This is a genomic window from Cryobacterium cheniae (assembly GCF_004403395.1).
In the GTDB taxonomy this organism is placed as follows: Bacteria; Actinomycetota; Actinomycetes; order Actinomycetales; family Microbacteriaceae; genus Cryobacterium; species Cryobacterium cheniae.
The window spans coordinates 283,307-333,959 of sequence record NZ_SOGN01000044.1; the positions used below are offsets into that span (position 1 = coordinate 283,307).

General features: G+C 69.0%; 44 protein-coding genes and 1 riboswitch (1 of these 45 only partly in view). Of the genes, 21 read left to right on the plus strand and 23 right to left on the minus strand.

Translation table 11 applies throughout. The annotated features are described in order from the left end of the window. Positions 1-859, minus strand: partial view of an ROK family glucokinase gene (locus tag E3T23_RS10795; protein ID WP_134370359.1) — the 5' portion only. It extends 89 nt beyond the left edge of the window; 859 of the gene's 948 nt are visible here — the first part of the coding sequence; the start codon lies at positions 857-859; the stop codon falls past the left edge of the window. Positions 860-1,033: 174 nt separating this feature from the next. Between E3T23_RS10795 and E3T23_RS10800 the strand changes: the two genes are divergently transcribed. Next, positions 1,034-2,866: an AMP-dependent synthetase/ligase gene (locus E3T23_RS10800; protein WP_134370360.1), complete on the plus strand. Its 1,833-nt coding sequence runs from the start codon at positions 1,034-1,036 to the stop codon at positions 2,864-2,866. Positions 2,867-2,941: 75 nt separating this feature from the next. Here E3T23_RS10800 and def read toward each other — a convergent pair whose 3' ends face one another. The 3 genes from def to E3T23_RS10815 form a co-directional block, all read right to left on the minus strand. Continuing rightward, positions 2,942-3,433 carry a peptide deformylase gene (gene def / locus E3T23_RS10805; protein ID WP_134370361.1) on the minus strand — a complete coding sequence of 164 codons (492 nt, stop codon included), beginning with the start codon at positions 3,431-3,433 and terminating at the stop codon, positions 2,942-2,944. 69 nt (positions 3,434-3,502) lie between these two features. Then, positions 3,503-4,726: a MinD/ParA family ATP-binding protein gene (locus tag E3T23_RS10810; RefSeq protein ID WP_241977842.1), complete on the minus strand. Its 1,224-nt coding sequence runs from the start codon at positions 4,724-4,726 to the stop codon at positions 3,503-3,505. Between the two features lie 64 nt (positions 4,727-4,790). Beyond that, positions 4,791-8,195, minus strand: coding sequence for a pyruvate carboxylase (locus E3T23_RS10815; RefSeq protein ID WP_134370362.1), 3,405 nt, complete (start codon positions 8,193-8,195; stop codon positions 4,791-4,793). Between the two features lie 76 nt (positions 8,196-8,271). Between E3T23_RS10815 and E3T23_RS10820 the strand changes: the two genes are divergently transcribed. Then, on the plus strand, positions 8,272-9,078 hold the full coding sequence (locus E3T23_RS10820) for a ParA family protein (RefSeq protein WP_134370363.1): 807 nt from the start codon (positions 8,272-8,274) through the stop codon (positions 9,076-9,078). Positions 9,079-9,134: 56 nt separating this feature from the next. Here E3T23_RS10820 and E3T23_RS10825 read toward each other — a convergent pair whose 3' ends face one another. The 5 genes from E3T23_RS10825 to ku all read right to left on the minus strand — a co-directional run bounded on the left by E3T23_RS10825 (position 9,135) and on the right by ku (position 12,536). Beyond that, positions 9,135-9,686 (minus strand): MerR family transcriptional regulator, encoded by a 552-nt coding sequence (locus tag E3T23_RS10825; protein WP_134370364.1) that lies wholly within the window; start codon positions 9,684-9,686, stop codon positions 9,135-9,137. A gap of 115 nt (positions 9,687-9,801) precedes the next feature. Next, positions 9,802-10,500, minus strand: coding sequence for a transcriptional regulator FtsR (gene ftsR / locus E3T23_RS10830; protein WP_134370365.1), 699 nt, complete (start codon positions 10,498-10,500; stop codon positions 9,802-9,804). Then, positions 10,500-10,913, minus strand: a complete 414-nt coding sequence (locus E3T23_RS10835; protein ID WP_134370419.1) for an FHA domain-containing protein — start codon at positions 10,911-10,913, stop codon at positions 10,500-10,502. Before E3T23_RS10835 ends, ftsR begins: the two co-directional genes overlap by 1 nt. An 85-nt stretch (positions 10,914-10,998) precedes the next feature. Then, the gene (locus E3T23_RS10840; protein WP_255570729.1) at positions 10,999-11,616 is read right to left on the minus strand and encodes a CDP-alcohol phosphatidyltransferase family protein; all 618 of its coding nucleotides are present in this window, start codon (positions 11,614-11,616) and stop codon (positions 10,999-11,001) included. 47 nt (positions 11,617-11,663) lie between these two features. After that, the gene (ku, locus tag E3T23_RS10845) at positions 11,664-12,536 is read right to left on the minus strand and encodes a non-homologous end joining protein Ku (RefSeq protein ID WP_134370366.1); all 873 of its coding nucleotides are present in this window, start codon (positions 12,534-12,536) and stop codon (positions 11,664-11,666) included. Positions 12,537-12,604: 68 nt separating this feature from the next. Here ku and E3T23_RS10850 point away from each other — a divergent pair, with 68 nt between their 5' ends. Continuing rightward, the gene (locus E3T23_RS10850) at positions 12,605-15,094 is read left to right on the plus strand and encodes an ATP-dependent DNA ligase (protein ID WP_134370367.1); all 2,490 of its coding nucleotides are present in this window, start codon (positions 12,605-12,607) and stop codon (positions 15,092-15,094) included. Here the strand turns inward: E3T23_RS10850 and E3T23_RS10855 are convergent. Together E3T23_RS10855 and E3T23_RS10860 are read right to left on the minus strand one after the other, a co-directional pair. Continuing rightward, on the minus strand, positions 15,091-15,537 hold the full coding sequence (locus E3T23_RS10855) for an NUDIX domain-containing protein (RefSeq protein WP_134370368.1): 447 nt from the start codon (positions 15,535-15,537) through the stop codon (positions 15,091-15,093). The genes E3T23_RS10850 and E3T23_RS10855 overlap by 4 nt on opposite strands. 59 nt (positions 15,538-15,596) lie before the next feature. After that, positions 15,597-16,124 carry an adenine phosphoribosyltransferase gene (locus E3T23_RS10860; RefSeq protein ID WP_134370369.1) on the minus strand — a complete coding sequence of 176 codons (528 nt, stop codon included), beginning with the start codon at positions 16,122-16,124 and terminating at the stop codon, positions 15,597-15,599. A gap of 171 nt (positions 16,125-16,295) precedes the next feature. Here E3T23_RS10860 and idi point away from each other — a divergent pair, with 171 nt between their 5' ends. The 8 genes from idi to E3T23_RS10900 are packed head-to-tail and all read left to right on the plus strand — an operon-like array spanning position 16,296 to position 22,355. Beyond that, complete coding sequence (gene idi / locus E3T23_RS10865) at positions 16,296-16,835, plus strand: isopentenyl-diphosphate Delta-isomerase (protein WP_134370370.1); 540 nt, start codon at positions 16,296-16,298, stop codon at positions 16,833-16,835. After that, positions 16,828-17,871 carry a polyprenyl synthetase family protein gene (locus tag E3T23_RS10870; protein WP_134370371.1) on the plus strand — a complete coding sequence of 348 codons (1,044 nt, stop codon included), beginning with the start codon at positions 16,828-16,830 and terminating at the stop codon, positions 17,869-17,871. Before idi ends, E3T23_RS10870 begins: the two co-directional genes overlap by 8 nt. Beyond that, positions 17,868-18,761 carry a phytoene/squalene synthase family protein gene (locus E3T23_RS10875; RefSeq protein ID WP_134370372.1) on the plus strand — a complete coding sequence of 298 codons (894 nt, stop codon included), beginning with the start codon at positions 17,868-17,870 and terminating at the stop codon, positions 18,759-18,761. The genes E3T23_RS10870 and E3T23_RS10875 overlap by 4 nt, the downstream gene beginning before the upstream one ends. Continuing rightward, on the plus strand, positions 18,758-20,362 hold the full coding sequence (gene crtI, locus E3T23_RS10880; protein WP_134370421.1) for a phytoene desaturase family protein: 1,605 nt from the start codon (positions 18,758-18,760) through the stop codon (positions 20,360-20,362). Before E3T23_RS10875 ends, crtI begins: the two co-directional genes overlap by 4 nt. A gap of 28 nt (positions 20,363-20,390) precedes the next feature. Next, positions 20,391-20,729 carry a lycopene cyclase domain-containing protein gene (locus E3T23_RS10885; protein WP_134370373.1) on the plus strand — a complete coding sequence of 113 codons (339 nt, stop codon included), beginning with the start codon at positions 20,391-20,393 and terminating at the stop codon, positions 20,727-20,729. Then, the gene (locus E3T23_RS10890) at positions 20,726-21,031 is read left to right on the plus strand and encodes a lycopene cyclase domain-containing protein (protein ID WP_134370374.1); all 306 of its coding nucleotides are present in this window, start codon (positions 20,726-20,728) and stop codon (positions 21,029-21,031) included. Before E3T23_RS10885 ends, E3T23_RS10890 begins: the two co-directional genes overlap by 4 nt. Beyond that, complete coding sequence (locus E3T23_RS10895) at positions 21,028-21,930, plus strand: prenyltransferase (protein WP_134370375.1); 903 nt, start codon at positions 21,028-21,030, stop codon at positions 21,928-21,930. The genes E3T23_RS10890 and E3T23_RS10895 overlap by 4 nt, the downstream gene beginning before the upstream one ends. A 23-nt stretch (positions 21,931-21,953) precedes the next feature. Beyond that, positions 21,954-22,355, plus strand: coding sequence for an RNA-binding S4 domain-containing protein (locus E3T23_RS10900; protein ID WP_134370376.1), 402 nt, complete (start codon positions 21,954-21,956; stop codon positions 22,353-22,355). A 205-nt stretch (positions 22,356-22,560) separates the two neighbouring features. Here E3T23_RS10900 and E3T23_RS10905 read toward each other — a convergent pair whose 3' ends face one another. Further along, positions 22,561-24,009, minus strand: coding sequence for a lipase maturation factor family protein (locus tag E3T23_RS10905; protein ID WP_134370377.1), 1,449 nt, complete (start codon positions 24,007-24,009; stop codon positions 22,561-22,563). 141 nt (positions 24,010-24,150) lie between these two features. Between E3T23_RS10905 and E3T23_RS10910 the strand changes: the two genes are divergently transcribed. Genes E3T23_RS10910 through E3T23_RS10930 form a run of 5 tightly spaced genes read left to right on the plus strand, consistent with a single transcriptional unit; the run spans position 24,151 to position 29,417 of the window. Further along, a complete protein-coding gene (locus tag E3T23_RS10910; RefSeq protein ID WP_241977843.1) occupies positions 24,151-25,200 on the plus strand; it encodes a LacI family DNA-binding transcriptional regulator in 1,050 nt (349 codons plus the stop codon). Between the two features lie 52 nt (positions 25,201-25,252). After that, positions 25,253-26,554: a sugar ABC transporter substrate-binding protein gene (locus tag E3T23_RS10915; RefSeq protein ID WP_174843869.1), complete on the plus strand. Its 1,302-nt coding sequence runs from the start codon at positions 25,253-25,255 to the stop codon at positions 26,552-26,554. A 3-nt stretch (positions 26,555-26,557) separates the two neighbouring features. Next, positions 26,558-27,514: a carbohydrate ABC transporter permease gene (locus E3T23_RS10920; protein WP_134370378.1), complete on the plus strand. Its 957-nt coding sequence runs from the start codon at positions 26,558-26,560 to the stop codon at positions 27,512-27,514. After that, positions 27,511-28,344 carry a carbohydrate ABC transporter permease gene (locus E3T23_RS10925; RefSeq protein WP_134370379.1) on the plus strand — a complete coding sequence of 278 codons (834 nt, stop codon included), beginning with the start codon at positions 27,511-27,513 and terminating at the stop codon, positions 28,342-28,344. The genes E3T23_RS10920 and E3T23_RS10925 overlap by 4 nt, the downstream gene beginning before the upstream one ends. Before the next feature lie 2 nt (positions 28,345-28,346). Then, positions 28,347-29,417, plus strand: coding sequence for a glycoside hydrolase family 130 protein (locus E3T23_RS10930; protein ID WP_134370380.1), 1,071 nt, complete (start codon positions 28,347-28,349; stop codon positions 29,415-29,417). A 220-nt stretch (positions 29,418-29,637) separates the two neighbouring features. Here E3T23_RS10930 and E3T23_RS10935 read toward each other — a convergent pair whose 3' ends face one another. Together E3T23_RS10935 and E3T23_RS10940 are read right to left on the minus strand one after the other, a co-directional pair. Further along, positions 29,638-31,233 (minus strand): ABC-F family ATP-binding cassette domain-containing protein, encoded by a 1,596-nt coding sequence (locus E3T23_RS10935; protein ID WP_134370381.1) that lies wholly within the window; start codon positions 31,231-31,233, stop codon positions 29,638-29,640. Positions 31,234-31,309: 76 nt separating this feature from the next. Further along, on the minus strand, positions 31,310-31,660 hold the full coding sequence (locus E3T23_RS10940) for an HPF/RaiA family ribosome-associated protein (RefSeq protein ID WP_134370382.1): 351 nt from the start codon (positions 31,658-31,660) through the stop codon (positions 31,310-31,312). A gap of 205 nt (positions 31,661-31,865) precedes the next feature. Between E3T23_RS10940 and E3T23_RS10945 the strand changes: the two genes are divergently transcribed. Beyond that, positions 31,866-32,552: an NUDIX domain-containing protein gene (locus E3T23_RS10945; RefSeq protein WP_241977844.1), complete on the plus strand. Its 687-nt coding sequence runs from the start codon at positions 31,866-31,868 to the stop codon at positions 32,550-32,552. Positions 32,553-32,570: 18 nt separating this feature from the next. Here E3T23_RS10945 and E3T23_RS10950 read toward each other — a convergent pair whose 3' ends face one another. The 8 genes from E3T23_RS10950 to E3T23_RS10985 form a co-directional block, all read right to left on the minus strand. Then, on the minus strand, positions 32,571-32,942 hold the full coding sequence (locus E3T23_RS10950; protein ID WP_134370383.1) for a VOC family protein: 372 nt from the start codon (positions 32,940-32,942) through the stop codon (positions 32,571-32,573). A 252-nt stretch (positions 32,943-33,194) separates the two neighbouring features. Then, positions 33,195-33,518 (minus strand): DMT family transporter, encoded by a 324-nt coding sequence (locus tag E3T23_RS10955; RefSeq protein ID WP_134370384.1) that lies wholly within the window; start codon positions 33,516-33,518, stop codon positions 33,195-33,197. A gap of 12 nt (positions 33,519-33,530) precedes the next feature. Further along, positions 33,531-33,594: riboswitch (guanidine-III (ykkC-III) riboswitch) on the minus strand. A gap of 90 nt (positions 33,595-33,684) precedes the next feature. Beyond that, on the minus strand, positions 33,685-34,185 hold the full coding sequence (gene sufU, locus E3T23_RS10960; protein ID WP_134370385.1) for a Fe-S cluster assembly sulfur transfer protein SufU: 501 nt from the start codon (positions 34,183-34,185) through the stop codon (positions 33,685-33,687). Then, a complete protein-coding gene (locus tag E3T23_RS10965; protein ID WP_134370386.1) occupies positions 34,182-35,498 on the minus strand; it encodes a SufS family cysteine desulfurase in 1,317 nt (438 codons plus the stop codon). The genes sufU and E3T23_RS10965 overlap by 4 nt, the downstream gene beginning before the upstream one ends. 44 nt (positions 35,499-35,542) lie before the next feature. Next, positions 35,543-36,292: a sulfate/molybdate ABC transporter ATP-binding protein gene (locus tag E3T23_RS10970; protein WP_134370387.1), complete on the minus strand. Its 750-nt coding sequence runs from the start codon at positions 36,290-36,292 to the stop codon at positions 35,543-35,545. After that, complete coding sequence (locus E3T23_RS10975; protein ID WP_420898319.1) at positions 36,289-37,101, minus strand: ABC transporter permease; 813 nt, start codon at positions 37,099-37,101, stop codon at positions 36,289-36,291. Before E3T23_RS10975 ends, E3T23_RS10970 begins: the two co-directional genes overlap by 4 nt. Before the next feature lie 37 nt (positions 37,102-37,138). Then, positions 37,139-37,945, minus strand: a complete 807-nt coding sequence (gene modA / locus E3T23_RS10980) for a molybdate ABC transporter substrate-binding protein (RefSeq protein WP_134370388.1) — start codon at positions 37,943-37,945, stop codon at positions 37,139-37,141. Continuing rightward, complete coding sequence (locus E3T23_RS10985) at positions 37,942-38,364, minus strand: TOBE domain-containing protein (protein WP_134370389.1); 423 nt, start codon at positions 38,362-38,364, stop codon at positions 37,942-37,944. Before E3T23_RS10985 ends, modA begins: the two co-directional genes overlap by 4 nt. A gap of 102 nt (positions 38,365-38,466) precedes the next feature. Between E3T23_RS10985 and E3T23_RS10990 the strand changes: the two genes are divergently transcribed. From E3T23_RS10990 to E3T23_RS11000, 3 genes are all read left to right on the plus strand, one after another. Beyond that, on the plus strand, positions 38,467-39,006 hold the full coding sequence (locus tag E3T23_RS10990; RefSeq protein ID WP_338145450.1) for a MogA/MoaB family molybdenum cofactor biosynthesis protein: 540 nt from the start codon (positions 38,467-38,469) through the stop codon (positions 39,004-39,006). A gap of 283 nt (positions 39,007-39,289) precedes the next feature. Then, positions 39,290-40,159, plus strand: a complete 870-nt coding sequence (locus tag E3T23_RS10995; protein ID WP_134370391.1) for an FAD binding domain-containing protein — start codon at positions 39,290-39,292, stop codon at positions 40,157-40,159. Next, a complete protein-coding gene (locus E3T23_RS11000; RefSeq protein WP_134370392.1) occupies positions 40,156-42,927 on the plus strand; it encodes a molybdopterin-dependent oxidoreductase in 2,772 nt (923 codons plus the stop codon). The genes E3T23_RS10995 and E3T23_RS11000 overlap by 4 nt, the downstream gene beginning before the upstream one ends. A gap of 56 nt (positions 42,928-42,983) precedes the next feature. Here the strand turns inward: E3T23_RS11000 and pulA are convergent, their stop codons facing one another. Next, a complete protein-coding gene (pulA, locus tag E3T23_RS11005) occupies positions 42,984-48,761 on the minus strand; it encodes a pullulanase-type alpha-1,6-glucosidase (RefSeq protein ID WP_241977845.1) in 5,778 nt (1,925 codons plus the stop codon). 177 nt (positions 48,762-48,938) lie between these two features. Here pulA and E3T23_RS11010 point away from each other — a divergent pair, with 177 nt between their 5' ends. Beyond that, positions 48,939-50,357, plus strand: a complete 1,419-nt coding sequence (locus E3T23_RS11010) for an amidohydrolase family protein (RefSeq protein WP_134370394.1) — start codon at positions 48,939-48,941, stop codon at positions 50,355-50,357. Positions 50,358-50,653 lie beyond the last annotated feature (296 nt).

The following is a 50,653-nucleotide window of genomic DNA, read 5'->3' on the forward strand; positions in this document are numbered from 1 at the left end:
CGGGGTGAAAGCCCCTGGCCGGCAGGTTTTCGAGGTAGGCGGCACGGATGGGCTCGAGCAGCAGCTCGCCGGCAGCGGCGACTCCCCCGCCGAAGACGAAGATCTGCGGGTCGAGCACCGCCGCCAGGCTGGAGCAGGCCTGCCCGAGCGAGCCGCCCAGCTGCCGCAGTGCGGCCAGAGCGCCGTTGTCGCCCTCCTGGATCAGACGACCGACCTCCTTGCCGGTCAGCTTGCCCTTGCGTTCACGGGCGGCCGCGAGGCCGAGGCCGATTCCGCCGGCATCCGCCATCTCGGTGGCAATACGCAGAAGGGCCCGGCCCGAGCCGTACTGCTCGATGCAGCCGTGGGCACCGCAGCCGCAGAGTCGTCCACCCGGCACCACACGCAGGTGCCCGAGTTCGGCGGCACAGCCGAAGCCGCCGCGGAACAGGCGGCTGTTGGCGACGATCGCCCCACCCACGCCGGTGCCGATGGTGAGCGTGACCATGTCGCTGTAGCCGCGGCCGGCTCCGAAGGTGAATTCCGCCCAGCCGGCGGCGTTCGCGTCGTTCTCGATCAGAATGGGCATCTCAAGCCGGGCTTCGAGGGTGGCCCGGAGCGGTTCGTGGCGCCAGTTGACGTTGGGCCCGTAGTAAACGGTGGACTGGGCGGCGTCGATGAAGCCGGCCGCGGCGATCCCGGCCGCTACGACCTCCTCGCCCTCGGAGAGGTCGGTGATCATCTCGACCACGGCGTCCTCGATCCCGCGAGGATCACTCGCGGTGGTCGGGCGTCGATCCGAGCGGATGATCGTTCCGAGTTCGTCGACCAGGGCCGCGGCGATTTTAGTGCCGCCGATGTCGATACCAATGGCGTGCACAGAGGACTTCTTTCGTCGATGGATGAAGCGAAACGCTCGGCACGGCGAACAGGGAAGCCGGTGCATCCACCTAGAGTGTAGTGAATCAAGACACTGCCAGGCGAAACGTGCGCTTTCACGTACCGACGTGGGTAGAGTGGGGCGACTTGCCCGCCCGGTACCAGAGGAGTTACCGTGAAACAGTACGATATGCCCGCCAGCGTTGCCGCAGACCCACCAGCCAATGTCACCGATCTTCTGGTCGACCGCGTCGCGGCGACGCCCGACTCCGTGCTGTTCTCATTGCCGAGCAACGGGGGCTGGACACCCGTCACCACGTCGGAGTTCCACGCGCAGGTCGTCGCGTTGGCGAAGGGATTCGTCGCGGCCGGTATCCAGCCCGGCGACAAGATCGGCCTGATGTGCAAGACCCGCTACGAGTGGACGTTGATCGACTTCGCCACCTGGTTCGCCGGTGCCGTGCTCGTCCCCGTCTACGAGACCAGCTCACCCACTCAGATCCAGTGGATCCTGGGCGACTCCGACGCGGCCGCAGTGATAGTCGAAACCGCCGAGCACTTCTCCCGCTTCGACGAGGTGCACCCCGAACTCGGCAGCGTGCAGAAGGTTTGGCAGATCGACCTCGGTGACCTCGACAAGCTCACCGCGTCCGGAGTCGACGTGCCGGATGCCGAAATCGAGCGCCGCCGGTCTCTCGCCGTGGGTTCGGACATCGCCACGCTGATCTATACCTCGGGTTCCACAGGCCGCCCCAAGGGTTGTGTGCTCACCCACTCCAACTTCGTCGAGACGTCACGCAACTCGGCGGTGGCCCTGAAAGAGGTGGTCAGTGACGCGAACGGCGCGTCCACGCTGCTGTTCATCACCACCGCGCACGTTTTCGCCCGGTTCATCTCCGTGCTCTGCGTGCACGCCGGCGTGCGCGTCGGCCACCAGCCCGACACCCGGAAGCTGCTCGAATCGCTCGGCACCTTCAAACCGACCTTCCTGCTCGCCGTGCCGCGGGTGTTCGAGAAGGTCTACAACTCCGCCGAACAGAAGGCGACGGCCGCGGGCCGAGGCAATATCTTCGAGGCGGCCGCCCAGGTCGCCGTCGATCACTCGGTGCTGCTCGACCAGGGCAAGAGCATCCCGCTCATGCTGAAGCTCAAGTTCATGCTCTTCGACCGGCTGGTGTACAGCAAGCTGCGCGCCGCCATGGGCGGCAACGTGAAGTACGCCGTCTCCGGTTCGGCTCCCCTCGGCATGCACCTCGGCCACTTCTACCACAGCCTGGGAATCAAGATCCTGGAGGGCTACGGCCTCACCGAGACAACCGCGCCGACCACCGTGGGCCTGGCCACCAAGTTCAAGATCGGCACCGTCGGCCCGCCCCTTCCCGGAGTCTCGGTGCGCGTTCTGGACGACGGAGAGATCGAGGTCAAGGGCGTCAACGTCTTCAAGGAGTACTGGAAGAATCCCGAGGCCACCGCAGCGACCTTCAACGAAGGCTGGCTGCGCACCGGTGACATCGGCGCCATGGACGGTGACGGCTTCCTCACCATCACCGGGCGCAAGAAGGAGATCATCGTCACCGCCGGCGGCAAGAACGTCGCCCCGGCGGCGTTGGAGGACCCGATCCGGTCCAATCCGCTGATCGGCCAGGTGGTGGTCGTCGGCGATCGCAAGCCCTTCATCGCCGCGCTGGTCACGCTCGACCCCGACATGCTCGCGGTCTGGTTGAACAACAACGGTGAGGATGCGGCCATGACGCTGGCCGAGGCATCCGTCAACCCGAAGGTGCTCGCCGAGGTTCAGCGTGCCGTCGACCACGCCAACGACCACGTCTCCCGGGCGGAGTCGATCCGCAAGTTCACGGTGCTGACCACCGAACTCACCGAGGCGGCGGGGTACCTGACCCCGAAGATGAGCATCAAGCGGGACATCATCCTGCGGGACTTCGCCGACCAGATCGAGGGGATGTACGCGGGCGCCCCGGTGACCGGGTCGAACCCGGTCAATAGCTAGAGCGTTCCGCGAGACACGAAGAGGCCCCGTCGTCACCGGACGACGGGGCCTCTTCGTGTCCTGCGAACGTGGAGGTCAGAACCAGGTCGACTCGCGGACCTCCTTCATGGCGGCCCGCCGATTCTCCTTGTCGAGGCGGTCCAGGTAGAGCAGACCGTCGAGGTGGTCCGTCTCGTGCTGCAGCGCCTGGGCCATGATGCCGGTGCCGGAGAGCTCGACCGCCGCGCCGTCGAGGTCGATTCCACTCACCCGGGCGAACGGGTACCTCGTGGTGGGATACCAGAGGCCCGGCACCGAGAGGCAGCCCTCGTCGACGAGTTCGGGCTCCCCCGAGACCTCCACGAGGACCGGGTTGAGGATGTACCCGATCCTGCCATCGACGTTGAAGCTGAACGCGCGCAGATTCACGCCGATCTGGGAGGCCGCGACGCCTGCCCGGCCGGGCAGGCGCACGCTGTCGACCAGGTCCTCGACCAGGCTCCTCACCCGGGCATCGATCATGTCGATCGGGTCGGAGACGGTTTTGAGGACGGGATCTCCGAGGAGACGGATCTGGCGCTCAGGCAAGTGAGGACTCCAAGTCATTGATGCGGTGGTGCGGGGCGGTGTGTCCGATCGGGTCAGCCTCTCATCACCTCAGACGCCGCGGTCGGCCGGCAGACCCTCCACGACGACGGCCGCCAGGGTGCGGGCGGCCAGCCGGGTGATGGGCTTCAGATCGTCGAAGGAGATGACGCTGCCCGCGGCGAGCTGGGGGTCCCAGGGGATGCGCACGATCTCCCGGACCCGGGACCGGAAGTGCGATTCGATCTCTTCGAGCTTCACCAGGTTCGTGCCCTGCGTCGCCGTGTTGAGCGCGACCACCGCGTTGCGGACCAGGTCGCCGTAGCCGTTGGCTTCGAGCCAGGTCAGCGTTTCGGACGCCAACCGGGCCTCGTCGATGCTGCCCCCGGAGACGATGACGATCGAATCGGCGCGCTGCAGGGTGGCGCGCATGACGCTGTGCACGATTCCGGTGCCGCAGTCGGTGAGCATGATCGAGTAATATCGCGCGGCGAGGTCGGCGACGACGTTGTAGTCGTCCTCGTCGAACGCTTCGGAGAGGAGCGGGTCGGTGTCGGATGCGAGAATGTCGAGCCGGGTGCCGTCGCGGGAGACCAGTGTCGAGAAATCGGTGTATCCGCCGATCGACGCCGCCTTCGTGACCACGTCGCGCACGGTGGACCTGGTCTGTTTCGTGACCCGTTCGGAGAGGGTGCCCCGGTCGGGGTTCGCGTCGACGGCGATGATGCGGTCGTCACGGGCGTCGGCCAGAGCCATGCCCAGGAGCGCAGTGACGGTCGTTTTGCCGACCCCGCCCTTGCGGGTGAGGATCGGTACGAAGCGGGTGCCCCCGTCGAAGTCCTTGCGGATGCGTTCGTCGAGTTGCGTGTGCGCGCGCACCCGGGCCGAGTCGCCGAGGTTCACCAGGTGCAGGGTCGCCGCGAAGACGAAACTGTTCCAGGCTCCGCGGGGCGGCGGCTGGGTGCGCCGGTTGACGGCCAGCAGACGGTCGGGTGTGAGCATGGCCGCGGACTCGGGCGCCGATCCGCCGGCGGGACGCAGGGTCTCCCGGCGGGACTGCAGCACGGCGTCGCTCGCAGCCGGGCCGGCCAGGGCTCGCACCGCCCCCGTGACGCCGGACCGCCGGTCGGGGCGTGCGAGGGCCGGAGTGCTGATCTCGATGGTGTGCGTGGCGGGGCGGTGCAGGTTCTCCGGCAGGGCCGCCGCCAGGTTCACGATCGTGTGCGGCGGCAGCTCACTGTGGTATTCGTCGCCCGGTTGGGTGAGAGGCGACCTGGAGGCGTCCGGACCGGACACCTCCGCGCCTGTGCGCTTATCTGACAAAAAAGATCAGCCCTTCGGTCGAGAGATCGCTCCCAGCCTAGCGTGGCCGCACCACCACCAGCAGATCGCCGGCGTCGACCTGCTGGGTGCGCGGCACCGCCACCCGTTCGATGTAGCCGGCGATGGGCGAGGTGATCGCGGCCTCCATCTTCATGGCCTCGATCGAGGCCACGGCCTGCCCGGCCGCGACGGTGTCGCCCTCCTCGATCTGGAGGGTGACCACCCCGGAGAACGGCGCGGCGATCTGGCCCGGCCGGTTCGCGTCAGCCTTCTCGGCGACCTTGCTGCTGACCGTGATGCTGCGGTCCCGCACGAATACGGGCCGGAGCTGGCCGTTCAGCGTGGTCATGACGGTGCGCATGCCCTTGTCATCGGCCTCGCCGATGGCTTCGAGACCGACGTACAGGCGCACGCCCTTGTCGATCTCCACCGCGTGCTCGATCCCCTGCTGGAGACCGTTGAGGTAGTCCACGGTGTCGAGCACGGACAGGTCGCCGAACAGTTCCCGGATCTGCTCGAACTGGCGGGTGGGTGCCGGGAAGAGCAGCTGGTTCAGCATCGCCTGGCAGGTGATGCTGTCGCTGCCCAGGGCAGCACGTTCGTCCTGGGTGAGTTCGGTGACGCCGACGTGGATGCTGCGCCCGGCGAGCACCTTGCTGCGGAACGGTTCGGGCCATCCGCCGGGAAGGTCGCCCAGCTCCCCCGCCATGAAACCGATCACGGAGTCGGGAACATCGTAGTTGCCCGGGTTCTCGGCGAAGTCGACCGGGTCGGCGCGCACGGCGGCGAGGTAGAGGGCGAGGTCGCCGACCACCTTGGACGACGGCGTCACCTTCGGTACCCGGCCGAGGATGTCGTTGGCCGCGGCGTACATGTCCTCGATCAGTTCGAAGTCATCGGCGAGCCCGAGCGCGACCGCCTGCGTGCGCAGGTTGGACAGCTGGCCGCCGGGGATCTCGTGCTTGTAGACGCGGCCGGTGGGCGCGCGCAGTCCTGATTCGAAGGGGTGGTACACCCGGCGCACGTCCTCCCAGTACGGTTCCAGGTCGCAGACGGCCTGCAGGGAGATGCCGGTGTCGCGCTCGGTGTGGGCGAGCGCGGCGACGAGGGACGACGCCGACGGCTGGCTGGTGGTGCCGGCCATCGGGGCGCTGGCCACGTCCACCGCGTCGGCGCCGGCGCGGCTGGCGGCGAGCAGGGTGGCGAGCTGGCCGCCCGGGGTGTCGTGCGTGTGCACGTGCACGGGGAGGTCGAAGCGTTCTCGCAGGGCGGTGACGAGCTTCTCGGCCGCTGCCGGGCGCAGCAGGCCCGCCATGTCCTTGATCGCCAGGATGTGCGCGCCGGACTCCACGATCTGCTCGGCGAGCCGGAGGTAATAGTCGAGGGTGTAGAGCTTCTCGGCCGGGTCGAGCAGGTCGCCCGTGTAGCAGAGCGCGACCTCGGCGATGGAGGAGCCGGTGGCCAGCACGGCGTCGATGGCCGGGCGCATCTGCGAGACGTCGTTGAGGGCGTCGAAGATGCGGAAGATGTCGACGCCGGTCCTGGCTGCCTCGCGCACGAACGCGTCGGTCACCTCCGTCGGGTACGGGGTGTAACCGACCGTGTTGCGGCCGCGGAGCAGCATCTGCAGGTTGATGTTCGGCAGGGCCTCCCGCAGCGACGCCAGACGCTCCCAGGGGTCTTCACCGAGGAAGCGCAACGCCACGTCGTAGGTGGCGCCGCCCCACGCTTCGACCGATAGCAGTTCCGGGGTCATCCGGGCCACATACGGGGCGACGGCGACGAGGTCGCGGGTGCGCACCCGGGTTGCCAGCAGAGACTGGTGTGCGTCACGGAACGTGGTGTCCGTCACCGCCAGAGCGGTCTGGGCGCGCAGGTCGGCGGCGAAGCCGGCCGGGCCGAGCAGCTGGAGTCTCTGGCGCGAGCCGGCCGGGGCCGGCGTGGACAGGTCGAGTTTCGGCAGCTTCTCGGCCGGGTTCAGCAGGGTCAGCGGCACACCGTTGGGCTTGTTGACGGTCACGTCCGCGAGCCAGTTCAGGATCTTCGTGCCGCGGTCCTTGGAGGCGCGGCCACGCAGCAGGTCGGGTCGCTCGTCGATGAAGGAGGTGCTCAGGTTGCCGGACGCGAAGTCCGGGTCGTCGAGAACGGCCTGCAGGAACGAGATGTTCGTGGACACGCCGCGGATCCGGAACTCGGCCAGCGCGCGCTTGGATCGGGTGACCGCGGACGGGAAGTCCCGGCCGCGGCAGGTGAGCTTGGCGAGCATGGAGTCGAAGTGCGGGCTGATCTGGGCGCCGGGGTTGATCGTGCCGCCGTCGAGCCGGATGCCGGCGCCGCCGGGCGAGCGGTAGGTGGTGATCTTGCCGGTGTCCGGTCGGAACCCCATGGTCGGGTCCTCGGTGGTGATCCGGCACTGGAGGGCCGCGCCGCGCAGCACGATCCTGTCCTGGGTGAGTTCGAGTTCGCGGAGCGTCTCTCCCGCGGCGATGCGGATCTGGGACTGCACGAGGTCGACATCCGTCACCTCTTCGGTCACGGTGTGCTCGACCTGGATGCGCGGGTTCATCTCGATGAACACGTGCTGGCCGGCACGTTCGCCGACCGTGTCGAGCAGGAACTCGACGGTGCCCGCGTTGACGTAGCCGATCGAGCGGGCGAACGCGACGGCGTCGGCGTACAGGCGCTGTCGGGTCTCATCGGAGAGGTTCGGCGCCGGGGCGATCTCGATGACCTTTTGATGGCGGCGCTGCACGGAGCAGTCGCGCTCGAACAGGTGCACGGTCTCGCCCGTGGCGTCGGCCAGGATCTGCACCTCGATGTGGCGCGGTCGGAGCACGGCCTGCTCGAGGAACATGGTCGAGTCGCCGAAGGCGCTGTCGGCCTCGCGCATCGCTTCCTGGAGGGAGCCGCGCAGTTCGCTCATCTGGGCCACGCGGCGCATACCGCGTCCGCCGCCGCCGGCCACCGCCTTGGCGAAGATCGGGAACCCGATGTCCTCGGCCGCGGCGATGAGCTCGTCGACGTCGCGCGACGGGGCGCTGGATTTGAGCACCGGGACGCCCGCCGCGATGGCGTGCTCCTTCGCGGTGACCTTGTTGCCGGCCATTTCGAGCACGTGCTCGCCCGGTCCGATGAAGGTGATGCCGGCATGGCGGGCGGCCAGGGCCAGCTCGGGGTTCTCCGACAGGAAGCCGTAACCGGGGTAGATGGCGTCGGCGCCGCTCTCTTTGGCAACCCGGATGATCTCGCTCACGGTGAGATAGGCGCGCACCGGATGGCCCGGCTCGCCGATCTGGTACGCCTCGTCGGCCTTCAGGCGGTGCAGGGAATTGCGGTCCTCGAAGGGGAACACCGCCACGGTCTTGGCACCCAGCTCGTAGGCAGCCCGAAAAGCCCGAATAGCGATTTCGCCGCGATTGGCAACAAGAATTTTCTTGAACATGCAGACCTTTCAAGCGTTACGCCGCACCAGCCGACGGTTAGGTTCTCCAAGACTAGTGAAGGTAACGTATCTACTTGTGCACGTACTAAGCGTTAGTTCCCTCAAGGGAGGAGTAGGCAAGACCACAGTGACCCTGGGTCTGGCGTCTGCTGCCTTCGCCCGCGGCGTGCGAACCCTGGTGGTGGATATCGATCCGCAATCGGATGTGTCCACGGGGTTGGGCATCGACGTCGCCGGCCACCTCAACATCGCCGACGTGCTCGCCTCCCCCAAGGAAAAGGTCGTTCGCGCGGCCATCGTCCCCAGCGGCTGGACACGCGGTCGCCCCGGCACCATCGACGTGATGATCGGCAGCCCGTCGGCCATCAATTTCGACGGGCCGCACCCGAGCATCCGCGACATCTGGAAGCTTGAAGAGGCGCTCTCCACCGTTGAACAGGAGTACGACCTGGTTCTGATCGACTGCGCGCCGTCTTTGAACGCCCTCACGCGCACCGCGTGGGCCGCCAGCGACCGGGTTGCCGTGGTCACCGAACCCGGCCTGTTCTCCGTGGCAGCGGCCGACCGCGCACTGCGCGCGATCGAGGAGATCCGCCGTGGACTCAGCCCCCGGCTGCAGCCGCTCGGCATCATCGTCAACCGCGCCCGCATGGCCTCACTCGAGCACCAGTTCCGGATCAAGGAACTGCGCGACATGTTCGGGCCGCTCGTGCTCAGCCCGCAGCTGCCGGAGCGCACCTCGCTGCAGCAGGCGCAGGGCGCCGCGAAGCCGCTGCACACCTGGCCCGGCGACAGCGCCCAGGAGATGGCGCGTTACTTCGACCAGCTGCTCGAACGCGTGCTGCGCACGGCTCGCATCGGCGAGTACGCCGAACAGCGGTAGCGGTAGAAGCCCGCAGATCGACGCTCGCTGATAGAAGCGGGCGGATCGCCCGTGCGCTAAGAGACCTTGCGACTGCCCCGGCGAACGGACAGCTCGTCTGAGGGGTCGTTCGGCAGGGTCTCCAACTCGACCAGGCTCGTCTCCACCTCGCGGAGGACCTTGCCCACGGCGATGCCGAACACGCCCTGACCGCGACTGACGAGGTCGATGACCTCGTCGTCGGAGGTGCACAGGTAGACGCTGGCGCCGTCGCTCATCAGGGTGGTCTGGGCCAGGTCGCTGACCCCCGACTCGCGCAACTGGTTCACGGCGGTGCGGATCTGTTGCAGGGAGATTCCCGTGTCGAGGAGCCGCTTCACCAGTTTCAGAACCAGGATGTCGCGAAAGCCGTAGAGACGCTGGGAACCCGAGCCGGCAGCGCCACGCACGGTGGGCTGGACCAGCTCGGTGCGGGCCCAGTAATCAAGCTGGCGGTAACTGATGCCGGCGGCCCGTGCCGCCACGGCACCGCGGTAGCCGGACTTGTCATCGAGCTCGGGCATTCCGTCGGTGAAGAGAAGGCCGAGTCCGTAGCGCGAGGCATCGTCACGCTGATTCAGCTCGCTCATACGATGACCTCTCGGGGGTGGGACTGCGATACGAATGATCGCTCCATCCACGCTACCGAGGCGGACCGACTTGATCAACGACATCCGGTCGATCAAATTGGCGTGTCGGGCCCGTTCACTTGGCCAGGCGACCCAGGGCAGAACGGATCAGGCTGCCGCGGATCACTTCGAGCTGACCGGCGATCTCGACCGCCATTTCGGCAGCCTTTGCCCGGCTCGACGCGTCTTTCCGGCGGGAGAGCGGCACGAGTGCGCTCTCGATCAGGCCGAGCTCCCGCTCGGCCGCGCCGCGGAAACCGCGCAGGTGCCGGGGCTCGATTCCGCTGCGCTGCAGTTCGACCAGGGCCCGCAACACGCTGAGCGCGTCGTCGCCGTAGACGTCGGCGGGCAGGATGATCGACGCGGAGACGGCGTCGTGCAGCAGCATCGCGGATGCCCCCGCCTCGCGCAACAGTTCCTCACGGTCCAGCCGCCGGGCGGTCGACAGCATCGACGGTCCCGGCGTCACTCCCCCGGGCAGGGTCGGCGAGAACCCCGCGTCAAGGTCATCCAGATAGCCGCGGATGACCTTGAGCGGGAGGTAGTGATCGCGCTGCATGGAGAGGACCAGGCGCAACCGGTCCAGATCGCCGGCACAGAATTTGCGGTAACCGGATTCCGTGCGCGCCGGAGAGACCAGTCTCTGTTCCTCCAGAAACCGAAGTTTTGACGGGGTCAGATCCGGGAATTCCGGCGTGAGCCGGGCAAGCACCTGTCCGATGCTGAGCAGTGACGTCGTGCCCGGCGCTCTGGCCTGGGCAGCGGACGCGGGCACTACTCGCTCGCCAGAAGCTTGAGGTCGTGCCGCGAGGCGTAGAACGTCAGCCGGAACTTGCCGACCTGGACTTCGGCGCCGTCGTGCAGCAGCGCGTTATTGATGCGGACCCCGTCGAAATACGTCCCGTTCAGGGACACCAGGTCTTTCACCTCGAACTTGGTACCGCGCCGCAGAAACTCCGCGTGCCGACGGGAAACCGTGACGTCGTCGAGGAAGATATCCGCATTGGGGTGACGACCCACTGTCGTCACGTCCGCGTCCAACAGGAACCGAGCGCCGGCGTTGGGGCCGCGCCGCACGACGAGCAATGCCGACCCGGAGGGGAGAGCCGCGATGGCTTCCTGTTCCTCGGCCGTTACGTCGCCGTCGAGCGATGCCAGCTGGGCAGCGAATTCCTGCCCGAACGTCATCGTCGTATCGGTATTGGCATAGTTCTCGGGCGCGACCTTGCGCTGGGGTTCATTCGTCTTTTTGGAATCAATCACCGTGCACCTCCTAGTCCTCCAGCGTATCGGATGGAACGGGCTGAATTGCCCGCGGCAGGCGAATCACCCTGGCGGCCTCGACGGCGTAGATTATGCCCGCCCACCAGTAAAGAAACGCTCCCCAGATGCCGAAGGCCCAGCCCAGCGGGAGCGACCACCAGGACACTGCGGGGAAGGCCTCTCCCAGCATGATCATCGGCAGGGCGTAGAAGAGGCAGAAGGTGGCGACCTTGCCGAGCTGGTGCACGGGCAGCGGGCCGAATCCGTGATTCGCGAGGATGACGCCGAGGCCGAGCAGGAACACGTCCCGCCCCACGATGACCAGGACGATCCACCAGGGCACCAAATCGCGCCAGGCCAGTCCCAGCAGGGCGGCGAAGATGTACAGCCGGTCGGCGGCCGGGTCGAGGAGCTGGCCGAGCCGCGTGATCTGGCCGAACCGCCGGGCCAGGTAGCCGTCGAGGAAGTCGGTGAGGCTGGCGACCGCCAGCACCAGGAGCGCCCAGGCATCCTCTCCCCGCACCAGTACGACCAGGAAGACCGGCACCAGCGCCAGGCGGAGCATGCTGAGGATATTGGGCAGTGTGAGCACTTTCGAGCTGACGCCGCTTCCCTCTGCACCTGTCACGATCCCCGAGTCTACCGACCCGGCGGCCGAACCGGAATGCGGATGCGTCAGTGTCCCGATGCCCGTTTTCGTCCCTTGTCGGCGTGTTTGTCAGATTTCGCCGCTGCACCCCGCTCCGTCCGGCCGCGGCTTCGCTCCACGCTGCGCCGGAGGGCTTCCATCAGGTCGAGGACCTCTCCCCCGCCGTCCTCGACTGCCTCGCCTGCCTTGGGTTCCCGGCCGAAGGTGAGCTCGGTATCGACGGCGTCCCCCGCGGCGAGCTTCGCTTCGAGGAGTTCCCGGAGCTGGTCCTGGTAGTCGTCCCGGAAATCCTGGGGCGAGAAGTCGGCGGCGAAGGAATCGACCAGTGCGGCCGAGAGCTCGAGCTCCTGGGCGGAGATGCGTACGGACTCCTCGAGCACCGGGAATTCGACGGCCCGCACCTCGTCGCCCCACAGCAACGACTGCAGCAGCAGCACGTCCCCGCGCACCCGGAGGGCACCGAGGCGGGTCTTCTGCCGCAGCGCGAATCGCACGATCGCGGTGCGGTCGGTCGCTTCGAGCGCCCGCCGCAACAAGACGTAGGCCTTGGGCGAGCCGGACGGTTCCAGGAAGTAGCTGCGCTCGAACATGATCGGGTCGAGCTGGTCGCTCGGCACGAACTCGACGACTTCGATCTCTCGGCTCTTCTCGGCCGGCAGCTTGCGCAGGTCCTCGTCGGTGATGATGACCGTCTTGTCGCCGCTGTCCCAGGCCTTGTCGATGTGCGCGTAGTCGACGACCCGGCCGCACCGCTCGCACCGGCGCTGGTAGCGGATGCGCCCGCCGTCGGCGTCGTGCACCTGGTGCAGGGCGACGTCGTGGTCGTCGGTGGCGCTGTAGACCTTGACGGGCACGTTGACCAACCCGAAGGTGATCGCGCCGTTCCAGATCGATCTCATCCCCCCAGTACACACCCGGCGCGCCGGTGGGGCTAGGCACGCTGTGGCCGCGGGAGCATGCTGGCGCCATGAACGAGAGGCCGACCTCCCTCGACTCCCGCCAGGTCGTCTCCGTCGGCGGCCACCGGATCACGCTCACCCACCTCGACAAGGTGCTCTATCCGGAGTCGGGGACCACGAAGGCTGACGTTCTCGGCTACTACGCCGTCATCGCCGACGTGATGATCCCGCACACCGCGAACCGTCCCGCAACCCGGAAGCGGTGGGTGCACGGCGTGGGAACGGGCGATGAACCCGGCCACGTCTTCTTCCAGAAGAACCTGGACCAGTCGACGCCGAGCTGGGTGAAGCGCCGGCCGATCCAGCACTCGGATCATGTGAACGAGTACCCGCTGGTCAACGACCTCGCGACCCTGACCTGGCTGGCTCAGATCTCCGCCCTGGAGATCCACGTTCCGCAGTGGCAGTTCGACCGCGGCGGAACCCCGCGCAACCCGGACCGGCTCGTGCTCGACCTGGACCCCGGGGACGGGGTCACCCTCGACGAGTGCGCCGAGGTCGCCCGGCTGGCCAGAGCCATCCTGCGGGACATGGGCCTCGACCCGCTCCCGGTCACCAGCGGCAGCAAGGGCATCCACCTTTACGCCCCGCTGGATCTCACGCACACCTCCGACCAGGTTTCCCAGGTCGCGCACGAGTTGGCCCGGGCGCTCGAGGCGGACCATCCGGACCTCATCGTCAGCGAGATGAAGAAGGCGCTGCGGCCGGGCCGGGTGTTCGTGGACTGGAGCCAGAACAACGCCGCCAAGACAACCATCACCCCGTATTCGCTGCGCGGAACGCTGCATCCGATGGTGGCCATGCCGCGCACCTGGCGGGAGCTGGCCTCCCCCGGGCTCGCGCAGGTCGACTACAAACAGGCGATGCACCGGGTGCAGCGCGGCGGGGACCCGCTGGCCGCGCTGCTCGAGGCGCATTCCGGCCGGGGGGCGACGGATGCCGGTGGTGACGGAACCGGGTCGGGTGCGGGGTCGGGAGCGCTGGCCGTCTATCTCGGCAAACGGGACGCCTCCCGCACACCGGAGCCGATGCCGTCCGGTGCGCCGGGGGCATCCGCCGGCCGCTCGTTCGTCATTCAGGAGCACCACGCCCGCAACCTGCACTACGACTTGCGCCTCGAGCACGACGGGGTGCTGGCGTCGTGGGCGCTGCCGCGCGGCGTGCCGACCGATCCGGCGACGAACCGGCTTGCCGTGCGCACCGAGGACCATCCGCTCGAATACGCCACGTTCGAGGGTGAGATCCCGGCCGGCGAATACGGGGCCGGCACCGTGAGCATCTGGGACCAGGGCAGTTACGAGCTCGAGAAGTGGCGTGAGGACGAGGTAATCGCCGTGCTGCAGGGCGAACCGGGCGGCGGGCTCGGCGGCACGCGGCGCCTCGCCCTGATCCGCACGAAGGGCATGGGTGGAGCCGACCGGAACTGGCTGGTCCATCTGATGAAGACGAAGCCGGCCAGGCCGGCCGGACACGTGGGGACGGGGTCGGCGGCCGGGGCGCCCGGGGCGCCCGGCCGGGGCGTCCGCCGCACGCCCTACGGACCCATGCTGGCCACGCTCGGTTCCGTCGCCGACCTGCCCGAGGAAGACGACTGGACGTATGAGATGAAGTGGGACGGCATCCGTGCGCTCGCCTGCCTCTCGGGCGAGTCGCCCGATCGGGAGGTGCGCCTGTTCACCCGCAACGGCAACGACGTCACGCACGCGTACCCCGAGCTGGTGCGGGCGCTGCCGGGGGCGGTATCGGCCGACTCGGCGGTATTGGACGGGGAGATCGTCGCCTTCGACGCCGGCGGGCGGCCGAACTTCGGCCTGCTGCAGACGAGGTTTGGGCTGACCGATCGCCGACAGATCGAGGCGGCGGAGGCATCCGCCCCGGTGCGGTTTCTGGCCTTCGACGTGCTCGAGAGAGACGGCGAGCCACTGATCGACTCGGCGTACACGAACCGGCGCCGGGTGCTCGAGGAGATCGTGACCGGGGCCGGTGCGGTGCAGGTGCCGCCGGTCTTCACGGGCGACTCCATTCAGGCGGTGAGAGCCAGCAGCGAACTCGGCCTGGAGGGGATCGTCGCCAAGACCCGGAATGGGCGGTACGAGGCCGGTCGGCGGTCCCGGGCGTGGATCAAGATCAAGCACCATCGCAGCCAGGCGGCGGTGATCGGCGGGTGGCGACCGGGCAACGGGCGCCGGGCCGGCACCGTGGGCTCCCTGCTGCTGGGGATCCCGGACGGCGACGCGCTGACCTACATCGGCCGGGTGGGCACCGGATTCCGGGACGCTGACCTCCCCGCCCTGCGGGCGCGCCTGGATGCCATCGCTGCGGTGGACACCCCCTTCACCGGCATCCCGGCCGCCGACGCCCGGGATGCGCGGTGGGTGAGCCCGGTTCTGGTCGGCGAGGTGGAGTTCGCCGAGTGGACCGGAACGGGGCGGCTGCGCCACCCGGTCTGGCGCGGGTGGCGCCCGGACAAGCCTCCGGGCGAGGTGGTGCGGGTTTAGAGCCGGGCGAGCAGGGCCGGCCAGCTGGCGGCGAAGGCCGGGTGCAGCGGCAGTGCGTCCACCTGGTGGGTCGGCACCCAGCGCAGCGCGATGCTCTCCTGATCACTGATCACGGGTTCGAAGCGCGCCGTCGCACGCACCACGACCGTGGTGTACGACCAGAAACCAAGATCGAGCACCGAGCTGAACTGCACGGTCACCAGCTCCGCGGGCACGCCGGCCTCTTCCGCGGCCTCCCGCAGGGCCGCCTCGAGCGCGCTTTCGTGTTGGTGGCGCGCCCCGCCCGGCAGCCCCCAGGTGTCACCCTGGTGGCTCCAGAGCGCGCGGTGCTGCAGCAGAACCCCGAGCTCCTCGTGGTGGACGAGCAGTCCGGCCGCGCCGTAGAGTCCCCAGAACTTGCGGCCGTCGGGGCCATACACCCACCTGTCGCCGTTTGTGCTCATGGCTCCAGCATGCGCCCCGGCCCCGTGAAAACGCACCGCGTTTCTGAGGTTGGGCGGGGTTACAGGGCGACGATGGCGTGCACGGGGGCGTCGCCGAGACGGGCGCGACCGACCAGATCGGTCAGCTCCAGTACGACGCCGACGCCCGTCAGTCGGTATCCGGCCCGCTCGACCAGCCGGGAGGTCGCGGCGATCGTGCCGCCGGTGGCCAGCACGTCGTCGACGACCAGTACCCGGGCGCCCGGCGCGAGCTGGCCGATCTCAAGCTCAAGGCAGGCCGAGCCGTATTCGAGGTCGTATTCTTCGCTCAGCACCGTGCCGGGAAGCTTGCCGCCCTTGCGCACGGCGAGCACGGCGACGTCCGCCGCGTAGCCGATCGCCGCAGCCAGCAGGAAGCCGCGGGCCTCGATGCCGGCCACCGCATCGAATTCGCCCCGGAACCGGCCGGCGAGCTCGTCGATCAGCGCCCGGAACGCGGTGGCATCGGCGAACACCGGGTTGAGGTCACGGAAGAGGATGCCCGCTTGCGGGAAATCCTGGTACGAGGCGAGAAGGGCATTGACATGGTCTGCAGCGGGGGTGGGCACCCCTCGAGTTTAAGCGCTCGTGCCGACGGATGCCGTTCGGGTCTCCCGAAGGACCAATGGACCACCGGCAATGAACTGTTCGGCAAGGGCCCCGTGATAGCCTCGAATTTAGCTAATAAGATTAGGTACTTTTTCCGGTATCTTGACACAAAACACCCGAAGGGATAGCAAATGCGGCCGGTCGAAGTGCTTGAAGAACTCGTGGTCCTGCTGGACGAGTCCGGCCGCGAAATCGGAACAGCCCCGAAGCTCACCGTGCACGGAACGGACACCGCGCTCCACCTCGCCTTTTCCTGCCATGTGCTCAATCCGGCCGGCGAGGTTCTCGTCACCCGACGCGCCCTGTCGAAGAAGACCTGGCCGGGTGTCTGGACCAACTCCTTCTGCGGCCATCCGCTCCCGGGCGAGACGTTCGCTTCCGCCATCGAGCGGCGCGCGCAGTTCGAGCTGGGACTCCTGATCCAGAACCTGACCGTCACCCTGCCTGACTTCCGGTACCGCGCCGTCGATAGCAGCGGTATCGTCGAGAACGAGATCTGCCCCGTCTACCTGGCCCGCGCCACCAGCGACCCCGTGCCCAACCCGGACGAGGTCATGGAATTCGCGTGGGTGGAGCCGGCCGCCCTGCAGCGCTCGGTGCGGGACGCCCCGTGGGCGTTCAGCCCTTGGCTGGGCCTGCAGCTCCAGGAATTGACCGGCTTCGATGCATGAAATCCAGACGCTCGGGGTAGGGACGGAATTGCAGCGCTTCTTCGCTGCCGCTCGTCTGCGCGCCAGCGACTACGGACCGCACTATGTCGCACTCTGGGACTCCCTCGAGCAGGCCAGCAGCGGCGGCAAGCGGGTGCGCCCCGCACTGGTCCTGGCCGCGTTCACCGGCCTCGGCGGCACCGACCTCACACTGGCGACCCCGGTCGCGGTCAGCTTCGAGCTGCTGCACACGGCCTTCGTGATCCACGACGACGTGATCGACCACGATCTCGACCGCCGCGGCGTGGCCAATATCGCCGGGCAGTTCACCGAGCGCGCCCTCGCCCACGGCGCCGGCCACCAGGCCGGAGCGTGGGCCGTGACGGCCGCGATCCTGGCCGGCGATTTGGCTCTGAGCGAAGCCCACCGCGCCCTCGCGATGCTGCCGGTCGACCTCGAGATGCGTGGTCGCCTGCTCGACCTTCTCGACCGCGCCGTCTTCGTCTCCGCCGCCGGAGAGCTGGCGGACGTGACCAACACCGCGTCGAAGCATCCGCTCACCGTGACTCAGGTCCTCTCCACCCTGGAACAGAAAACCGCCGTCTACTCATTCGAGGCTCCCCTGCAGGCCGGAGCGATCCTGGCCGGCGCATCCGCTGCGTCGATCGACGCGCTCGGCGCGTTCGGACGTCTGATCGGGGTCGCCTTCCAGCTGACCGACGACATCCTCGGCGTGTTCGGTGACCCGGCGAAGACCGGCAAGAGCGTGCTCACCGACCTGCGGGAGGGCAAGCAGACGACCCTGATCGCGCACGCGGGGACCACACCCGGATGGGCGGAGATCGCGCCCTTCATCGGCAAAGCCGACCTCACCGAGGCGGACGCGGAGGCCGTGCGCGGAATGCTGCGTTCCTGCGGCGCCCTGCAGGCAGCGGACGAGCTGGCCACCGACCACTGCACCCGCGCCGTGGCCGCACTCGACCCGGCCGCCGTTCCCACTCCCCTGCGCGAGCTGCTGATCACCCTCGCCGGTACCGCCGTGAACCGCAGCCGATGAACCGCGACAACCCCGCCGACCACACCGGCATCGCGAAATACAACGCCGCGGCCCGCGCCAGCTCCGCCACGGTCATCGGCCACTATTCCACCTCCTTCGGCCTCGCCGCCCGGCTGCTGGCGCCGCGCGTGCGCGGCCAGGTCCGCACCATCTACGCTCTGGTGCGGGTCGCCGACGAGATCGTGGACGGCGCCGCCAGCGAGGCCGGTGTGAGCGTGGACGGCCAGCGCGACCTGCTGGACGCGCTCGAACGGGAGACCGACCGGGCGATGGGGTCGGGCTTCAGCACCAACCTGGTCGTGCACGCCTTTGCGGCGACCGCCCGGGAAGCCGGAATCGACACCAGCCTGACCGCACCGTTCTTCGCCTCGATGCGCCGGGACCTCGATCCGTCGCCGTTCGACGCGGCGGGCGTGGCCGAGTACATCTACGGTTCGGCCGAAGTGATCGGGCTGATGTGCCTGCGCTGTTTCGTGCAGGACACGCCCCGCACCAAGGAGGAGCTTCAGGTGCTGGAGACCGGTGCCCGGAGCCTCGGCGCGGCCTTCCAGAAGGTCAACTTCCTGCGCGACCTCGCCGCCGACCGGGATGCCCTCGGCCGCAACTACTTTCCCGGCGTGAACCTGCTGACCATGACGGAAGAGCAGAAGAACGAACTCCTCGACGACATGGACGCCGACCTCGACGCGGCCGCCCGCGTGCTACCCATGCTTCCGCTGGGGAGCCGCCGCGCGGTCACCGCCGCCCACCATCTCTTCGCCCGCCTGGCGGCGAAGCTGCGAGTCACCCCCGCGCGAGCGCTGATGAGCGCCCGGGTCCGGGTGCCGGATCCGGAGAAAATCATGATTGCACTCACCGCATCGTTCGGACCGGGAGCGTGGAAGCGATGAGCGCGGCCGGCCGGCACACCGTCGTCATCGGCGGCGGCATCGCCGGTCTGGCCAGCGCCGCCCTGCTGGCGCGGGACGGCCATCGGGTCACCCTGCTCGAAGCGAGAAACGAGCTCGGCGGCCGGGCCGGTTTCTGGGACGTCGACGGCTTCCGGTTCGAGACCGGGCCGTCCTGGTACCTGATGCCGCAGGTGTTCGACCACTTCTACCGCCTGTTCGGCACGTCCTCCGCGGAGCAGCTCGACCTGACCCGCCTCGACCCCGGCTACCGGGTGTTCTTCGAGGGCACGGCAGAGCCGGTCGACATCGCGGCGGAGCGGGCCGACAACATCCGCCTGTTCGAAAGCCTCGAACCCGGCGCGGGCGCGGCCCTCGACCGGTACCTCGTGTCGGCCAAAGAGACGTACGACATGGCCGTCAAACGATTCCTGTACACCAGCTTCGCCTCGTTCAGGCCCCTCCTGGTCCCGGATGTCCTGAAACGGCTCGGTCGACTGGCCCGCCTGCTGCTGCAGCCGCTCGACAAGTTCGTCGCCGGCTATGTGAAGGACCACCGACTGCGCCAGATCCTCGGTTACCCGGCCGTGTTCCTGGGCTCCTCCCCCGACCAGACTCCCTCGATGTACCACCTGATGAGCCACCTCGACATGGCCGACGGCGTGCTCTACCCGCAGGGCGGATTCACCCGGCTGATCGACAGCATCGCCGACATCGCCCGTGCCCAGGGCGTGACCGTGATCACCGAGGCGACCGTGACCGCGATCCACACCACCCCGGGCGCGGTGACCGCCGTCGCCGGCGTCAGCTACCGCACCGTCGACGGCACCAACGTCACCCTCGACGCCGACACCGTCGTCTCCGCCGCCGACCTGCACCACACGGAGACCGAACTGCTGCCGGCATCCGCGCAGACCTACCCGGAGCGCTGGTGGCAGAAACGCGTCTCCGGCCCGGGCGCCGTGCTCGTGATGCTCGGGATCGAGGGCGACCTGCCCGAGCTGAAGCACCACAGCCTGTTCTTCACCAGGGACTGGTCCGAGAACTTCGGCCGGATCTTCGGCACGAAGACCAGCGTGCCCTCGCCGGCCTCCTTCTACGCCTGCATGCCCAGCGCCACCGACCCGGGCGTCGCTCCCGCGGGCCACACGAACATGTTCCTGCTGGTGCCGATCCCCGCCGACCCGGGACTCGGCCACGGCGGGATCAACGGCCAGGGCTCGGCCGCGATCGAGAAGGTCGCCGACGACACCATCAAGCAGCTCGGCGACTGGGCCGGCATCCCCGACCTGGCCGAGCGGATCGTGGTGCGCCGCACCGTGGGACCCGGCGACTTCGCCGACGACCTCAACTCCTGGCGCGGCGGGGCTCTCGGCCCCGCGCACACCCTGCGGCAGAGCGCGTTCCTGCGCGGCTCCAACGCCTCCGCGAAGGTCGACGGCCTGTTCTACGCCGGCGGCACCACGATCCCGGGTATCGGGCTTCCGATGTGCCTGATCAGTGCGGAAATCCTGCTCAAGCGCATCAACTCGGACACGAGCACGGGACCGCTGCCGGAACCACTGCCCAATTCCGTTCGGACGCCGCTGCCGGAAGCCCCGTGACTCCGGTGGCAGTGGCACCGGTCACACCGTGACGTTCGCGTACCTGCTGACGCTGCTTGTGAGCCTGGCGGCGATGGTCCTGCTCGACCATCGCTTCCGGCTGTTCTTCTGGCGGAGCCCGGGGCGGGCGGCCGTCGTGCTCGGCGCCGGGCTCGTGTTCTTCCTGGTCTGGGATCTTTTCGGAATCGGTCTGGGCATCTTCTACCGCGGCGAGACGACCCTGATGACCGGCCTGCTGCTCGCCCCGGAGCTGCCCGTGGAGGAGTTCTTCTTCCTCACCTTCCTCTGCTACCTCACCATGAACGCCGTGCAGGGGGCGCGCCTGCTGCTCGCCGCCCGGGCCGTCGACGAGGGGAACGACGGATGACCTACCTGCTTCTGAACACCGTCTTCCTCGTGCTCGCCGCGGCCGTGTTCCTTGTGGCCGTGCGCCGCGGCCGGCTCTCCCGGCGCCGCATCATCGCCGCCGGGATCGCCCTCGCCGCCGTGCTCGTGCTCACGGCCGTTTTCGACAGCATTATGATCGGGGTCGGGCTGGTCGGCTACGACCCGAGTCGCATCTTCGGGCTGCGGATCGGCCTGGCCCCGATCGAAGACTTCGCCTATCCCGTTGCGGCAGCGCTCCTGCTGCCCGCGCTCTGGGCCCTGCTGGGAAAGAAAACCGAATGACTGAGACCCGCACCCCGCCGTTCTGGAAGACCCGGCAGGTTCTGCTCTCGTCGCGGCCGCTGAGCTGGATCAACACGGCGTTCCCGTTCGCCGCCGCGTATGTGGTGACGACCGGCCGGGTGGACGCCCTGCTGGTGGTGGGCACCCTGTTCTTCCTGATCCCCTACAACCTGCTGATGTACGGCATCAACGACGTCTTCGACTACGAGTCCGACCTGCGCAACCCGCGCAAGGGCGGCGTCGAGGGGGCCATGCTCGACCCGGGCCTGCACCGCACGGTGCTCGTCTCCGGGATCGCGACGGCCGTGCCCATGCTGGTAATGATGCTCGTGCTGGCCGGCAGGGAGCATCCGTCGTCGTGGCTGATTCTTGCCGTGAGCCTGTTCGCGGTGGCCGCGTACTCCGTACCCGGCCTGCGGTTCAAGGAGCGCCCGGTCGTGGACTCGATCACCTCGAGCACCCACTTCGTCAGCCCCGCCGTCTACGGGCTCGCCGTGGCCGGCGCCGTCGTCACCCCCGGCCTGGTGGCCCTGCTGGCGGCCTTCTTCCTCTGGGGCATGGCCAGCCACGCGTTCGGCGCGGTGCAGGATGTCGTGCCGGACCGGGAAGGCGGCATCGCCTCGATCGCAACCGCGCTCGGCGCGGCGCGTACCGTGCGTCTGGCGATCGCGTTCTGGGCTCTGGCCGGGGTGCTGATGCTCTTCACCGGCTGGCCGGGGCTGCTGGCCTCGGTCCTCGCGGTGCCCTACATCCTGGCGGCCTGGCCGTTCCGATCGGTGTCCGACGAGCGGGCCGAGACCGCGAACGCCGGCTGGAAGAGGTTCCTCTGGCTCAACTTCCTGACCGGGTTCCTGGTGACCATGCTGCTGATCGCCTGGGTGATGCTCGGACCGTTCTGACGCTCTGGTCGTAGAGTCGAAGGATGGAACCCCTGACCACCGCCCGCGTCGACAGCTGGACCTGGGCCGTGCGCATGTTCAAGACCCGTTCCCAGGCCACCGCCGCCTGCCGGGCCGGTCACGTCAAGGTGAACGGCGAGCGGGCCAAGTCCGCGCAGACCGTGCGGATCGGCGACGAGGTGCGGGTGCGGATCAGCGGTTTCGACCGCATCCTGGTCGTCTCGAAGATCATGCTCAAACGGGTCAGCGCGCCGGTCGCGGCGGAGTGTTTCGTCGACAAGACTCCCCCGCCGCCGCCGCGCGAGGAGGTGGCGCTGCTCCCGATGCGGGACCGGGGGGCCGGCCGACCCACCAAGCGCGAACGCCGCGAAATCGACCGGCTCCGCGCGCCCGAGCCGGTCCCGCCGGGCCCCGACGACGAATAGCCGCGGGAGTGCGGGCCGCCGCCGCCTGCGTTAGCCGCCGACTTGCGTGCATAACTCCTGCAAATCCTGCCGATGCCATCAGACTCCCGCGTGATTCCGGGCCCAACCCGGCCGCTGTCGGCGAATTGCAGGAGTTATGCACGAGGCGCAGAGCAGTTCGGAACTGGTGCGGATGTCCGGGGCCCGGCCGGATGGATCTCCCGAGTCAGCCACGACTCCCGCCGGATGTCCTCCAGGACAGGGTGATCGGGGCCACGAGCAGGCCGACCTCCGAGCGCACCCACCAGTCGCCGGTTTCCCGGCGTTCGGCCGGGGTGGTGTACCGGTAGCGGTAGACCCGGGCGCGCACGTACCGGGGCGGGGCCTGCGGAAACGGGTTGACCCGCAGCATCCGGAGCGTGGGCCGGTCGCCCTCGAGCAGGCGGGCCAGGAACATCTCGAACCACCGGGTGTCCCGGGCGCCGAGCGCCAGGAACCACATCAGCCAGTCCAGCCGCAGGTGGTATGGCGCGAACTGGCGGGGCCGCCGACCGGGGTCGCCGGGCTTGCCGCGGAACTCGTAGGCGCGCCAGCCCGTCTCGTCGGCCGGGTCGGCGTCGCTGCCCTCGACGACCACCTCGTGGCGCTGCCGGGTGACCGTGCCGAACGCGCCGTAGGCGTTCACCAGGTGGTACCGGTTGAAGCTCGCGTTCATCAGCTGCCGGCGGGCGAACAGGTTCCGCAACGGCCAGTAGCTCAGCACCAGCAGCAGGGCCGTGGCCAGGCTCACCAGGATGATGAACCAGAGCGGGGAATCCGGCGCGGCCTCGCCGGCCGGCAGCCACGGCAGCAGCGCACGCAGGGTGGCGTCGTCGACGGCGGAGAAGGCCAGCACGATCGTGATCCAGTTCAGCCAGGCGAAGTTGCCGGTCAGCACCAGCCAGAACTGGCTGAGCAGCACGATCAGGGCCGCGACGGATGCGACGGGCTGGGGCGCGAAGAGGAAGAACGGCACGACCAACTGGGCGAAGTGGTTGCCGACGACCTCCAACCGGTGGAACCACGGGGGCAGGTGGTGCGCGAACCAGGAGAGCGGGTTCGGCATCGGCTGGGTCTCGTGGTGGTAGTACAGGGCGGTCAGGTCGCGCCATTCCCGGCCGCCGCGGAGTTTGATCAGGCCGGCACCGAACTCCAGTCGGAAGAGCAGCCAGCGGCAGAACAGGATCACGAAGACGGGCGGGGCCACCTGCTCGGAGCCGAGGAAGGCCACCACGAAGCCGGCCTCCAGCAGGAGGCTCTCCCAGCCGAAGGAGTAGAAGGTCTGGCCGACGTTGACGATCGACAGGTAGCCCGCGAAGAGCAGGAGGAAGGCGAGCATCGGCAGCCAGGGTGGCCCGAGCTGCGGCAGCCCGGCCACGAGGGTGGCCGCGAGGGCGGCGCCGGACCAGGCGAGGATGCGGAGCATCCGGTCGGAATAGTGCCAGTGGAAGACGCTGGGCGCGTCGCGGAAACGCACGTGCGTCACGAACCGGGCCACCGGGAGGAGGCCGTGGTCGCCGAGTAGAGCGGGGAACTGGTTGACGGCCGAGACGAAGGCGATCAGAAAGCAGGCAGCCACGCCACGCTGCAGCACCTGCCGCGCGATCTCGTAGTCTCCGGTCCCGAACCAGTCCATTTCCGATCAATCTAGGCCTCCCCTGGCCGTGCTTCAATCAGGGTGCCGCCGGAATCCGGCCGTCGCTTGACGGCGGGAACTAAACCGGTATAGCCTGTCTAAACCGGTTCAGTGTGGACCGGTTGTCACAGAGGAGGCCCAGTGAACACTGCTGTGAGCAAGCCTGCCACGCACCCCGCGAAGGTCACCATCGAGGTGGTCGCCAAGCGGGCCGGCGTCAGTAAGGGCCTCGTCTCGTTCGCCCTCAACAACCGGCCCGGCGTCGCCCCCGAGACCCGGGTGCGCATCCTGCAGGTCGCCAAGGAGCTGGGCTGGAAGCCGTCGCTCCGCGCCCGGTCGCTCTCCACTCAACGGTCCTACGCCCTCGGCCTCGTGATCGCCCGCAATCCGGACGTGCTCGCGTCCGACCCGTTCTTTCCCTCCTTCATCGCGGGCGTCGAGAGCATCCTCGCCCCGGAGGGTCGTGCCCTGGTGCTCAGCGTCGTTCCCGACGCTGAAACCGAGTTGAAGACCTACCGTTCCCTCGTAGCCGACGGCCGGGTCGACGGTGTCTTCCTCAGCGACCTCCGGCACGGTGACCCGCGCATCCCGCTCCTCGCGGAGTTGGGCCTGCCGGCGGTCACGCTCGGGCGCCCCGACGGAGCCAGCCCCTTCCCTGCGGTGACCGTGGACGACACACCGGGTGTGATCGCATCCGTCGCCCACCTCGCCACGCTCGGCCACCGCCGCATCGCGCACGTCGCGGGCAGCTCGACGTTGCTGCACGGCAGCCGCCGACGCGCGGCCTTCGCCGCCGCCGTCCGCGAGGCCGGCCTGCCGGAGGGGCAGACCATCGAGACTGATTTCTCCGTGGCCGCCGGATCCGATGCCACCCGGCGCCTCCTGACCCAGGAAACACCCCCGACCGCGATCGTCTACGCCAACGACCCGATGGCCATCGCCGGCCTCGGCATGGCGCACGAGCTGGGCGTGCGGGTTCCGGACGAACTCTCGATCACGGGCTACGACGACATCGACATCTGCCGCTACGTCTATCCGCCGCTGACGACCGTGAGCGCCGCACCGATGGTGTGGGGCCGCGCGGCGGCGAGCACGCTGCTGGCCCTGATGGAGAACGGGTCGGCCGACGACGTGGATCTCCCGGCGGCCCGGCTCGTGATCCGCGGCTCGACCGCACCACCACGCGGCTGACACAGACTTACCGCAGCAAGGCTGCTGCGGGATATGAGAAATGGAGCAACCTATGCACAGCAATGGAATAGCCAGGCGGATTCTCACCGTCACGGCGGCATCCGCCACCGTAGCCCTGGCACTGAGCGCCTGCGCGTCCGGAGGGACAACGGGAGACGCGGCCACCAACCGCGGGCCGATCACGATCTGGTACTCGAACAACGAGACCGAGATCGCCTGGGGCAAGCAGATGGTGGAAGCCTGGAACGCCGAGAACCCCGATGAAAAGGTGAAGGCTCAGGAGATCCCCGCCGGCAAGAGCAGCGAGGAAGTCATCGGAGCGGCCATCACGGCCGGCAACGCCCCCTGCCTCGTATTCAACACGGCCCCGGTCGCGGTACCGCAGTTCGAGAAGCAGGGCGGTCTCGTCGAACTCTCCGGCTTCGAGGACGGCACCGCCTACATCGAGGAACGCAGCGGCGACACGGCCGAGCAGTACCAGAGCGCCGACGGGAAGTACTTCCAGATGCCGTGGAAGTCCAACCCGGTCATGATCTTCTACAACAAGGACATGTTCACCGCCGCCGGGCTCGACGCCGAGAACCCGAAGCTGGCCACCTACGACGAATTCCTCGCCACCTCGCGCACCCTCGTCGAGAGCGGCGCGGCACCGAACGCCATCTACCCGGCACCGACCAGTCAGTTCTTCCAGAGCTGGTTCGACTTCTACCCGCTGTACGCCGCCGAGACCGGCGGCACGCAGCTGATCGAAGACGGCGAGTCCACCTTCGACGATGAGAACGGCGCGAAGGTCGCGGAGTTCTGGAAGACCCTGTACGCCGAGGGTCTCGCCGGCAAGGAGCAGTACCAGGGCGACTCGTTCGCCGACGGCCAGGCCGCCATGTCCATCGTCGGCCCGTGGGCCGTGTCGGTGTACAAGGATGCCGTGAACTGGGGCGCGGTTCCCGTTCCCACCAGCGCGGGCACACCGGCCGAGGAGACCTTCACGTTCAGCGACGCGAAGAACGTCGGAATGTTCACGGCCTGCGAGAACCAGGGCACCGCCTGGGACGTGCTGAAATTCGCCACCAGCGAGGAGCAGGACGGCCAGTTGCTCGAGCTGACCGGCCAGATGCCGCTCCGTCCGGACCTCCCCACGGTGTACCCGGAGTACTTCGCGGCCAACCCTGCCTATGAGCAGTTCGGCGATCAGGCATCCCGCATGGTCGAGGTTCCCAACGTCTCCAACTCGGTCGCCGCGTGGCAGAACTTCCGCGACGCTTACACGAAGGCGGTCATCTCCGGCGAGGGTGAGATTCCCGCCGCCCTCGACAACGCCGCCGAGAAGATCAACACTCTGATCGCCAAGCCGTAACGAATGTCCCTGACAACAGCGAGTCGGTCCGCCGCCGGGAGGAGCACCACTCCTCCCGGCGGGGGGCCCCGCCGGCGCAAACGCCCGCTCCTGGGCACGAACCCGTTCGGGCTCCTGCTCAGCGCCCCGTACCTCATCTTCGTTCTGGCGGTCTTCGCCTACCCGCTGGTCTTCGCCTTCTGGATGTCGTTCCACGACTATTACTTCGCCGCCCCCGGCGCCCAGGTGGACCGGCCGTTCGTGGGCCTGGAGAATTTCCGGGAGGTGCTGGCCGACCCGGCCATCATCCGTTCGTTCGGCAACGTGGGAACCTTTCTTCTGATCAACGTGCCGCTGACGGTCGTCCTCTCTCTCGTGCTCGCGACGGCCCTGAACAAGGCCGTGCGGTTCCGCACCTTCCTGCGCGTGTCGTATTACGTGCCCTACGTGACCGCGAGCGTCGCGGTCGTCGGCGTCTGGATCTTCCTGTTCAGCGGCAACGGCCTCGTGAACCAGATCCTGGGGCCGCTCGCCCCGGAACCGGCGTGGCTGATCAACGAGACCTGGGCCATGCCCACCATCGCCATCTTCGTCACCTGGAAGGGGCTCGGATTCTTCATCCTGCTCTACCTGGCCGCCCTGCAGAACGTCTCGGAAGAGCTCTACGAGGCCGCCGCGACGGATGGCGCGGGCAAGATCCGCATGTTCTTCTCGGTCACCGTTCCGGGCGTGCGCCCGGCGACCGTGCTCGTGCTGCTGCTGTCGACGGTCACCGGCGCCAACCTCTTCACGGAGCCGTACCTGCTGACCGGCGGCGGCGGCCCGAACGGGGCATCCTCGTCACCCGTGCTGATGATGTACCAGCGCGGAATCGAACAGGGGTCGCCCGACACCGCGGCCGCGATCGGCGTCATCCTCGTGATCGGAGTCCTCATCCTCGCGTTCGTGCAGCGGAAGCTTGCGGGCGGTGACGAATCATGAGCCGCGGGCAGAACATCCTGCGGAGCGTGGTGCTCACCGTCGGCGCCCTCGTATTCCTCTTCCCCTTCTACTACATGGTGATCGGCTCCCTGCAGGAGGAACCGGACCCGACCGTCGCCGGCGCGTTCCCGAACCCCGCCAACCTGACGCTCGACAACTACAGTGACATCAACGGCCGGATCAACCTGCTGCAGGGGTTGCTCAACTCGGGGATCTTCACCGGCGGCGTCATCCTGTGCACCGTCGTGTTCGGTGTGCTCGTGGGCTACGCCCTGGCCCAGCTGCAGTGGCGCGGACGCGGGGTCACCTTCGCTCTCGCCCTGCTGGTGCAGGTCGTGCCGTTCCAGCTGCTGATGATCCCGCTCTACGTGATGATCGCCCGGGACTACGGACTGGCCGACAACTATCTGGGCATGATCCTGCCATTCGCCATCAACTCGACGGCTGTGATCATCTTCCGGCAGTACTTCCTGCAGATTCCGAAGGAGCTCTTCGATGCCGCCCGCATCGACGGCGCCGGTGAACTACGGATTCTGCGCCGGATCGCCCTGCCTCTGGTGCGGCCGGCACTGCTGACCGTCGTGCTGCTGACCTTCATCGGCCCGTGGAACGAGTTCCTCTGGCCGTTCCTGATCACCAAGGAGGCGTCACTCCAGCCGCTCGCCGTGTCGCTCGCCAACTACCTCAGCAACGTCGCGGCCACCGCCGCGAACCCGTTCGGGGCGGTCCTCGCCGGGGCGTGCGTCCTGGCCGGCCCTGCTGTGATCCTCTTCATCCTCTTCCAACGACACTTCGTGTCGAACAATATCGGCTCCGGCGTGAAAGGTTAGAAATGCCCAACCCCACCGAATTCCCCTACACCCTGACCCGAATGGGCGTCATCATGACGCCCGAGGAGGGCAACGACCTCGAGGCCGAAGGGGTACTGAATCCCGGCACCGGGCACTCTGCCGACGGAACGCTGTACCTCCTCCCCCGCCTGGTCGCCACCGGCAACGTCTCCCGGGTCGGACTCGCCAAGGTCATCATCACCGACGGCGTGCCCACGGGCGTCGAACGCGAGGGTGTCGTGCTCGAGCCGGACCGCGGCTGGGAGCGCGGCGCGAACAACGCCGGGGTCGAAGACCCCCGGGTCACCTTCGTCCCCCGGCTCGGCCTGCACGTGATGACCTACGTCGCCTACGGCCCGCTCGGCCCGCGCACCGCCGTTGCCGTGTCGTCGGACCTGCGCGAGTGGCGCCGGCTCGGCCCGGCCCTGTTCGCCTTCGACGACGCGCTGGACATGGACCTGAACCTGTTCCACAACAAGGACACCGTGTTCTTCCCGGAGCCGGTCACCGGCCCGGGCGGAGTCGAAAGCTTCGCCGTGCTGCACCGCCCGATGTGGGATCTGAACGAGGTCAAACCGGGTGAGGGCATCCGTGTTCCCGCCGGTGTCACCGACACCCGCCAGAGCATCTGGATCAGCTATGTGCCGGTCGCGGATGTGCTGGTCGACATCACGAAGCTCACCTTCTGGAGCGGTCACCGCTTCTTCGCCGGGCCGGAGTTCCCGTTCGAAGAACTGAAGATCGGCGGCGGCCCTGCCCCACTGCGGGTGCCGGAGGGCTGGCTGCTGATGCACCACGGCGTCACCGGAATCATCGACGGCGCGTTTTCGCAGCAGCAGAAGGTGAACTACTCCGCCGGCGCGATGATTCTCGACGCGGACGACCCGACCATCATCCTGCAGCGTACGTCTGAGCCACTTCTGAAGGCGGAGACGCCCGATGAGATCAGCGGCATCGTGCCGAACGTGGTGTTCCCGACCGCGATCGAGGAAATCGAGGGGCAGCTGTTCGTGTTCTACGGCATGGCCGACTCGAAGATCGGCGTGGCTCGCCTGGATCGCGTCGGCGCTTAGGCGCAGGCGCTGAGGGCTGATGTCGGTGGCGGTCTCGCCGGGGTTCGTTCCCGGTGAGGCCGCCCTCTGCGTTCGTGGCGCAGGTTGTGGAAGCGGGCGCATGCAAGACGGTGCGCCTGGAGCCAGAACCTGCGCCACGATGAGTTTGCGTCACCCGGCGACGCCGGTGCCGTGCTGGATTCCTCGAGCGCCGACTACGAGGTGCGTCCGGCGCGCAGTGCTACGCGGCGCGCACCACGATCTCGCCGGGCTGGGCCGCTTCGCTGCCGAAGACCAGGTGCCGGGTGGCGATCTTGTCGGTGAAGAACCGGTCGTGGCTGACCACCACGACGGCCCCGGGGAAGTGGATCAGCGCACGTTCCATCACCTGGGTACTGGCCATGTCGAGGTGGTTGGTCGGCTCGTCGAGCAGCAACACGGCAGCCCCGGACAGCAGGCACTGTGCCATGGCGACGCGGGACCGCTGGCCGCCGGAGAGGTTGCCGATCTTCTGCTTCAGGTCGGCCTCGGAGAACTGGAACATCGCGAGGAAACGGTTGACCGACTTGCGGGTGGCGGTGAAGGCAAGGCTGCCCGGCATCGCGTTGACGGAGTGGCTGACGGTGTCGTCGTCGTCGAGGCCGTCGAGCACCTGGTTGTAGGAGACCACGGCGGCGCCGGAGGCCCAGGCCACCTCGCCGAAATCGGCCGTCTCCTCCCCCGCCAGCACCCGCAGCAGGGTGGTCTTGCCGCTGCCGTTGGAGCCCAGGATCACGATGCGGTTGCCGCGCCGGATCTCGAAGGTGAGATCGGTGAACAGGGTCTTCTCGCCGTAGGCCTTGCTGAGCGACTCGATCCGGCAGAGCGAGTCCTTGACATGCAATCCGCCGTAGATGTCGGTGATGATCGTGTCGACGGGCCGCGGACTGCGGGTCTTCTTGATGTGGGCGAGCTGGTTGTCGAGGGTGCGGCTGGCGGCCTTCGCGGCTTCGCGGCGGTCGCTGATCCCCTCCGCCTCGAAGGCGAGCAGCTCCGACTCGTGCAGGAACTGCTGCTCGAGGGTCTTCAGGCGGAACTGCTTCTGCACGACATACTCGCCGAAGTTGCCCGGGTACTCATGCAGGTGGAAGTTCTCGACCTCGATGATGCGGGTGACGACCCCGTCGAGGAACCGTCGATCGTGCGAGACGATGATGGCCGCGCCGCGGAATGAGCGGAACCAGGACTCGAGCCACTCGACACCGGCGACGTCGAGGTAGTTGGTCGGTTCGTCCAGCAGCAGGACGTCGGGCTGCTCGAGCAGGATTTTCGCCAGCGCCGCCCGGTTACGCCAGCCGCCGGACAGCTCGTCGATGGCGCAGACGCGGTGGGCCTCGTTGAAGCCGAGGGTGGTCAGCGCTGTGTCGATGCGACGCGGGTAGTCCCACCCGTCGAGGCGGTCCATGTCTTCGAACAGCTCCGCCTGCCGGTGGATCAGCCGGTCCAGTTCGGTGCTCTGCGAGGAATCAGCGGCGATCGCGGCGTCGATCGCCGCGAGCTCCGCCTCGAGGGCCTTGATCGGGGCGAACAGTTCATCGAGCACCTCGGTGATGGTGGATTCACCGTTCAGCTCCGAGAACTGGGAGAAGTAGCCCACCCGGGTGCCGGGGTCGAGGGTGACGGTTCCGGCATCCGCGGTCACCTGGCCGAGGGCCAGCTTGAGGATCGTCGACTTGCCTGAGCCGTTGCGCCCGATCAGGCCGACCCGGTCGCCCGGTTCGAGTCGGAAGAAGGCCTCGCGCAGAATCTGCGTGTTCTCGAAACGGATGCTGACGTCGTTCAGCCTGATCAGGCTCACTGCGGCCGTCCTCTCGGGTTGGGGTTCAAGCCCCGGGCGAGGCGGACGCCCAACTTTACCGTGTCGGGCCGACGGTTCAGGGCATGGGTTCGTCACCCATGGCAGAGGCGCCCTTGTGTTCGTCCAACCGACCGAACGTGGTCTCGAGAACGCTGACCAGCTTGTGAAGTGCCCCGTTGACGGCCGCGTTCACGGTATCCGCATTGTCGGTTGCCGCGAGGGGATTCCCTCCGGTGGGACGCGCCTCGAGCACGCAGCGGATGTCGTCGGTCGTCTCCCGGCCTGCACTCTGGTCGCTGAGGTGAACCTCCACTCGCGTCAAACGGGAGTCGAACCGGGCCAGGACTGTTTCGACCGACGATTCCACCTCCTGCACGACGGTGTCCGTGCCCTCGATGTTGTTGTCGGTGTTGACCAGGATTTGCATCTTTGCTCCTCAAATCGTTCACCCGGCGGTTCGGTGGACAGTGGAGACGTTGCGTCTCGTCCTCTGTCGAACCCCGTCAGATTGTTCCCTTCCAGTATGACGCGCGAAAATGCGCGACTTCACAACCCGCCGACGCCGGTTAGCCGCGCCGGCGCAATCTCTTCAGGGTGGTGAGCTGATCGGCTCGCGACGCTAACCTTCGATTATGACCCTGGGCATCGATCGGCACTCCAGTGAACACCACGCCTCCGCGGCGCTCGGCGTTGCGACGCTCCTGGCCGGCTGGATGCCCGTCGACCTCGCCCAGGACCGGCTGCGAGACGACTATGTCGACTTCGTGCGGGCAGGCCTCGGGTCGGCGCTGGACCGGGACGGCGGCGCCGAGCATCTGACCGCGAGTTGCTTCGTCTTCACGCCGGACCTGAGTCGCGTCCTGCTCTGCTTCCACAAGAAGGGCCGGTTCTGGGTCCAACTCGGCGGCCATATCGAGGCGGCCGACCGGTCCGTGGCCGCGGCCGCGCTGCGCGAGGCGCGCGAAGAGGGCGGCATCGCCGACCTCAGCCCCCTCGGTGCCGGGCCCGGCGACGCGTTCCCGGTCGACGTGCACCGGCACGCGCTGAGTTCCCGGTTCGGGCGATGCACGACGCACTGGGACATCGGTTTCGCGGTGGTCGCGCCGGACGATTCGACGCCCGTGACGAGCCACGAGAGCGAGGACGTCGCCTGGTGGCCGACGGATGCCCTCCCGCAGCAGGTCCCCGAGGGCTTCGGCGACCGCCTCGCCGTGGTGCTTCGCGAGCTGGCGTACCAGCGCGCGGCGCACGCTGAATGCGCACCGGACTCCGGCCGGATGAGGAACCGGGCGGCGCCTCCGCGCCGCCCGGGATGGTGAGTGGAATGCCCGGACAGGCTAGATCTTCTGCGACAGGCAGATGAAGTTGCCCTCGGTGTCGCGGAACCAGGCCGATTTCATCTCATCGGCCGAGGCAACCCCGTTCACGGTCTTCATGCCGGGAACGTCGAAGTCCTCAAAGACGACCCCGCGTTCGCGGAGCCGTCCCATCTCGGCTTCGAGGTCATCCGTGACCCAGCCCATCTGGGTGTTCCTGGCCGTGCCGGCATTGCTGGTCTCGTAGATCTCGAAGACCGAACCCGACCCGACGTGGTAGACGAGGGTTCCCTCGTGGATTTCATCGGGGTCGAGGCCGAGCGCGTCGTGGTAGAACGACTGGGCTCGCTTGAGATCCGCCGCCGGTAACACGGTGTGAAGTTCTTTCAGCATTGTGAAACGCCTCCTGCGGTGCAGTTGGAGGGACAGGCGTGGTAGCCGCCGCAGATCGGGCATCCCGCGCCGCATTGGATGTCGATCTGGCGTGCTTCCGAGGCGGAGCGCCGGCCGACGGCGGAGCGATGGGCGCGAATCGTGGCCGGAACTCCTCACCCGGCTGGGGCAGGTTCTCCACCCCGGCGGGCGTTGGCAATTCGCTTTTCATGCACAATATACGCCGTCGGCAAGCGCCGTTGAAGGGCCATTTCAGTGTCCGGCGTCGACGAATTTCAACCCGACGACGCACCCGACGAGGCCGAGGATGAGCAGAATCTTCACCAGAGAAGCCGGTTCCGCGCCGAAAACCATGGCGTAGAGCACGGTGAGGGCCGCGCCGATCCCGACCCAGACGGCATACGCGGTCCCGGTCGGGATGTCCCGCATGGCGAAGGCGAGCCCGCCCATGCTGAGCATGAGCGCCACCGCGAACACGACGGATGGCCACAGTCGAGTGAACCCGGCCGACTTCCCCAGCGCCGTGGCCCACACGGCTTCCAGAACGCCGGACAGAATGAGAATGATCCACGCCATGACAACAGCTCCCGTGGCCAGTCTTGTCGCAAGCCGGGTACTGAACCGTCGTCCGGAGCCGCGTCGCGCAGCCTCCGCCCACCGTACCCGCCCAGTCTGCGCAAGTCCTGCGCAGGCCTCCGCCGGCCTGCTCCCGCCTGCGCCGGCCTGCGCCGGCCTGCGCACGCTACTCCGCGAGCAGGGCAGCCTCGAACGCCACCCAGGGCAGCATGGCGCACTTGACGCGGGCCGGGTACTTGGAGACACCGGCGAAGGCGGCAGCGTCGCCGAGCTCCTCGTCGTCGGGTTCGATCGTGCCGCGCGAGCGCAGCATGTCGCGGAAGGTGTTCAGCAGGGCCCGCGCGGTGGCGACGTCCTCGCCCCGCACGGTGTCGTGCAGCACGGATGCCGAGGCCATCGAAATCGAGCATCCGTCCCCGGCCCAGGCGAACTCTTCGATCACGGCGTCGCCGGCGGCGTCGCCACCGGACTCCTCGGAGCGCAGACCGACACGCACGGTCACCTCGTCCCCGCAGGTCGTGTTCACCTGGTGCGACTCCGTCACGCGCAACCCGGCACGGGCAACCTCAGCGAGCGGGGCCAACCCCTCCGCCGACGCACCGTGCCGGGCCTTGGCATGATCGAGGATGATCTGCTGGTAGAGCTGCTGCATGGCGTTTGAGGTCATGACTTCACTCCGAAGAACGGGGCGACCTCGGCCAGGGTCGCCAGGAACCGGTCCACTTCGTCGGTCGTGGTGTACAGGTACGTACTGGCGCGGGTCGACGCGGTCACGCCGAGCCGACGGTGCAGCGGCTGCGCGCAGTGGTGCCCGATGCGCACCGCGATGCCGGCCTCGTCGAGATACTGGCCCACGTCGTGGGCGTGCACCCCGGCCAGGTCGAAACTGGCCAATCCGATGCGTTCCACTCCGGCGGGCGGCCCGAGCAGACGCACCCCGGGGATGTCCGCGAGCCCGGCGACGAGGCGCTGCCCCAGTTCGGCCTCGCGCGCCATGATGCGCTCCATGCCGGTCTCGGTCAGGTAGTCGACCGCGGCGGCCAGGGCGATCACCTGCGAAATGCGCTGGGTGCCGGCCTCGAAGCGCTGCGGCGGGGCGAGGAACTCGGCGGTGTGCATGTCCACTGTCGTGATCATGGATCCGCCGGTGAGGAACGGCGGCATGCCCGCGAGCAGTTCGGCCTTGCCGTAGAGCACGCCGATGCCGGTCGGGCCGAGCATCTTGTGACCGGAGAAGACCGCGAAGTCCACGTCGAGCGCGGCCACGTCCACGGGCAGGTGCGGCACCGACTGGCAGGCGTCCAGCAGCACCAGCGCGCCGACCGAGCGGGCCAGAGCGACCAGCTCGGCGACCGGGTTGATCGTGCCCACCACATTGGAGGCGTGCGTGACCGCGAGCAGGCGGGTGCGGGTTCCGATGACGCCCGCCGCCGCGGCCAGATCGAGAGTGCCGTCATCTCGAACCGGAATGAACCGCAGGGTCGCGCCGGTGCGCAGCGCGAGCTGCTGCCACGGGATCAGGTTGGCGTGGTGCTCCATCTCGGTGACGACGATCTCGTCGCCGGCGCCGAACGCGAAGCGCCGCGCGGCCGCACCGCCGAGCCCCAGCGACGCGTTGGAGAACGAGTAGGCGACGAGGTTGATCGCCTCGGTGGCATTCGACGTCCAGACGATTTCGTCGGCCTGTGCCCCGATGAACGCGGCCACGGTCGCCCGGGCCGCCTCGAACGTCTCGGTGGCACCGAACGCCAGCGTGTGGGCCCCGCGGTGCACGGCCGCGTTGCGCTGCTCGTAGAACTCCTGCTCGGCCTCCATGACGCTGAGCGGGTTTTGCGAGGTCGCGCCCGAGTCGAGGTAGTTGAGTGGATGCCCATTGACCAGCTGGTCGAGGATCGGGAAGTCGTTGCGGATGCGGTCGACTTCCTCGTCCGTCAGCGGGCGCGCGCTCGCACGGGTGGACGGTGACACGGAAGACGTCATATGAACCAGCGTATTCCCTCCCCCGGGCATTGCCCACCGGTGCGTCACACGGTCGCCGGCCCGGTCGACAGGTCCAGTCCGAACGTCAGGGCCCGGGTGAATTCGGTCTGCGGGTGCCCGAACACGGTGCGGGTCGGACCCTGCTCGATGATGCGCCCGCCCTGCAGCACGATCACCCGGTCGGCCAGGGCGAGGGCGTCGAGCGGGTCGTGGGTGACCAGGATGACGGACCGATCCAGAAGCACCCGGTGCAGCAGCCGGCGCTGCGCGGGCACCGCCGCCACATCGAGCGCGGTCATCGGCTCGTCGAGCAGCAGCAGCCGGGGTCTGGCCGCGAGGGCCCTGGCCACCGCCACCCGCTGGGCCTGTCCGCCGGACAGCATCCCGGGTCGCCGGTCGGCGAGGCCGGAGACCTCCGCGGCGGCGAGCCACTCGTCGGCGAGCAGCCTCGCTGCCGCCCGGGACTGCCCCGCGCTGCGCGGCCCGAACGCCACGTTGTCGCGCACGCTCAGGTGTGGGAAGAGCAGCGGCTCCTGGGCGAGCAGCACCGTGCGCCGGGCGTGCGGCGGGGTGAAGGTGCCCCGCTGCCCGCCGCCGGCCGCCAGGTCGAACAGAACCTGCCCGTCGAGGGTGGCCCGACCCGAATCGGGCCGCAGCAGGCCAGCGCACAGCTCGACGATGGTGGATTTGCCGGCCCCGTTGGAGCCGAGTAGCGCCACCGTCTCGCCCGGCGACACGGTGAGGGAGACGTCCAGTCCGCGCCGGTGCATCACGGCGGCCAGTTCGAAGGTCACGACAGTCCCCGCGGCCGGTGGGTGGCCAGCATCACGAGCAGGGCGACGGCCACGAGCAGGAGGGCCAGCGCGACGGCCGCATCCGCATCCGATTCCCGCTGCAGGTAGATCTCGAGCGGCAGCGTGCGGGTGACCCCCTGCAGGCTGCCGGCGAAGGTGAGGGTCGCGCCGAATTCGCCGAGCGCGCGCGCGAACGCGAGCACCGCGCCGGAGACCAGGCCGGGCAGCACCAGCGGCAGCGTCACCCGCCGGAGCACCGTGCCGGGGGTGGCGCCGAGTGTGGCGGCGACCGCCTCGAAGCGTGCTCCGGAGGCCCGCAGGGTGGCCTCCACGCTCAGCACCAGGAACGGCAGCGCCACGAAGGTTTGCGCCAGCACGACGGCCGTGGTCGAGAAGGCGATCTGGATGCCGAGCACCTCGAAGGTCTCGCCGAGCAGGCCGCGACGCCCGAAGGTGGACAGCAGGGCGAGGCCGCCCACGACGGGCGGCAGCACGAGCGGCAGCAGGACGACGGCGCGCACCAGGCGCTGTCCGGGGAACCGGCTGCGGGCCAGGGCGAGGGCCATCGGCACGCCGAACAGCAGGCAGAGCACGGTGCTCATCGTGGCGGTGCGCAGGCTGAGCAGCAGCGCCGCGACCGCCGCCTCCGAGGTCACGAGGGCGCCGAACCGGGACCAGTCCACCCGCAAGGTCATGCCCAGGATCGGCAGCACGATGAACAGGGCGCCCGCGCCAGCGAGGATGAGCGTCCACCGGGGCACGCCGAGCGTGACCCGGCCGTCGTGGGAGCCGCCGCGACCGGGCGCCACATCACGGGGCGCCGTCACGTCACGGCGCGCTGTCACGTCACGGCGTGCCAAAACCGGCCGCCCCGAGCACGCTCTGACCGGTCGCTCCGGTCACGAACCGGGCGAAGGATGCCCCGAGCCGCGCCTGCCCGCTGCCGGCCACCACGGCGATCGGGTACTCGTTGACCGTCTGACCGGCCTCCGGCACCGGGATGCCGAGAACCGCGGCGCCGGCGGAGGCGACATCGGTCACGTAGACGAGGCCGGCATCCGCCTGGCCCGAGGTGACCTTGCCGAGCACGTCGGTGACGGCGTTCTCCTCACTCACGGGGGCGAGCGTGACGCCGGTCGCGGCCTCGAGGGCCGGCAGCGCGGCGCCGCACGGCACCTGCGGCGCGCAGACCACGACGTCCACGTTCGGCGCGGCGAGGTCGGCGAACGAGGCGATGCCGGCCGGGTTGTCGGCCGGCACGGCGATCGTCAGGGTGTTGGTGGCGAAGACCGCCGGGTCGCCGTCGACGAGTCCGTCCCCGCGGAGCCGGTCCATGCTCCGCGCGTCGGCCCCCGCGAACACGTCGGCCGGGGCTCCCTCCCGGATCTGGGTCACCAGATCGGCCGAACCGGCGAAGTTGAGCGCGACCGTCACACCGGGATTGTCCGCCTCGAACCGGTCGGCCAGCTCGGTGAAGGTTTTGGTGAGGGATGCCGCGGCGAACACGGTGAGCGTCTCGCCCTGCGCCCGGGACTGCGGCGTGGAGCTCCCGGTCGAACCGGGCGCCGCCCCGGCCGTTCCCGCGCAGCCGGCCAGCACAACGGATGCCGCCGCCAGCCCGAGGGCGAGGCGGACGCTCCGGAACCCGGTCACGACTGGCCCTTCGGGGTTTCGACGATCACGGTGGTGGCCTTGACCACGGCCACAGCCACCGACCCCGGCACCAGGCCGAGGTCGCGCACGGCCTCGGTGCTCATCAGGGACACCACCCGGTGCGGGCCGCACTGCAGCTCCACCTGGCTCATCACCGTGTCGCTGACCACCCGGGTGACCAGGCCGACGAAGCGGTTGCGGGCCGAACTCGCGGTCGTGGCCGGGTCGGCGGGCGACAGGGCGTTCTCCCGGGCCAGTGCCGTCTCGCGGGCCAGGTGAGCCAGGGCGGACCCGTCGACGACCATGCGTCCGGCGTCGTCGGTGCCCGCGGCGAGCGCGCCATTGTCGATCCAGCGCCGGAGGGTGTCGTCGCTGACTCCGAGGTACCCGGCGGCTTCCTTAATCCGTATCTGCGCCATGTCGAGTATCTTATTACCGCATTTGCGGAATGGGCAGTAACGCGGACGGAAACGCGGCACCCACAGTGGGGCAGGCACGTGCAGTGAGGCAGGATGGAGCGCGTGACCGCCGCAGCGAACCATCCGTCGACTCCGTCCGAACCGACCGAGACGGCCGTTCCGCGCCCGCCCCGCACCGCCCAGGTCATCGTCGCCTCCACGCGGGCCGCGGCCGGCGTCTACCCCGACCGTACCGGCCCCGTCATCGACGTCTGGCTGCGGGAGCGCGGTTTCACCCTCGGCGAGCGCCGCGTCGTGCCCGACGGCGACCCGGTCGGCGCCGCCCTGATCGAGGCGCTGGACGCCGGCTGCGACCTGGTGATCACCACGGGCGGCACGGGCGTCAGCCCCCACGACCTCACCCCCGAGCAGACTCTCCCGCACCTCGGCCGGCTGCTCCCCGGACTGATGGAGGAATTCCGTCGCCGCGGCGCCGCCTCCACCTCCCTGGCTCTCATCTCGCGCGGCCACGCCGGGATCGCCCGCGGGCGCACCCTCGTGATCAACCTTCCGGGCTCCCCCCACGGTGTGACGGAGGGCCTGGGTCTCCTCGCCGAGGTGCTCGACCACATCCTCGACCAGCTCCACGGCGTAGACCACTAGTCCCACGTGCCCCACGTGCCCCAGCTCGACTGGTCTCGGCCCGAACGAATTCGACGGAGATTTTGGCCGAAACGGCCCAACACAGCCCAAAAATGCCCGTTTGGCTCAAAATCTCCGTCGAATTGGTTCAGCACCGGACGTTTCCTTGCCCTGGCCCTCCGGGAACACGGGGCGGCTTGCCGTGAGGATGCCGCGAGGGTGCGCGGCGAGTCGCGGGGCGAGACGGGCAGGCGGATAATTCATGGTGTCCGACCTGCGCCCGAGCGGTCGAGTGAGGGAACCGATGGACCTCAACACCGTGCTCACGATCACCTCCGCCCGTCACCGGGACGACCTGGCTCAGCTCGGCGCCGGCGTGGCCCCGCTCGCGGGCGGTTCCGACCTGTTCGCCGACCCGCAGGCACACCTCACCGGCCTCGTCGACCTGCAGACCCTGGGCTGGCCCGCCCTGACCCTGACGACGGATGCCGACACGTCAGGCACAGGATCCGGCCTCACCCCTGGCCTCACCATCGCCGCCACCTGCACCATCGCCGAGCTCTCCCGCCTTCCGGCCGCGCCCGGCTGGACCGCTCATCCGCTGCTCTTCCAGTGCTGCACCGCCCTCTACGGCTCGTTCAAGATCTGGAACGTCGCCACCGTCGGCGGCAACCTCTGCGCCTCCCTGCCGGCCGGCCCGATGACCAGCCTGGCCGCCGCCCTCGACGCCGAGGTGCTGATCTGGCGCCGAGACGGCAGCGACGAACGGATGCCCGCGAGCGCCTTCGTCACCGGCAACACCACCAACGCGCTCCGCACCGGTGACGTGCTGCGGTCGATCGACGTGCCGGCCTCCTCTCTGGCGGCCCGCACCGCGTACCGCAAGATCGCCCTCTCCCCGCTCGGCCGCTCCGGCGCCGTACTGATCGGCCGACTGGACACGGATTCCCGCTTCGTGCTCACCGTCACTGCCGGCACCGTGCGCCCGGTGCAGCTGCGCTACGACTCCCTGCCCGACGCGGGCACACTCGCCGGGGACATCGCCGCCATCGACTGCTGGTTCACGGATGCCCACGGGGCGGCCGACTGGCGCCGCGCCGTGAGCGGCGTGCTCGCCGAGGAGATCCGCGCCGAACTCGACGCCACCGACCTCGAAGAGGGAGACCTCTCATGAGACTGCAGCTCAACGGCGAACCCGTCGACGCGTCCCCGGCCCCCGGACAGTGCCTGCGCTCCTTCCTGCGCGACCAGGAGCACTTCGAGGTCAAAAAGGGGTGCGACACCGGCGACTGCGGCGCCTGCTCCGTGCTGGTCGACGGCGCTCCCGTGCACTCCTGCATCTACCCGGCGTTCCGCGCCGAGGGCACGCAGGTGACGACCGTGGCCGGGCTCGGCATGCCCGGCGACCTGGCCCCGATCCAGCGGCGCTTCGTCGACGCCGCCGGCTTCCAGTGCGGGTTCTGCACCGCGGGCATGATCGTGACCGCGTCCACCCTGACCGAGACCGACCTGGACGACCTCCCCCGCCTGCTCAAGGGCAACCTGTGCCGCTGCACCGGCTACCGCGCCATCGAGGACGCCATCCGCGGCACCCACACCCCCGTCAACGGCTTGGGCCCGGTGATCCAGACCGGGCCACGCCACGGCACCGTCGGCACCTCCCTGGCCGCCCCGGCCGGCGAACGGGTGGTGAGCGGGCAGGAACCGTACACCCTCGACGTCACGGTCCCCGGCCTCCTGCACCTCAGTGTGCTGCAGAGCACCGAGGCGCACGCGCGCATCCGTTCGATCAGAACCTCGGCGGCCGCCGCCCTGCCCGGGGTGCACGCCGTGCTCACCCACGGCGACTCCCCCGCCACCCTGTTCTCCACCGCCCGGCACGAGGACCGCCTCGACGACCCCGACGACACCCTCGTGCTCGATTCGGTGGTGCGGTTCCGGGGCCAGCGCGTCGCGGCCGTCGTCGCGGACACCCTCGCCATCGCCGAGGCCGCCTGCCGCCTGATCGAGATCGACTACGAGCCGCTCCCCGCCGTCTTCGACCCGCACGCCGCTCTCCTGCCCGGTGCTCCCCTGGTGCACGGCGAGAAGGATGCCGGTGCGAGCCGCGTGGCCGACCCGGCCCGCAACCTGGTGGCCGAGCTGCACGGCGAATACGGTGACATCGCGGCCGGGCTGGCCGAGGCAACCCATATCGTGAGCGGCACCTGGCAGACCCAGCGGGTGGCGCACACCCACCTGGAGACGCATGCCACCATCGGCTGGCTCGAGCCCGGCACGGCCGACGCCTCGGCCGGCGGCGAACGGCTCATCCTGCGCACCAGCTCCCAGGTGCCGTTCCTGGTGCACCGGGAGATCTGCCGGCTGTTCGACCTCGCCCCCGAGCGGCTGCGCGTGTTCACGGCCCGGGTCGGCGGCGGCTTCGGCGGCAAGCAGGAGATCCTGACCGAGGACATCGTCGCCCTCGCCGTGCTGAAGACCGGGCGTCCGGTGCAGTACGAGTTCAGCCGGTCGGACGAGTTCACCCTGTCCCCGGCCCGGCACCCGATGCAGATCCAGGTCACCCTCGGCGCCGACGACTCCGGCCGGCTCACCGCGCTGAAGCTCGGCGTGCTCGCCGACACCGGCGCCTACGGCAACCACGCACCCGGGGTGATGTTCCACGGCAGCTCCGAGTCGGTCAGCCTCTACCGGGTGACCAACAAGCGGGTGGATGCCCGGAGCGTCTACACGAACAACCTCCCGTCGGGCGCCTTCCGCGGCTACGGCCTCGGCCAGGTCATCTTCGGCATCGAATCCGCGCTCGACGAGCTCGCCCGCACCGTCGGCATCAACCCGTTCGACCTGCGGCGGCGCAACTCGGTCGGCCCGACCGACCCGCTCGTGGTCACGCACGTCGAGGGCGAGGACCTCATCTTCGGCAGCTACGGCCTCGACCAGTGCCTCGACCTGGCCAAGTCGGCCCTGGCCCGCGGCAACGACGTCCCGGTGCCGCCGGGCGCGCACTGGAAGGTGGGCGAGGGCATGGCCAGCGCCATGATCGCGACCACCCCGCCGCGCGGGCACTACGCGCAGGCGTCGGTCACCCTGGACAGTTCAGGCACCACCTACACGGTGCGGGTCGGCACCGCCGAGTTCGGCAACGGCACCACCACGGTGCACGCGCAGCTCGCCGCCACGGCCCTGAACACGACTCCCGACCGCATCGAGATTGTGCAGTCCGACACGGATGCCATCGGCTACGACACCGGCGCGTTCGGCTCCGCGGGCGTCGTCATCGCCGGCAAGGCCGTGCTCGCGGCGGCGAACGACCTCGCCGACACGCTGCGGTCGGCCGCCACGGAGACGCACCCGGAGGTCCGCGCCGCCGCGTGGACGCTGGAACCCGGCGGGCTGCGCAGCGGTGAGACCTTCGTGACGCTGGCCGCACTGGCGGAGCGCGCCGGGTCATCCGCTCTGCGCGGTGTCGGTTCCGAAGACGGCGCCCGCCGCTCGGTGGCGTTCAACGTGCAGGCGTTCCGGGTGGCGGTGGACACGCGGACCGGCGAGGTGCGCATCCTGCAGTCGATCCAGGCCGCGGATGCCGGGGTCGTGATGAACCCGGAGCAGTGCCGCGGGCAGATCGAGGGTGGGGTCGCGCAGGCGATCGGAACCGCGCTGTACGAGGAGGTCATCCTCGACGGCGCGGGAACCGTGACCACCAGTGTGTTGCGGAATTACCACATCCCGCTTCTCGCCGACCTGCCCGTCACCGAGGTGTACTTCGCGGAGACGCATGACGTGCTCGGTCCGTTCGGGGCGAAGTCGATGAGCGAGTCGCCGTACAACCCGGTGGCGCCGGCGCTGGCGAATGCGGTGCGCGACGCCATCGGCATCCGTCCCACCGAACTGCCCATGTCGCGCGACCGGATCTGGCGGCTGCTGCACCCCGTTCGCACCTGACGGGGTGCAAGAACGGGGTGCGGCAGCGGGATCCAACAACAGGGTGCAGCAGCGGGCTACCGCTTCTTCGCCTTCCGTTCCTGCGCGTCCACGAGCACCGCGACGGTGCGGGCGGGAACGGTGACCGTGCCGGTTGCCGCGTCCCACGTCGTGGTCTTGACGAGCGCGTCCGCCCCGGCGGCCTGAATCCCGCTCAGGGCGAACCCGCGCCCGGCCAGCGTGCCCAACCGGATCGTCCGGGGTTCGGGGCTGGCGTTGAAGAGCACCAGCAGCCCGTCCAGTGTCTGGTCGACGTCGACACCCACCGTGTCGTCGACGCTCATCGCGATCACGCCGGGGGTGGCGTCCGGCCCGCTGGCCGGGAAGGTCAGCTTCTCGTTGATCAGTTTCGCGTCGCCGAGCCGGAACAGCTCGGTCGACTGCTTGAGGCGCAGCAGGTCCTGGGCCTGGGCCGACGCGAACGCGATGTCGTCCGGCGTCGGTTTCAGGGCCGGGTCCTCCAGCAGCGGGCGCATGATGGCCCACTTGTCCTCGTTGGCGGCCGCCGACGGCAGACCGACGCCGAAGTTGCTGGTCTGGCCGGTCCAGTCGATGCGGTTGAACCAGTCGCCCGAGTTGTAGCTGTCGCGGTCGAGCGACTTCGAGCGCAGCAGGTCGGTTCCCGCGTGCCAGAGCGACGGTGACTGCGACAGTGTCGCGGTGGCCAGCGACAGGGTGTTCATGCGAACCCGGTCGCTCATCCCGGTGTCGGACGGCAGTTTGAGGGCGAGCAGGTCGTACAGCGTCTCGTTGTCGTGCGCGTCGACGTAGTTGATCACCTCGTCCGGCTGGTCGGCGTACCCGGCCGGCGACCCGTTGTAGTCGAGTTCGTCGCCGCGCTTGACCGTGCCGTCGCTGGTGACGAAACTGAAATCGCGCAGGTTCGCGGCCAGGCCGAGCCGCACCAGGTCGCTGGCCTGGGCCAGCCGGGCAAGCGCCTGCTCCGTGGTGCCGTTGATTGCCACGCCGTTGGGGTCGGTGCCGAGCCCGGTGCCGAACCCCTGCTGCTGCACGGTGCTGCCGTCGACCGGGCTGCCGCCGTGCACAGCGTCGCGCAGCCGGTCGTTGAACGTGCCGATGCCCGTTCCGCCGAGCTGGCCCTGCGTCGCCTGCTCGAAGAGGGCGTTGTTCGCGACCTCGCCGAAGTTCCAGCCCTCGCCGTAGAGGTAGATCGCCTGGCCGTTCACGCCGTCCTTCTTCAGGGTGAGCGCGTCCAGAGCATCCCGCACGGCCAGCAGGTTGTCCTTCGAGTGGTGGCCCATCAGGTCGAACCGGAACCCGTCCACCCGGTACTCCTTCGCCCAGAGCACGACGGAGTCGACCATCAGCTTCTCGGCCAGTTCGTGTTCGGTGGCGACGTTCTGGCAGCAGGTGGAGGTTTCGACGGCCCCCTGCGGGTTGAGGCGGTGGTAGTAACCGGGCACCACCTGGTCGAGCACCGACTTCTCACCCTGACCGCTCTGCGCGGTGTGGTTGAACACCTCGTCGAGCACAACCTGCAGGCCGTCCTCGTGCAGGGCACCCACCATGCCGCGGAACTCGGCCACCCGGGCGCCGCCGTCGGCGTTCACCGCGTAGGAGCCTTCCGGCACCGAGAAGTGGAACGGGTCGTAGCCCCAGTTGAAGCCGTCCTGGTCCCTGATCGCCTGGATGCAGGCCTGCTGCTCCGGTGAGGCCGGCCCGAAGGAGGCCAGGTCGCAGGCGGGCACGGCCTGGAGGGCACGGTCTTCCTCGATCGTGGCGATGTCGAAGGTCGGCAGCAGGTGAACGGTGTTGAGCCCGGCATCCGCCAGCTCCGCCAGGTGCCGGGTGCCGGCGCTGTCGACGCCGAACGCCCCGTAGGTGCCGCGGAGATCTTCGGGCACGGTGTCGTCGGAGATCGAGAAGTCGCGCACGTGCAGTTCGTAGATCGACCGGTCCACGGCGTCCTCGATCACCGGCGCCTTCGCCTTCTCCCACACCGGGGGGCGGAAGTTCTTGTCGGCCAGGTCGATCAGCACCGACCGGGTCGAGTTGGGCGTGAGGGCGACCGAGTACGGGTCGGTGACCTGGTTCACCTCGATCTTGCCCGTCGTCGGCGCGAACACCGTGACCTCGAAGACGAAGGATGCGCCGGTCCAGTTCTTGGCGCCGGTCGCGGTCCACGCGCCGTCATCCTGGCGCGTCATCGCGATGCGCTCCGGGTCGGCCGTGTCGCCCGCGGTCCAGACGAGCGCGTCGACGTTCTGCGCCGTGGGGGCCCAGACCGCGATCGTGGGCCGTTTCTTCGACCAGGTGACGCCGAGCGTCCGGTCGGTGGCGGCATCCGCGTAGAGGTCGTCGAGTACCCCGGGCAGTTGCACGCCCGTGAACGCGGTCAGGGTGCCCGTGGTGTCGCCGGCGCCCGTGCCGGACTGGGAGACCGCCAGCTGCGTCGTGAGCAGCCGTTCCACATCCGTTCGGTCCAGACCGACCGGGCGCAGGGCCACGGATCCGGCGAGGGCCGGGAAACGCGCCTTCTCCGCGTCGGAGAGCCCGGCCGGGTCGTACGCGAGGGCGACCGTGTCACCGCCGGTCACGACTCCGTCGGCGACCGCCAGGCCCGCGGCCGGCGAGGAGTGCAGCGCGTAGCCGAGCGCGGCCGGGTCGGCGTTCACGGGCAGCAGGTCACGAGGCCAGGCGATGGTCTCTTCGCTCACCCAGTGCGCCCGCTGTTGGCCGGTGCCGGCCAGCGGCGGGTCGGTCACCAGGATCGTGAGCACGTGGCTGGCGAGGTCGTAGCTGAACAGGGTCTCCTTGCCCTCGGTGGCGGTGAAGGACAGGTTCGCGCCGTTCGGCACGCCGCCGACGCCGTAGTTCTCATCCCAACCGAGGTTGTGCGCGACCTTCGCCTCGTACGAACCGGTCGGCAGGGTGTTCGAGCTCAGGGTGAGGGTGCCGTCGCCGTCCACGTCCTGCAGCCAGGTCGCGAGGCAGTCCGGCTGCCAGTCTCCCGAGCATCCGGCCTCCTCCTGGAAGGAACCGGCCGCGACGACGATGTCGCCCTCGGCGGTGCCCTGGAAGAAGTTGTTGCGCGGGTCGTAGTAGAACGTGACCGCACCGCCGGTGGTCGTGTAGCTCACATTGTCGCCGCCGGGAACCCCGCCGGAACCGTAGTTGAGGTCCCAGGAGCCGTTCACGGCGATCTTGTACTCGTAGTCGCCGGCCGGCAGGTCGAACGTGCCGGCGTAGATTCCGTCGGCTCGGAGCGTCAGTTTCGCGGCCTCGCAGCCGGGCTGCCAGTCCCCGGCACACCCCATCTCGGAGTTGTGACTGCCGGCAACGGTGACCAGGTCGATCGCCGGGTCCGGGGTGCCGGTGTCGGCCAGGGAAACGGTGTTGCCCACGGAGGCGAAGCTGGACGCGGCCGCCCGCTGGCCCGCGGCATCCGTGGAGACGGCGCGGTATTCGACCAGGGTGCCCGTGGCGAGGCCGGCGGTGTCGTGGAAGACCCGCGGGGTGGTGTCCTCGGCGGTGCCGAGGCTGGTCCAGGCGGGGTCGCCCACGACCCGCCAGGCGAAGCCGGTTTCCTGCCAGACGCCGTCGTCGACGGTAGCCCCGACGGGTGAGACGCCGGTGACGCCGGCTCCGGCGGCGGGGGCGGCGACCGTGATCGCGGCGGCCGCGGCCGGAGCGCTGACGGGTCGGTCGGCCACGAGGACCACCGAGCCGCGCGCCGGCACGGTCACCGCCAGGTCACCGGTGTCGCTCGATACCGCGGGGGCGGTGTCGCCGAACAGCACCGAGTAGGACGCACCCGCGGTGAGGGTGGGGATCGTCACGGCTTTCGCGGCGGACGAGTTGTTGACAGCGACGAGGTGCTCGATCTTCTCGGTGCGGTCGACCCGGCTGAACGCGTAGACGCCGGCCCCGGTGTCGGCGTAGCGCTCGATCTGGGCACCGGTGGCGAGGGCCGCGTGGTCGCTACGCAGCGCGGAGAGCTCGGCGATCCGGGTGTAGAGGGGCGCATCCGTGGCGAAACGGTCGACCGAACCGGCGGTCTCGCCGGTGATCAGCGGCTGGTTCACGTATTCGGGAACCTGGCTGGCGAACAACGACTGGCGGGCGTCCTTGTCGCCGCCGGCGCCCATGAAGCCCTGTTCGTCGCCGTAGTAGACCACGGGCTGACCGCGGGTCAGGAACATGAGTTCGTGGGCGAGAATGTCCCGGGCCAGCGGGTCATCGGTGCTCTTCAGGAAATAGCCGATGCGGCCCATGTCGTGATTGCCGAGGAAGGTCGGCAGCGCGTAGGCGTTGGAGTCGGGCGTCGTGTAGAGGTCGTCGGAGGCGAACAGCTGGCTGAGCCCCTTCGCGGAGTTGCCGGCGGCGAAGCTGGTGGCCTGGGACTGGAATCCGAAGTCGAGCACCGAGTTGAGGTCGGTCTTGCGGACGTACGGGGAGGTTTTGGTGGCGTCCGCGTCGTAGACCTCGCCGAACATGAAGAAGTCGGGCTTGCCGGCGGCGTGCGCGTAGTCGAGCACCTGCGTCGACCAGGTTTCCCAGAATTCGAGGTTGACGTGCTTGACCGTGTCGATGCGGAAGCCGTCGATACCGAGGTCGACCCAGTCCGTGTACACGTCGACGAAGCCGTTCACGACGGCCGGGTTCTCCGTCATCAGGTCGTCGAGGCCGGAGAAGTCGCCGTCGAGCGCGCTCTCGCCCTCGAAGGTCGAGTCGCCCCGGTTGTGGTACAGCGTCGGGTCGTTCAGCCAGGCCGGCACCTTGGCGGCGGCGTCGGCGGCCGAGAGGTACGGCGTGTAGGGGAAGGATGTCGCATCGAGGGCCGGGAATCCGTCGGTCCCCGCGTAGTCGGCCGGGTCGAAGGCCTCGCCGGCGGCGGTCGTGTACGGCGAGGTGGCCTTGTCGATGTAGGAGTACTGCTTCTCCTCGTTGTCGATGACGTCGGCGGTGTGGTTGGTGATGATGTCGAAGTACACCTTGATGCCGCGGGCGTGCGCGTCGTCGATGAGCGCCTTGAGCTCGGCGTTGGTGCCGAGGTGCGGGTCGATCTGGGTGAAGTCCGTGATCCAGTAGCCGTGGTAGCCCGCGGACGCGTTCGCGCCCTCGCCCTGCACGGCCCGGTTCTTGAACGACGGCGTCAGCCAGAGGGCGCTTGTGCCCAGCCCCTCGATGTAGTCGAGCTGCGAGCGGAGCCCGGCGAGGTCGCCGCCGTTGTAGAAGCCCTTGTTCGCCGGGTCGTAGCCGGACACCTGCGGGTCGTCGCCGAGACCGGCGGTGTTGTTGGCCGGGTCTGCGTCCTTGAACCGGTCGGTCATCACGAAGTAGAACTGCTCGTCGCTGCCGGGCTGGCGGATGGGGGCGGCCGCCACGACCTCGTCGTCCGCGGAATAGGCGCCGGCGAGGGACAGCACCTCGAGGCCGACGCGCTTCAGGCCGAGGTCGAAGGTGAAGCTCAACCGGCTCTCTCCCGCGATGGTCAGCGGGATGTTGTCGGCGCCGCCGTCGAGGCCGTAGGTCACGTCCCAGGTGTCGTTGAGTGCGACCTTGTAGTCGTAGCTGCCGGCCGGCACCGTGAACTCGGCGGACCAGACTCCGTCGACGCCGGTGGGCGCCAGTTCGGTGGACGCGCAGGCCGGCTGCCAGTCCTCCGCGCAGCCGAGTTCGCTCTGCAGGCTGCCGACCAGGGCGACAGTCGGGGTGGCCGCGTTCGCGGGAACCGCGAAGAAGGCGAGACCGGAGAGCACGATCGCACCGGCTCCGATCGCGGCCACGAGACGGCGTACGGCCGGACGGCGTGTAGCGGTGCGTTTCGTCAACATTGACTCCCCCTGTCGCGCCCGGTGGCGCTTCGAACAACAGGTGTGACGCTACTCCGTCACGCACCGCTTGTGCAAGCGTTTACTGCAAGCGCTTGCCGAGAGCCCGGCCCGCCGAGTCCCCCAATACACTGAACAGGTCCAGTGGCAGCGAACGACGAAAGAACGGGCCCCTTCGTGACACCGTCCAGCCGGGTCTACCGCGGCCACATCTTTCACATTGCCGGCTCCCCCACCGTGACCACCGCGCGTCGGCACCTCGTATCCCTGCCCGACGGCGCCCTCGTGACCACCGACGCAGGCCGGATAGCGTGGGTCGGCTCGTTCGCCGATCTCCCCGCCGCCCACGCCGGCCTGCCGGTCACCGACAATCGCGGCGGCTTCATCCTGCCCGGCTTCGTCGACACGCACCTGCACTTCCCGCAGACCTATTCCACGGATGCCTACGGCGGCGGCCAGCTGCTGGAGTGGCTGGTCAACTGCGTCTTCCCGGCCGAGACGCGCCTTGGCGACCCCGAGTTCGGCGAGCGGATCGCCCGGGACTTCACCCGTCGCCGCGTCGCCGCCGGCACGACCAGCGCCCTGGTCTTCGGCTCCGCGTTCCCGCACGCGCAGGACGCCCTGTTCGAGGAGTCGCAGCGGGCCGGGCTGCGTCTGGTCAGCGGGCGCGGCATCCAGACCGTCGGTTCGGAGCCCGCGCGGGCGCTGCTCACCAGCGAGGCACAGGCCCTCGAGCTGGTGACGGAGGAGATCGCCCGCTGGCACGCGGTCGACACCGGCGACCCCGCCACCGCGCTGCTTCAGGTGGCGGTGGTGCCGCGGTTCAGCCTGTCGGTCACCCCCACGACCCTGGCCGGACTCGGCGAGCTCTACGACGACGTGCGCGGGCAGGGCGTGTACTTCCACAGCCACCTGAACGAGAACAACCGGCCCGGCACGGGCGAGATCGACGCCGTGAAATCGGTGTACCAGGTCGACACCTACCTCGACACCTACGACGGCCGGTTTTTGCCGGGTTCGGCGCCTGGCGGGTCGAGCCTGCTGGGGCGGCGCAGCATCCTGGCACACGCCGTGCACTGTGAAGACAGGGAACTGGCCCGTCTCGCCGAGACGGGAACGAGCGTGGCGCATTGCCCCACGTCGCAGCAGTTTCTGGGATCGGGCACCATGCCGTGGCTGCGCACGACGTCGTTCGGCGTGAATGTCGCGATCGGGTCGGATGTCGGTGCGGGCGACGAGTGGCTCGTCTCCCGGGTGCTCAACGACTGTTTCAAGGTGCACCTCTCCGAGCCCGGAGAGGAGGGCCTGGCGCTGGATCCGGCCGCCCTGCTGTTCACCGGCACCCTGGCCGGGGCGCGCGCGCTCGACATGGAGGCCCGGTTCGGCAACTTCGACGTGGGCAAGGACGCCGACTTTTTGCTGATCGACCCGGACCGTTGGGAGCCCCTCGCCACGGTGCTCGAGCGCGGCATCCGGGCCGACGACGAGGAGATGGCCACCGACCAGATCCTCTTCGCGCTGCTGCTGGCCCTCCGTCAGCCCGCGATCGCCGGCGTCTTCGTGCGCGGCCGCCGGGTGCTCGCCCCGGCCGGCTGAGCGTGCCGGCGGTCGAGTCCGTCGTTATCGGTGGTCGAGCCTGTCGAAACCCGGCGAGCCGTCCTCTGAACCCGGCCACCGGCATCCGTGCCCCACGCTAACTCCGGACTTTTTCGCGACACGCCGTTCCCGGCGCCAGCCCACCCGGCGTGTCCCGAAAAACTCCGACTTAACGCCTACCGTCACAGCGCCTATCGGTGGGTAATTGATTACTAGAGTTGAGCAAAACTCTTGACTCAAGATTCGAAGTCATTTACAATTGAGGCATGGCAGGAGCCCCCACTCCGCACCGCCCG

Coding starts and splice junctions, on each gene's coding strand:
- E3T23_RS10815 (WP_134370362.1), bottom strand. CDS start 8,195: ATGTTCAAGAAAATTCTTGTTGCCAATCGCGGCGAAATCGCTATTCGG.
- E3T23_RS10825 (WP_134370364.1), bottom strand. CDS start 9,686: ATGAGCGAGCTGAATCAGCGTGACGATGCCTCGCGCTACGGACTCGGC.
- E3T23_RS10835 (WP_134370419.1), bottom strand. CDS start 10,913: ATGACGTTCGGGCAGGAATTCGCTGCCCAGCTGGCATCGCTCGACGGC.
- ku (WP_134370366.1), bottom strand. CDS start 12,536: ATGAGATCGATCTGGAACGGCGCGATCACCTTCGGGTTGGTCAACGTG.
- E3T23_RS10850 (WP_134370367.1), top strand. CDS start 12,605: ATGAACGAGAGGCCGACCTCCCTCGACTCCCGCCAGGTCGTCTCCGTC.
- E3T23_RS10855 (WP_134370368.1), bottom strand. CDS start 15,537: ATGAGCACAAACGGCGACAGGTGGGTGTATGGCCCCGACGGCCGCAAG.
- idi (WP_134370370.1), top strand. CDS start 16,296: ATGCGGCCGGTCGAAGTGCTTGAAGAACTCGTGGTCCTGCTGGACGAG.
- E3T23_RS10870 (WP_134370371.1), top strand. CDS start 16,828: ATGCATGAAATCCAGACGCTCGGGGTAGGGACGGAATTGCAGCGCTTC.
- E3T23_RS10875 (WP_134370372.1), top strand. CDS start 17,868: ATGAACCGCGACAACCCCGCCGACCACACCGGCATCGCGAAATACAAC.
- crtI (WP_134370421.1), top strand. CDS start 18,758: ATGAGCGCGGCCGGCCGGCACACCGTCGTCATCGGCGGCGGCATCGCC.
- E3T23_RS10890 (WP_134370374.1), top strand. CDS start 20,726: ATGACCTACCTGCTTCTGAACACCGTCTTCCTCGTGCTCGCCGCGGCC.
- E3T23_RS10895 (WP_134370375.1), top strand. CDS start 21,028: ATGACTGAGACCCGCACCCCGCCGTTCTGGAAGACCCGGCAGGTTCTG.
- E3T23_RS10900 (WP_134370376.1), top strand. CDS start 21,954: ATGGAACCCCTGACCACCGCCCGCGTCGACAGCTGGACCTGGGCCGTG.
- E3T23_RS10905 (WP_134370377.1), bottom strand. CDS start 24,009: ATGGACTGGTTCGGGACCGGAGACTACGAGATCGCGCGGCAGGTGCTG.
- E3T23_RS10915 (WP_174843869.1), top strand. CDS start 25,253: ATGCACAGCAATGGAATAGCCAGGCGGATTCTCACCGTCACGGCGGCA.
- E3T23_RS10920 (WP_134370378.1), top strand. CDS start 26,558: ATGTCCCTGACAACAGCGAGTCGGTCCGCCGCCGGGAGGAGCACCACT.
- E3T23_RS10925 (WP_134370379.1), top strand. CDS start 27,511: ATGAGCCGCGGGCAGAACATCCTGCGGAGCGTGGTGCTCACCGTCGGC.
- E3T23_RS10930 (WP_134370380.1), top strand. CDS start 28,347: ATGCCCAACCCCACCGAATTCCCCTACACCCTGACCCGAATGGGCGTC.
- E3T23_RS10940 (WP_134370382.1), bottom strand. CDS start 31,660: ATGCAAATCCTGGTCAACACCGACAACAACATCGAGGGCACGGACACC.
- E3T23_RS10945 (WP_241977844.1), top strand. CDS start 31,866: ATGACCCTGGGCATCGATCGGCACTCCAGTGAACACCACGCCTCCGCG.
- E3T23_RS10950 (WP_134370383.1), bottom strand. CDS start 32,942: ATGCTGAAAGAACTTCACACCGTGTTACCGGCGGCGGATCTCAAGCGA.
- E3T23_RS10955 (WP_134370384.1), bottom strand. CDS start 33,518: ATGGCGTGGATCATTCTCATTCTGTCCGGCGTTCTGGAAGCCGTGTGG.
- sufU (WP_134370385.1), bottom strand. CDS start 34,185: ATGACCTCAAACGCCATGCAGCAGCTCTACCAGCAGATCATCCTCGAT.
- E3T23_RS10965 (WP_134370386.1), bottom strand. CDS start 35,498: ATGACGTCTTCCGTGTCACCGTCCACCCGTGCGAGCGCGCGCCCGCTG.
- E3T23_RS10985 (WP_134370389.1), bottom strand. CDS start 38,364: ATGGCGCAGATACGGATTAAGGAAGCCGCCGGGTACCTCGGAGTCAGC.
- E3T23_RS10995 (WP_134370391.1), top strand. CDS start 39,290: ATGGACCTCAACACCGTGCTCACGATCACCTCCGCCCGTCACCGGGAC.
- E3T23_RS11000 (WP_134370392.1), top strand. CDS start 40,156: ATGAGACTGCAGCTCAACGGCGAACCCGTCGACGCGTCCCCGGCCCCC.